We start from the raw sequence: 57,671 nt of genomic DNA, 5'->3' as shown, positions 1-57,671 counted from the left end.
ATTGCCCCTGTTTTATCGACCCTGCCCATAATACCGTCATCGAAGGCACTTAAGTGGCAATCAAGTTTTAATCGAATTGCTAAGCCTCGGGTATTTGGCGCTGATTCGGACACTGCCTGAGCGGTTAGGCCTAGTTCTCGACAATAGTGATTATCGTGCCCGCCATTTGCTTTTATTTGCTTGCGAGTACAGGCACAAAAGTAGGCTGAGTTGTCTGCTAGCAGGCTATCAAGTTTTGCCTGATACCTTGCATGCTGCTGTTGTTGATATAAAACGGGACCATCCCAGTGAAGGCCATGGCATTCAAGAGTATGCAAAATATCGCTATCGACACCAGGTAAACATCGCGGTGCGTCAATGTCTTCCATTCGAACTAACCATTGCCCGTTTAAATGACGTGCATCGAGGTAGCTAGCGAGCGCGGTAACTAAAGAGCCGAAATGAAGTTGCCCTGACGGCGAAGGCGCGAAGCGGCCGACATATAGAGGTGAGGAGTCGATTTTAGAAGGCATTAATAGAAATACTGTTACACACCCCTATAGTAAACACTAAGAGGCGTGTAACTTACTACGAAGGTTTATTAACCCTGTAGTTGCTTTTCTTTGATTTCGGCCATGGTCTTACAGTCGATACATAAATCGGCGGTAGGACGAGCTTCTAAGCGACGAATACCGATTTCAATGCCACATTGGTCACAAAAACCAAAGTCATCTTCTTCAATACGCTTAAGCGTCTTCTCAATCTTCTTGATCAGCTTACGTTCGCGGTCGCGAGTTCGTAATTCAAGACTGAACTCTTCTTCTTGCGCAGCGCGGTCTACCGGGTCTGGAAAGTTTGCTGCTTCATCTTTCATGTGCGTAACAGTGCGGTCAACTTCTTCACGAAGTTGGTTGCGCCATGCTTTAAGCAGTAAACGGAAGTGCTCCATTTGCGGCTCGCCCATGTACTCTTCGTCAGCGGTAGCCTGGTACGGCTGCAATCCTGCTAGTGCTAATAGCCCTAGGGATTTTGTCTCTTTTCCTGTTGGCATCTGCCACATCTCCTACACTACGACATCCATCTTGTCCTGAATGAATCGATTAACTAAATCAAAGCCGTTCATTACAAGCAATTGCTCGTGTCTATGTAATTATTATGCTGATGATATTGATTATAAGTCAGCACTGTTACTAGTTTACGTATTTCACGTTCTTCCAGTAAAACAAGGCGCAAATATGAAGGCGAAATGAAAAAAATCAACCTATTTTTCACACGTTTACTGGTAGTGTTTGATTTATAACTATTTTTTGTTCATCAATTGAACAGCTTGCTGCGAGGAACTTAACTCCTGATGCGACCGCGGTATTTACGGCGTCGGCATAAACAGGATCAATATCTCGCGCTACTTGTACAGAATGCACGCCCGTATGCTGAACACAAAATAATAAGCAGGTACTTATACCTTGTTGAGAGAGTTCTGCAAGTTCTAAACAATGTTTTGCACCTCTGGCGGTTACCGCATCAGGAAAATATCCTTGGTTTCCCCGCGCCAGAGTGACAGATTTCACTTCAACATACTCAAGAGCGTCATCTTGACCGCAGGCAAAGTCGAAACGACTATTACCGCCAGGCGGTGTTACTTCAGCTTTCCAATGATTAATATCAGAAAATGCAGACAAGACCTTGTTATTTAGTGCCTCTGCCACCAATTTATTAGCATTGTGAGTATTAATGCCAATGAAATCGCCTTCGAAGGTTTGGGCAAGCTCCCAAGTATATTTTAACTTTCGCTTAGGATTGTCTGACTCGCTCAAATAGACGGTGTAGCCGGGTTCGGCGCATCCTGTCATCGCCCCCGTATTAGGGCAATGTGCAGTCACTATTGAGCCGTCTTCAAGTTCTACGTCGGCAAGAAACCGTTTATAGCGTTTAATTAAGGTGCCACGTAGTAGTGATGGCGAAAAAAACATAACAATTGGCCTATAACGACATGAATTTACATGCATTGCGTTGCTAGAACTAAACATCTACCCCAGCAATGAAACGCAAAAATATATAAGGATTAAAACGTAATGGCAGAATTTACCGTAAGCTTATCCTCAGATAAAGCCAATAGTTCGTGGGGAGAAAATACTAAGCTCTCTTTTGCTGAAAATGGCGCAGTGATCCATCTATCTAATGGTGATAGCAGCTAGGGTGGAAAGAATGAACGTACCATTCAGCAAGTGGCGCGTAAGCTTGATGGGTTAAATATTCCCGAAGTGGCCTTAACAGGCGAGTGGACCAAAGAACAGCAATGGGCTTTCGCGTTAAGTTTTACCCGTGCTCGCAATCCTTCAACTATCAAATGGGCTGACAACGACGACAAGCAGTGGCTAGAACAAAACTACGCTGCTTTACTATTTACCCGTCAGTTAGTGAACGATACGCCTGAAGATTTAAGCCCTGAAACGTTAGCCCAGCGTGCAGCAGTTTGGTTGTCTGAATTAGGTAAAGAGCATGTGTCTTATACCATGACAGTGGGTGAAGAATTAAAAGATGCTGGTTGGACAGGTATTTATAACGTGGGCAGAGGCAGTGAACGCCCGCCTGTGATGTTAGAGCTAGACTACAACCCAACGGGTGATCCTGTTGCCCCTGTTGAAGCGGTTCTGGTTGGAAAAGGTATAACCTTCGACAGTGGTGGTTACAGCATTAAATCAAGTGAAGGTATGCTTGATATGAAATGCGATATGGGCGGCGCCGCTACCGTAACCGGTGCACTAGGCTTGGCCATTAGCCAAGGCATTAGTAAGCGTTTAAAGCTCATTTTATGCTGTGCAGAAAACCTAATTAGTGGGCATGCTTATAAATTGGGTGATGTACTTACCTATAAAAATGGTGTGACTGTTGAAGTCGTTAATACCGATGCGGAAGGACGTTTGGTATTGGCTGATGGGTTAATGGCAGCAACCGAAACGGGCGCGCCATTAATTATTGATGCAGCCACATTAACCGGGGCAGCAGTGGTGGCGCTAGGTTCTGATTACCACGCAGTATTTTCAATGGATGACCATGCCCGTTCGCAAATGCTAGCGGCGGCGACTGCTGAAAACGAACGTTTTTGGCCTCTACCGATTGAATCGTTTCATGCCGATCGTTGCCCATCTGCCTTTGCAGATACCGCAAACAGCCGACCAATGAAAGGCGGCGGTGGCGGCGGTGCCTCTAATGCGGCAGGCTTTTTATCACGGTTTGTAAACCCCGAAGGAAAAGGTTGGGTGCACTTAGATTTAGCGGCGGCTTATCATGGCGGCGCAACAGCAGAAATGCCAGTAGGTGCAACAGCCAAAGGAATTCGAAGCATTGCAAGAATGCTTCAAGACTTTAAATAAGTCGTAAACGGATGTCGCCACCCTAAGGTGGCGACATCACTTAATTCAGTTTATCTGTTCAGATAAATATTTGCGGGCAGTTAAATACCGCCTAAGCGCTCAGCAAGCACTTTGTAGCGCTCTACATCTGCGCTATCAAACAAGGCATTACCGTCAGTGTCTTTTTCTTTTGCCACCAATAGGCTTTCTCTTTCTAAGCGTTCTACTCTTACTTCCTGAACACCTAAATAGGCCGCTACTTCTTTTACAGTCATCAAACTCATTCTGCTGGTTCCCAACGTTATTTTTTAAATTTACTCTCGTTGTAAGCGCCGCTACCGCTGCGATACCTCGGTGCGCTCAATTATTGATGTACATAGTAATAATAAAATGACTCAATACAGAATTATGAGAATAGCTCAATTTTAAAGCTTTGCACTAGATGTATTTTTGTCCGTAACGTTTTCAAAGCGTTATAGTTAATATTTAAGCCTAAAATTGACAAATTACGAATGCTTTTTTGTACAATGCAGAAAATGATAGATATAAAAAGTATTCTTGCAGTCGGTGATACCCAGCAAGTTATTGGAGAATAAGAAAAAATGGATACTTGGTCAGCAGCCGTCATGTTATTCTTGATCATGGATCCTCTTGGCAATTTGCCTGTGTTCATGTCGGTTTTAAAGTCAATAGAGCCCCGAAGACGGCAAATGATTCTTATCAGAGAGTTACTGTTTGCTTTAGGAATTTTATTTTTATTCCTATTTAGTGGCCAGTCGGTATTAAATTTCCTCAATGTTGAACAAGAAACGGTTAGCATTGCTGGTGGTATTATCTTATTTTTGATTGCGCTTAAAATGATTTTTCCGTCAGCGGGTAACCCTAGCGGGCTCGCCGTTGGCGAAGAGCCGTTCTTGGTGCCGCTGGCTATTCCAATGATTGCAGGGCCCTCAACATTAGCGGCTCTCATTCTTCTGGCAAACCAAAACCCAGATCGTATGTCTGACTGGGCACTTGCGCTTGGCGCCGCATGGTTAATAAGTGCAGTAATTTTGATGTTTTCAAATGTGTTTCATAAGCTATTAGGCGAACGTGGTCTTATTGCTATGGAACGATTAATGGGGATGATCCTCGTCATGATAGCCATTCAAATGCTTCTTGATGGTGCTACTCAATACTTTATGCATGCCACCGGAGCTAATTAATGGCAAAGCAAAAACTTAATACATTTGGGCGTGTGCGCATGCTTGAAGGATACAAAGCAGTTGCGTTTAGCGCAGCCTTGCTTGAACGAATGATCCCTAATTACGAGCTGTTCTGTGACGTTACCGAATTTGGTGATAAAGAAGGTATTCGTAATTGTCTCAATCTTGTATGGGAGTCGGTTAAAGCACCTAAAAGTAAGTTCAATCTTGCAGTACAACTTGAAAAAGTGGAAGTGGCGACGCCCGATACTAGCGATTTTGATACCTATGGCGTGTATCCCGCGATTGATGCCGCAATTGGGTTGGCCGCTGTGCTTAATCTTATTGCCGGCGACGACCCACAAGGTGCGGTAGTTGTTAGTAAGCTTTCTCAAGGTAGCGTAGAAGCTTACTTGTTAGAAAGCGGCGAAGCCGATGATGAAACCGTAAAAGAGCACCCACTTATGGTGTTTGAAGTAGAAGTGCAAGAAGCATTGCTTGACTGTGTTGAAGCAGGGAAGTCTCCTGCTAGCACGGCTGATGCGCTAAAAGCGATTGCGTTAGAAGAAGGTATTTCGAATATCGGTCTCGATTTGGCTTAATGTTCTCGTAGTAAGGGCTTAACGCGTTTATCGTGAGACAATGCAGTTTTATCACACAGCCTTTATCAAATAATAGCAAAGCGCCGATGTGCGCTTTTCTTTTATAATTTGCCAGTGGTCCGGCAGGGAAATAGGCGCGAGGTTCGCTTCGTGCTCTACGTATAACACACCGTCGTTTGACAATAAGTTATTAGTGGCAATAGCCGATAACGTTGGTGCTACCAACCCTTTGTGAAAAGGCGGATCGACAAACATTATATCGAAGCTTTTACCTGAAAAGGTAGGGAGTATTGCTAAGGCATCGCCCTGATGGACGCTAGCAGTTTGTGCATTATTAGCCGTCAATAACGCCAAATTCTTTTTTAACTGTGCACTTGCCGATTTATCTAATTCAATAAAATCACAAGAAAGGGCATAGCGTGACAGCGCTTCTAATCCCAAGCCCCCCGAGCCTGCAAATACATCTAAGCACTTTGCTTCATTCAAATAAGGCATAAGCCAATTGAATAAGGTTTCTTTATTTCGGTCGGTGGTGGGGCGTAAACCTTCTGCGTCGAGAACCGGTAGCTTTCTTCCCCGCCATTGACCGCTGATAATGCGAATATGTCCGCCTTTCGCTTTTGCGTGGGTAGAATAGGATTTTTTTGCAGTTGAAGATGCCCTGAGTGGGCGAGAAACTCGCTTCATAGTCGCTGACAATGGTATCATGGGGTTATTCAATATTCGGCAAGTGTAGCCGAAATTGCCCAGTATTTATAAGGATTTGTCTTAACAATGTCGAAACTTTTTGGCTGGTTCGGTAAGAACAAAAAAGCAAATAAGCAAAAAGCACAGGAAAACCAAGATCAAAAGTCAGTTGATCAAAACGCAGTTTTACCTGATGAATCACAAACTTCAGACGCCGAGCAGCCACCTAGCACTGCCGCGCCAGTGGTCAAAGACACTGCCGGTAGTGACCTATCGGAAGATGCCAATAGCGCTTCAATAGACCCTGCCCAGAGCGATTTAGCTGAAAGCGCAGCACCAGTAGCAAATGAGCCGGTGTCAGTACCTGTCGAGAAAGAAGACGCTGCGCCAGTGGGCGTGGTTCCTGACAAGTTAGATGCAGTTGAAATAGCCGATGAAGCTAGTTCGCCAGCGTCAGTAAATGATGGTGAAAATGCCGAGAAATCGCTTGAAACGCCATTTCAAGAACTTGAATCAAAGCAAGAAAGTGAAGCGCCTGCTGTTGAATTTCCAATTCAAACAGCTAGCGTTTTAGAAGCAGAAGCAGAAGCAGAAGCAGAAGCAGAAGCAGAAGCAGAAGCAGAAGCAGAAGCAGAAGCAGAAGCAGAAGCAGAAGCAGAAGCAGCCGACATTGCTAACGAGCCCGTTGTGGAAACTGCACCTGTAGTTGAGGCAGCACCAGCTCCAAAAGAGAAAAAATCACTATTCTCGCGCCTTAAAGAAAGCTTGTCTCGCACTAAAGCAAACTTAGGTAGCGGCCTAGTTAGCCTTTTCAAAGGCAAGGCAATTGATGATGAATTATACGAAGATTTAGAAACCCAATTATTGGTTGCTGATGTGGGAATGGATACCACGCAAAAAATCATTACCCACTTAACGGATAGTGCAAGCCGTAAAGATCTTAAAGACGCAGAAGCCTTGCTTGATATCCTGAAACAGCAAATGGCGGGCATGCTCTCGAAGGTTAACGAACCGCTGAGCGATGCCATTAACGCCCACAATAGCGATGAAGGCCCCTTCGTTATTCTCATGGTTGGTGTAAATGGGGTAGGTAAAACTACCACCATCGGTAAATTAGCTAAGCAGTTCCAGCAGCAGGGCAAAAAAGTAATGCTGGCAGCGGGTGATACCTTTAGGGCTGCTGCTGTAGAGCAATTGCAGGTATGGGGTGAGCGAAACAGTATTCCAGTTATTGCACAGCATACGGGCGCAGATAGTGCGTCAGTACTTTACGATGCGCTAGAAGCTGCAAAATCCCGCAAAACAGATATTCTTATCGCCGATACCGCAGGTCGCTTGCAGAACAAAGACAACTTGATGGAAGAGCTTAAGAAAGTGGTTCGCGTAATGAAAAAGCTGAACCCTAATGCCCCTCACGAAGTCATGCTTACCCTTGATGCGGGTACAGGGCAAAATGCTATTAGCCAAGCGAAGTTATTCAATCAAGCGGTTGGCTTAACTGGTATTACCCTTACCAAACTAGACGGTACCGCAAAAGGTGGTGTTATCTTCTCAATTGCGGATAAATTTGGTATACCTATCAGATATATAGGGGTTGGTGAAGGTATTGATGACTTACGCCAGTTCGACGGTCAAGAATTTATTGATGCGCTATTTAGCGAAATTGATAGCGGCGAGTAGACAGCATTAATAGCTAATTACGGGAATAGGGTAGTAGGGAACATGCATGATAAAGTTTGAGCAAGTAAGCAAAACCTACCCCGGTGGACAACGGGCGTTGAGTAAAGTCGATTTTCACATCGCCCCTGGAGAAATGGCTTTTCTTACCGGCCACTCTGGCGCAGGGAAAAGCACGCTGCTTAAACTTATCAGTATTATGGAACGCCCTACAGTAGGTCGTGTACTGATAAACGGTCATGACCTCAATGCTATTAGCCGAAGAGATATTGCCTACATTCGTCGCGATATAGGCATGATTTTCCAGAGCCATCAATTGTTGATGGACAAGTCGGTTTTCGACAATGTGGCGCTTCCACTTGTGATAGAAGGGTACACCCACAAAGAAATTGGCAAGCGTGTCGATGCCGCACTAGAAATGGTAGGGTTACGAGATAAAAGCCGCAACTTACCCATTATGTTATCAGGCGGCGAACAACAACGGGTTGGTATAGCACGCGCTGTTGTTAACAAGCCTCCCTTACTTCTTGCCGACGAGCCTACCGGAAACCTTGACCCGAAACTTTCTATGGAAATTATTCGCTTGTTTGAAGATTTCAACCAAGCCGGTGTATCTGTGTTCATCGCTACCCATGATTTAGGGCTAATTGCCCGAATGAAATATCGCACACTCACTTTAAAAGACGGCCAAATGATTACCGACGGGCTAACTGATGACTTAAATGGGAACTGGCAATGAGTATTCTATTTAAAGGTAGAAGCCAAGGCGCGTCGTCTAGGAAAATAGGGTTTGTACAATCTATTGTGATGTTCTTCGTAAGCCATATAAGGCAAGCCCTTTCAAGCTTAGGCGAATTATGGCGTCAGCCCGCGGCTTCACTGATGACTATTGGTGTGTTGGGCTTAAGTATTACCCTTCCTAGCACGCTTTACATTATGGTTAAAAATACCGAGAAAATTACCGCCGGGTGGGAACAAGCCTCAGAGATTTCTTTATTTTTGAAACCCGATATATCAGCCGCCAGTTCACAGCAATTGGTTGCTAGGTTAAATACTTGGGAAGAAATTGATTCTGTGGTGTTTATACCTGCAGATGATGCGTTAAAAGAGTTTCAGCATTTATCAGGGTTAGGAGATGCTATTGCGTATTTGCAAAGTAACCCGCTACCCGATGTTGTGTTAGTGACCCCCATTGATAAGCATGCCACACCGAATGCCGCTAAAACACTGCTCGATAAGCTAAAGCAGCAGCGTGAGGTTGATATAGGTAAGTTAGATATAGAATGGTTGGAGCGCTTGTATGCGGTTATTGATATTGCCAGCGACCTTGTCACCTTTATTGGCATTTTATTGTTCTTCGCTGTGGTGCTGATAATAGGTAACACTATTCGACTGAACATTCTTAATAAGCATGATGAAATAGTAGTGATGAAGCTAGTAGGGGCAACCGATGCCTTTATTCATCGTCCATTTCTATATACCGGTTTTTGGTACGGCTTACTAGGTGGGCTTATGGCTTGGTTTGCCGTTATAATAATTCTATGGTGGATGGATAGCAGTATTCAAACCTTTGCTGCTATGTATCAAAAAGACTTTAATATTACGGGCCTAACGGGAACGGCGTTATTAACGATGTTGGGGCTATCTATTACATTAGGGTTGCTTGGGTCGCTTATTTCAGTACAGCGTCATGTACGACAAATAGAACCCAAATAAGCGTTATCTTACTGTTTAGCTTTGATAGGCTTAGCTTTGAACAGGGGCGCGAGGGAAGTGCGTAGAAATAGCGCTTCTCACACCGTTACCCCACACAATGGCTTGATTGTAAAGGATATGAAGTTGCTTTTGATCGATATCCAGTACTTTTGCTTGTTTAATCACATTCATCCACAGCGCTCCTTCAAAAGCGCGTACTAGGCCCATGTAGCTGTTGAATTCTGCTGTCTTTCCTAAGATGGCGTCATTTATTTCTTCTGATAGCGGGAGTTGTTTAAGCACATCATCTATAGACTGATCTAATAACGCATCCAACAATGAAAATAACCCCACTAAAAAGCCGATAGGCGGGTTCGCTTTTAAGCCACGCTTTGCCGACAATAAATCGAAAAACTTGGCCCTAACCAAAGACATATGAATAATCTCTAACGGCTTATCATCACCTAAGTTGGTGAGGCTGAGTAGCGCGATAAACTTCTTCACCTCCACTTCACCCATATAATTAAGGGCGTGTTTAAGTGAGGTTATTTTATGGCGCTTATTAATCAGTGGGTTATTGATAAACTTAAGCAATAGGTAGCTTAGTGCAGCATCACGCTCAACAATTTGGCTCACTTTATCAATATCAAAATTATCGTTTGAGCACTCGCCGATAAGGTCGACGATGTTCATTTTAGAAGCCGGCAATTGGCGAAGTATGCGTGCTTCTGGCTGGGCAAAGAAATAGCCTTGGAAGAAATCAAACCCAAGATCCATGCTGGTCGCAAATTGGTCTTGCGTATCTACTTGTTCAGCTATGAGTTCAACGTTGGCATCAAGGTATCGAGGAATATTCTTCTCTATATTTTCAAAACGAATTTGCGAGAGATCTACTTTTACAATGTCAACAAGAGGCAGAATTTCATGCTTGGCGCTTAGCATCATAGGGTCGTCAATAGCAATACGAAACCCAAGGCGCTTAATGTGTTGGCAAGCTTCTAACAAGCCCGTTTGAGCAAAAGGGTTATCTGCCAATTCAACCACAACCGACTCTGGGTTCAGTGTGGTAGGGAAGCGAGAAATGATGGTTTCAGATGAAAAGTTGATAAACGAGGTCTTTTCACCGCTAATATCATCTAGCCCTAGGGGATGAAAGTGCTCAGAAATATATTGGGATTTTTCAGGAGAGTGCTCGGGGTACGCGCCAGCCTTGCCATCTCGAAACAAAAGTTCGTAAGCAAATACATCCTTTGTTTTATCCAAAATCGGTTGGCGAGCGATAAACGCGAACATACGAGTTCCCTACTGTCACGTTGAACAATTATCAACGAATATTATTGCAATTTACACTACCATAACATGCATTTACGGAAATCGCGTTAATTTACACATTACATTTCGTAACTTATTTAATGGATGGATATTCCTCAGCGTTATTTTTCTACCTGCGCTGAAACATGTACGTGGTGTGCCCATTTCATCGCTTCATTATAATAACCGTGAAGCAAAGTTTGCTGAATGTTGTACTTGCCGGAAAACTTTTTAATACCAGACCAGTTCGCTCTTTCAAAATACTTAGCTAAGGTAAGACAGTCTTTCAACACACCAGGCTCCCCACAAAGCGCATCTTTTACATTATCGCTAATGGGTACCTTGCTTACCAATTCGTCGATGTGTTGTTCCATCATGGCATCAAGCATAGACAAAAGACCGGTTAAAAAGCCGGTAAGTGGATTTTCTCTCTCTTTGAAAGAGATAAACACAAGCTCACAAAATTTTGCCCGCACAAGGGCCATTTGCATCAATTCTTGAGGCTGGCCGTCATTTAAGTTAGCTAATGCAAGTAAGGCGATAAACTTCTTAACCTCAACTTCGCCCATAAAGTTTAGCGCATGCCTAAGGGAAGTTATTTTATTTCGTTTATTAATAAGCGGGTTATTAATGAAGCGTAATAGCAAATAGGTTAGGGAAGGATCGCGCTCAATAATGCGATTTACGTCATCAAAATTTAGTTTGGTTTGGCTACTTAATGTGAGCAGCTCCATCATGGTAAGGGCACTTGGGCCTAATTTGCGATGACGTACAATTTCTGGTTTTGCTAAGAAGTAACCTTGAAAATAGTCGAAGCCCATTTCTTTGAACTTATGAAACTCTTCGTAGGTTTCAATTTTTTCCGCAACAAGTTCAATGTTATGCGATTTGAAGCGCTTAACTAATGAAGGAATGGTTTCGTGGGCAATCTCAGTAATATCAATTTTAACAATACTGGTAAACGGAACAAAAGCGTCCCACTTCTCTTCCATATCGTAATCATCAAGTGCAATGGGGTAACCTAACCCACGAATGTGCTTGCACGCAGCAATAAGCGCATCATCTACTTCAACGGTTTCAACAATCTCAATAACCACTTTGCTTGCATCTAACGAGGTAGGGAATCGGTACATCAAGGTATCGCGATGGAAATTAATGAATGCTTTTTTATCACCTGTGATTTCTTCAATACCCAAGCTTAAATGCGTAGACGTTAAAATTTTTGAGGTCGCCTCATCGGGCGGAATATCTGGAAAGCAATTGTCTTCCCCTATTCGGAAAAGTAATTCGTAAGCGTAAACGTTCCTATTTACGTCGAATATGGGTTGTCTTGCTACGTATGCGAACATCGAGTGCCTCTTTGCTCTCGCCGCGTAAAAACGCGATTGAAGTCGGTAAAAAAATGAAAGTTTTTATTATTATTTTGTTATTTATTTTATTTTGTTATTTATTATAGCGCCGAGCGCTTTTAAGGCATAAATTTTATATCTCATTGTAAGTAAAAAAGCGATGCTAGCAATCGAAAAATTGTAATAGTCTGCGTATTCGAGAGCGGGTAAAGTAGTTTTGTTGATATATAACAAAAATACGACCGAATTTAAGTTTGATATAACTTTTTGAAAGATGAATGGCATGTTTTATATACATTTTGAATGTATAATGGGCATATACCGTGAATATCTGCTTCGATAAGCTGTTTCCTCTGGGTTCGCACTTATGTTTCTTTGAAGCTTCCGGTGATATTTATTGAGCGTTGTAGCGTAATGATAAATTCGTTTTGCAATGTTTGAGAAATTTGGAAAGAGATAGACACTAATTGAACTGTTTTTTGCAATTGTGGTCTTGATCTTTAGAAGATGGGTACTACATACCAATAACTGGTTTGGTTTCTCATCGCAATTAAGTCTCGCGCGGCTGATGTTACTTTGCTAATATCAAGTTGCAAAGAATGAGGTGAATAATGAGCAATAAATTGCAATCCCTAGCACTATCAGTTCCTCACAGCGGTAGCATTGAAGGCTACGTACAAGCTGTAAGTCGTATTGATATGCTAACTGCAGAAGAAGAGCGCGCATTAGCGGTGCGTCTTCGTGAAGATGAAGATTTAGAAGCAGCACGCAAGCTGGTTATGTCTCATCTACGCTTTGTTGTGCATATTGCAAAATCTTATTCAGGATATGGTTTGCCACAAGCTGACCTTATCCAAGAAGGTAATATTGGTCTAATGAAGGCAGTTAAGCGTTTCGACCCAACAGTGGGCGTTCGTTTGGTTTCTTTTGCCGTACATTGGATCAAAGCTGAAATTCATGAGTTCGTACTCAAGAACTGGCGTATTGTTAAAGTTGCTACCACAAAAGCGCAACGTAAATTGTTCTTCAACTTACGCAAAGCGAAAAAACGTCTTGGTTGGTTTACCCACGAAGAAGTGCAAACGGTAGCCAGCGAGCTGGGTGTGAGTACGAAAGAAGTGCTTCAAATGGAAGCGCGAATGAGCAGCCAAGATCAAGCATTCGATCTTTCTGCTGACGAGGACGAAACGGGCAACTTTGCACCGGTTCAATTTCTTGAAGATAAATCAACTGATGTTGAGATGGACGTTATTAATAACGATTGGGATACTAATGCGAGCAAGCGTTTGTACTCAGCCATTAAGACGCTAGATGACAGAAGCCAAGATATTATCGAGACTCGTTGGTTGGCTGACAGCAAAATTACACTTCAAGATCTTGCTGATAAGTACGAAGTATCTGCTGAACGTGTTCGTCAAATTGAAAAGAACGCGATGAAAAAGCTTCAAGCTGCCATGGTTGCGTAAGCAAGCGCCGCCCAAGCGTCTAAGCTAAACAAATATAATTGAAAAAAGCGCCTACTGGCGCTTTTTTTGTATGTGTCATTTACGAAAGTAAAAAACAGCGAATAATATACCTTTGCTCGTTAGGCCTCGGTTTGCTCTGGAAGCACCCAAAACACCCCTTCAAACTCTGCCACGGCATTATCGCCATCCAAGATATCTACGTTCAAAGCAAATCGTGCTTTCTCACCTTTTTCTAAAGGCTTAAATTTGCCCGATAAGGTTTCTATATTACAGATTGCACGAGGCTTCATAGTAATGGGCTTATGATAGTGAATATCGCCGTCGCCCAATACAATATCGCCTGTTAGCCCGCGCTCTTTTAGTTGTAAGTAAATCATTCCCCAACCAGTTAATGTGGCTAACGAAAAAATACTGCCGGCAAACATAGTGCCATGAACATTAATATTTTTATTAAGTGACGCGCGGGTTTCTAATGTTCTGCCTGTGTATTGATATAGTTTAATGCCCATATGTTCTGTAATGGGAATGGTATCAGTCCAGGTTTGCTGTAATGATTTACACCACTTGGGATGCAGCACTAAGGTGTTATTTTCAGTTAGCTTTTTCACCATCTGCTGGCGTCTTAGCATGCCTAATTCGTTAGGCGCTTCACGTTCAACCACAAACCCACATGCGCTAAAAAAGTCGATGGAAACTTCTCGGCTGTTGGTCACCGCGCGTATAGCACCCAATTCTTTCGCCACGTTCTCTAAAGCGTCCATTATCATCTGCCCAAGCCCTTTACGCAGATGATCAGGGTGTACGGCAATATGTCGAATTTGTGCTTCTTCAGCGGTATTTAAATGTACTCGTCCACAGGCAATAATGTCGCCTTTACCGTTCACTATGGTGCGGTGCTCTGCCACTTGTTCATATTCATCTTTCTCTGAACCAGGAGGAAAGTTCCATGGCTGGCGAAGGTGAGCCCAGCGAAAATGAAAATAGGCTTCGAATTCAGTATCGCTTTTAGGGGTTACAACCTTATACACAATAGAGAGGCCTCGTATGAAAGAATGAAAATCTATTTAACCTTACGCTTTTCAACTGCACAAGATTAATTCTAGTATGTTCATTATACCTGAAACTGGAATGTGGCGGGTCCGTCATTTACTAAAGCGACTTTCATTTCAGCACCGAATTGCCCAGTTTCCACCACAATGCCCTTTTGTCTAAGGGATTCTATAAATTGCAGATAAATAGCATTGCCATGTTCAGGTGTTGCTCCTCTAGAAAAGCCAGGACGATTACCCTTTTGCGTGTCGGCCACAAGAGTGAATTGGGACACCACTAATACTTTCCCCCCGATTTGCTCAACATTTAGGTTCATTTTTCCATCGCTGTCGGAAAAAATACGGTAGCGGCATAATTTGTTAGCAAGCTTTTCGATTTGTTCTGGGCCATCGTCTTTTTCAACGCCAAGCAGCACTAGCATACCTTGTTCAATTTCACCGATGATTTCATTGTTCACTGACACGCTAGCTTCAGACACTCGTTGAACCAACCCAATCATTACTTTTGCTCCTTTAAAAATCTTGCCATATCTCTGGTTGCGCGGCACAACGCATAAGCAATGCCCGGTTCAGACGTGCTATGGCCAGCATCAGGAATGATTTGAAGTTGGCTTCCCGGCCACGACTTATGTAATGATTCTGCCGCTTCAGTTTTACATATCATGTCATATCGACCATGAATGATAGTGCCAGGAATATCACTTATTTTATTTATATTATCAAGTATATAGCCTTCATCAATAAAGCATTTGTTGGTTAAGAAATGGCATTCAAGAGTGGCTAAGCTGGTGACAAGCGATAGGGGATATTGACTGGTGGAATCGCCAGTGCCAGGTGGTAAAGATACGCGAGAAAGTCGCTCTTCCCATTGATACCAGCGCTTCAACGCCGCATGGCGTTGTACCTCGTTATCGGCTTTCAATGTATTGAGATAATGCGTACAAATAGCAGCGGTACTTAGCGAACCGTCTATCCCTTTAACGAACTGGCGATAATATTCTGGAAAAAGCTGAGCGGCACCCCCTTGTGGCGACAAAAACCAGTCTCGGTCTTGTTGGCGTGCTAAAAATACGCCGCGAAGAATAAGGCCGCTGACATGATCAGCATACCTAAAAGCATAAAGAAGCGCTAAGGTTGAACCCCATGAGCCCCCAAACACTAACCAACTCGATACGTTGAGCTGGCGCCTTAATATTTCAATATCTTCTACATTTAGCCATGTATCGTTGTCTTTGATGCTGGCTAATGGTGTTGAACGACCACATCCCCTTTGCTCGAAACCGATAATACGGTATCGGTTACTGTCGAAGAAACATTTATAATTTGGCGGTAAACCAGCACCTGGACCACCATGAATAAAGAGTACTGGAATACCTTCAGGGTTGCCGCTCTGCTCGTAATATAGAGAGTGCCCACATCCCACCTCGATAAATCCATTTTGATAGCAGGTAACATCTGGGTAAAGTCGTTTCATTTTATTTCCGCGCGTTGTGCGGGTGCCTGTTTTAGTTTAGTTTATTCTTATGAAATACTACATAATCATATTCTGATAACAATTGCGAGGAAGTTTATATGTCAGGGCAAGGATCTGGCGGCAATGTGATTGCTGCAATCTGTAACTTTTTTATTCCAGGGTTAGGGCATTTAGTACAAGGGCGAATACTTGGCGCACTGTTTTATTTTATTGTGGTTGGAGTGAGCTATGCGCTTGCCGCAACCGTAGTATTAGCAATTGTATTTTGGCCACTTGGCGTTATTTTGCACATTATTTGTATTATTAGCGCGGCCCGCTATCGAGGGAGAGAGATGTTATGAGGCTAATAGCAACCGCTATTATTGCTATGTTGGTATTAACTGGCTGTCAGTCTGCGTATTACGCAGCGTGGGAGAAAGTAGGCGTTGAAAAGCGCGATATTCTTGTAGACCGTGTTGAAAACGCAAAAGAGTCGCAAGAAGACGCACAGGAAGAGTTTAGCTCTGCGCTGGAAGCTTTTAGTGCCGTGGTTGCTTTTGAAGGTGGCGAGTTAGAAGATGTTTATAACAAGCTTAACAGCGAGTATGAAAACAGCCTTTCTGCTGCCAATGATGTAACTGATCGTATCGATAAAGTAGAAAGCGTGGCTGAAGCGTTATTTGATGAATGGGAAGACGAGTTAGAAAAGTATCAAAATGCATCATTAAAACGAGAAAGTACTGCGAAATTGCGTGATACAGAGCGCAGATACAGCGCATTGATTAAAACCATGCGTAAAGCAGAAAGCAGAATGGCACCTGTATTAAGTGCATTTCAAGACAATGTTTTATATTTAAAGCATAACTTGAACGCTAGCGCGATTGGCGCGTTGCAAGGTGAGCTTTCAACTATTCAAAATGATGTTGATCAACTCATTGAGCAAATGAATTCAGCTATAGCTGAATCTGATGCCTTCATTGCTGCCATGTCTAATTAATGAGTGCCCAACTAATAAGTGTGTCGCTTATCAGTCGTTAGCTTGTTTCTACTATTAACAAGCTAATACGATACTAAAAAGGCGTTGTAGTTTCGTTTCCTACAACGCCTTTTTTTATTCCTCTGGAATTTGCCTTGGCTCGGCTTCCGCTTTTCTATTTTCAAACGCTTGGCCCAGGCTACACGTAAACTCAGCGCCTAATAGCACTAAAATCCATGAGATATAGACCCACAAAAATAAGATAGGTACTACGGCTAGCGCACCGTATATCAACTCATAGGAGGGGAAATTAGTAATATAAAGGGCAAAGCCAGACTTCGTTAATTCGAACGCAACCGTCGCCAATATGGCACCTGAAATAGCGTGACGGGCAAAAACACGTCGGTTCGGAACTATCATGTACAAAATAAAGAAAGCCAGCATGGCAGCAAAGCTAGGTACAAGAGTAAGTAAAAACGTGCCTAACCCAGGGGTATATTCTTCGGCGAAAGCAGCTAGACCTGCTAAATAAGAACTAATTATCACGCTAGAGCCGATAAGCAAGGGCCCTAAGGTAATCACCATCCAGTAAATGGCAAAGGTATACACGATAGGACGATCGCTTTGTGTACGCCAAATACGGTTAAGGGTTTTATCAACGTTGGATATCAGCATTAGCGCCACAACAAGTAGCGATAGAATACCAATAGCGCCCATTTCTGAAGCGTTGCCAACAAAGTCAGACATATACTCATGAACTGTATCGCTAGCGGTAGGTACAAAATTATTAAAGATAAAGTATTCTAATTTACCTCTTACGGAAGCAAACGCAGGAAACGCCGACATGATGGTGAAAGTCACCATGATGAAAGGAACAAGAGAAAGTAGCGTAACGTAGGCTAGGTGGCCTGCGGAAATGGTAATATTGTCTTCACGGCAACGCTTGATGAAGATAGTGAAAAGATCGACAACTTGTGGTGCGAGCTTATGATAGATGGCTTTTACCCGATCCCAATTCACACTTTACTCCTAGTTATTACTCGCCTTGGCCATTCGCCGCTTACCTTGACCTTTTTACAGCGAAGGAAAGTGACAGCAAGGCAAACGAGTCGTTCAAATACCTGATAATAGGCAAATGGTATACTGGTCTGCCATATAGGAGCAAAGGTTTAATCGAAATTAACCTGCTCGCACACCTAGCATGTGGCAAATAGCGTAGCTCAACTCACTACGGTTAAGGGTGTAAAAATGAAAATGCTTCACGCCTTCTTTGGCAAGTACCTTAACCTGATCCATCGCGATGTTAGCACCAATGAGGTTCCGAGTAGCTTGATCGTCATCGTCAAGTCCATCGAACATTTTGTGTAAGAACCCAGGTACATGTACGTTGGTGAAACCGGCGAACTTTACCAAGGTCTGATAATTGGTTACCGGCAGTATGCCTGGCACCAAGTCTAGGTCGATACCTGCAGCTGCTGCTCGGTCACGAAAACGTAAAAATACACTGGTGTCAAAGAAAAACTGTGAAATTGCTTCGCTCGCACCGGCTTCTGCTTTGCGTTTAAGGTTTAGTAAGTCGAATTGGGCATTAGGCGCTTCAGGGTGTTTTTCAGGGTAAGCGGCCACTGAGATATCGAAATCGGCTACATCTTTTAGTAGCGCCACTAAATCAGAGGCGTACATTTCGGTATCTTTCACGCCTGGCGGTAAATCACCACGAAGAGCAACAATACGACGAATGCCAGAATCCCAGTAGTCTTGGGCAATCTGTCTAAGCTCGTCTCTGCTCGCATCAACACAAGTAAGGTGAGGCACGGCTGCAACGCCAGTTTGCTGCTGAATGCGTTTTACCACGTCATGAGTACGGTCACGCTCACCACTATTCGCGCCATAAGTTACCGACATATAGCTCGGTTTTAGCGGTGCTAAGCGCTCAACTGACTTCCACAAGGTTTGTTCCATTTTCTCTGATTTAGGCGGAAAAAACTCAAATGACACATCGATGTCACGCAGTTCCGAAAGGGACTGATTGAGTGCATCGACACCTTGTGCGTAAGAAACCATGGTAAAATTACTCTTTTATAGACGTTTAGACGTCTAAATTAAAGAATTTACGTCTAGACGTCAAGAGGTTTACACTGCTCAATTGACCTTTTCGTCAACTTGTTTAGAATTTCTCTTCATAACATAAATAAGATCAGACAGAGTTAGCATTATGGCAGAGTGGAACGGTAAGTATATTCATCCCTACGCAGAGCACGGTAAAAAGAGTGAACAGGTAAAGAAAGTCACCGTTTCTATTCCTATTAATGTGCTAAAAGCATTAACCGATGAACGTACGCGTAGGCAGATAAACAATTTACGTCATGCGACGAATTCAGAATTGTTATGTGAAGCGTTTCTTCATGCATTTACAGGTCAGCCGTTACCGGATGACGAAGATTTGAGAAAAGATAACCCTAATCGTGTACCTGCTGAGGCAAGGCGCATAATGGAAGATATGGGTATAGACGTTTCTATTGAGAACGAACAAGAAGATTAAAAAAACGGCAATGAAAATTGCCGTTTTTTTATAATCTTTACACTGAATTACACGCCAGTATATGCCTTATATTGCCTTCATTCGGCGCGGTTAGGCACTTCTGGAAGTCGTGCAACGCCAGATTCAATCGCCGCTTTTGACACTGCAGAGGCTATGCGTTCACAGAGGCGAGGGTCCATTGGTTTAGGAATAATGTATTCTTTGCCAAAGGTTAAGCTTTTGCTGTTGCTAGCCGCTAACACAGATTCTGGTACGGGCTCTTTGGTAATAGCACGAAGTGCTTCTACCGCGGCCACTTTCATTTCGTCGTTAATGGCCGTTGCGCGTACATCCAGCGCACCACGGAAAATGAACGGGAAACACAGCACATTGTTTACCTGATTAGGATAATCAGAACGCCCCGTAGCCATAATTAAATCATTTCGAACTTCATGAGCCAATTCAGGCTTAATTTCAGGATCGGGGTTTGAGCATGCAAAAACAATCGGGTTAGGGCTCATTAATGCTAGCGTTTCTGGCGGTAATACATCAGGCCCAGATACACCTACAAAAATATCCGCACCTTCCATCACATCTTCTAAGGTACGTTTATCAGTGTTATTAGCGAACAAGCGCTTGTGCTCGGTAAGGTCTTCACGGCGAGTGTGAATAACCCCTTTTCTGTCTAGCATGTAAATGCGTTCACGTTGCGCACCACATTTAATCAGTAATTCCATACAGGCAACGGCTGCCGCCCCTGCACCCATACAAACTATTTTAGCGCTCTCAATATTTTTACCCTGAATTTCAATGGCGTTCAACATGCCTGCGGCGGTAACAATAGCAGTACCATGTTGATCGTCATGGAATACTGGAATGCTGCAGCGCTTAATCAATTCTTGTTCTATTTCAAAGCATTCAGGGGCTTTAATATCTTCAAGGTTAATACCGCCAAAGGTATCTGCAATATTGGCAACGGTATTAATAAATTCTTCTGTTGTACGATGCTTTACTTCAATATCGATAGCATCAAGCCCTGCAAAGCGTTTAAACAGCAGTGCTTTACCTTCCATAACTGGTTTAGAAGCTAACGGCCCTAAATTACCCAAACCTAAAATAGCAGTTCCATTACTGATGACCGCTACCATGTTGCCTTTGGCAGTATATTTATAAGCATTATCAGGATCTTCAGCAATTTCTCGTACCGGCTCAGCTACCCCTGGACTGTAAGCCAGAGCAAGATCATCCACACTATCGGCTGGCTTTGAAAGCTCTACGCTGATTTTACCTGGCGTGGGTTTGGCATGATAATCTAGTGCACGTTGTCTGAAATCTGACATTAGTAAACATATCCTTCGATGTAGGGGTTAGGCAATCTTCGTTACCGTAAGGGCAATCTGCGTTCTAGCAGTAGAATGTCTTCGACTCTATCACAGGGTCATTTGAGTACATATCTGATCTGCCCTTTATATCTGTCAATTTAGGGCAGACTTGCTTGTATGACCAGTGACATCGTCGAATATTTGCCATTCATCATATTTATGACACCTAGCGAATTAATACATTATTTCTATTTTATAGCTGTGTGAATAGACGTGTGAATAGCCGTGTGTATAGAAAGTTATCAAATAGGTCTTTGCAAACAGGCAATAAGCCGACTGTTCAAGACGCTGGTGAGCGGAATAGGTATAATGGTGAACATGAAGAAAGAAAGCGTAATTTACCATGTCTGAAAAGAAACTGATTGAAGCGTTAACTGCGGTGTGTGAGTGGGCAAAATCTGAGTCGGTTGGCTTTGAATGGCTTACGCATGAAGGTCACTGGCGCAGACCAGAAATTATTGCGGTGTTTAAAACCGAAAAGCAAAAAAGCGGAGCACTTTCAACTAACTGGAACCAAGCATTCGAACATGAACTTGATAACGTATGCTCCGAATTGAAGGTACACATTAAAAGAGTGTGCTACGACAGCGAGCAAGCATGCTCTGCACAAAGTAACGGCAATTGGGAACGGCATTTAAAACGCCGAGCATTTCACTAACAAAGCATTGCATTAGCCGAGCATTCCACTTCGCTGCTCTAGCTGCTCTATAAGGCGCGAGCACGGTATTGGTTGAACACAGAATGAAGTGAGGATGCAAAATGCAGATACGAAAAAATACAAAACCCACTTACAAACTCCACTTACAAAACGCAGATACAAAAAAAGCGCCGATAGGCGCTTTTTTTAAAGAAACATCGTGTTTCTGAGTACTGAGCTTATTTAGCGCCCAAAGCACCGAAACGTTTCTTGAAGCGGTCAACACGACCACCGGTATCAACGTTACGTTGCTTACCAGTGTAGAATGGGTGACATGCAGAACATACGTCTAGGTTAATATCTTTACCTAGAGTAGAACGGATTTTCATTACGTTGCCGCAAGAACATGTTGCTGTCATTTCAGCGTATTCTGGGTGGATACCATCTTTCATTTTGGATTACCTTCAATATGAGGCCGTATCGCTATTTGGCCCGAAGCCAAACACCATACGCAACTTTAAATTCAATGACCAACCGCAGTAATTGCAGTCAGCCGCAAAAGAGCGGCGCATAATAAAGGAAGCAACTAAAGTGATCAAGCACTTTTTGTATGCGAAGTAAACAGGGGCGGCGTTAATCAAGCTCACGGGCTAAAATAAATTCCCTTCCCTTATTTGACATTATGTTTAAATGCCAGATCATTAGCGGTTCTGAATTTACGTTTACTCACTTTACGTTCATCAATTTTGGGGCATCAATTTTAATGGTATTCATTCAGGTGGCTGTACCTGTGCCGCTTCGCCAGCTATTTACCTATTCTCATACCGACACTTTACAACCGGGTGTGCGGGTAAAAGTGCCTTTCGGGCCACGTCAACTGGTAGGCATTGTGGTTGAATCCGGTGTAGACATAGATGATACCAGTAAGATAAAAGCCATTATTGAGGTGGTAGATAGCGCACCTGTTATCGACGAATCGCTAAGAAAAATGGCGCATTGGTTATGGCAGTATTACCACCATGCGCCTGGGGAAGTGATACATGCCATGCTTCCCGTACCACTTCGTAAAGGTGAGCCAGCCACGCCATCCCCCGCGCAATATATTCAAGTCACACCAGAAGGTGCTGATACCGATGTTAAAAGTTTAAGCCGTGCTCCAAAGCAAATGAGCTGCTTAAAAGCGGTTCAAACCACATCAATTATTGCTAGCGAAGCGCGTAAGCATTTTTCACCCGCAGTAGTGAAAGCGTTATTAGATAAAGCACTTATTGAGCTCGTAGACATTACGCCTGAACTTACTGCACAAGCGTGGTTGGATACCTTCGAAATTGGCGAAAAGCCCGTACCTGATAAAGAGCAAGGGGTCGCGATAGCGGCATTAAACCAGCAACATGGCACCTTTGCGATTAGCTTGCTTGAAGGGGTGACAGGTAGCGGTAAAACCGAAGTGTATCTGCAATCTATTGAACCTTTGCTTAAAGCCGGTAAACAAGTGCTTATTTTAGTGCCTGAAATTGGTTTAACGCCGCAAACCGTTTCGCGGTTTGAAAAGCGCTTCAATATTCCTGTAGGCGTATTGCACTCTCAATTAACAGACGCCGCGCGATTATCGGTATGGCAGCGGGCAAGGGCAGGCGAACTCGGTATTATCATTGGTACTCGCTCAGCGATTTTTACGCCCCTTAAAAACCCCGGCATGATCATCGTTGATGAAGAGCATGATGAGTCATTTAAACAACAAGACGGGCTTAGGTATCACGCCCGTGATTTAGCGGCTATGCGTGCCAAAGAGCACAGTATTCCTTTGTTGCTCGGCAGCGCTACCCCAGCGCTTGAAACGCTTAATAACGCGTTAAACGGCCGCTTTGCGCATTTGCAACTAACACGGCGCGCCGCAGGGGCGCAAAGTACCAAGCAGTATTTACTAGATGCCCGAGACCAACCTATTCATTACGGCATTTCAGAAGGCTTGCTGACAATTATGCGCCAGCATGTAAATGCAGGGAACCAGATTCTGGTTTTTGTGAATAGACGAGGTTATGCCCCTGCGCTTTTATGTCATCACTGTGGCACCACGGCAATGTGTAAGCGTTGTGATAGGCCTTATACCGTGCATAAAGGGCAAAACAGGCTGCAATGCCACCACTGTGGTGCTACCCGTTCAATGCCCAAAGAGTGTGAAGCTTGCCACAGCCATGAAATGGTAACGGCGGGGACGGGCACCGAGCAGGTAGAAGAAGGTTTAATGAAGCTCTTCCCCGATGCCAAACACGTGCGCATAGACAGTGATACGGTAAGAGGAAAAGACAAGCTACATCAAACCCTCGACGCTATTAACCGCCAAGAACACCAAATACTGGTAGGTACCCAAATTCTATCGAAAGGGCATCATTTTCCTCACGTTACATTGGTGGTGGTGTTAGATTGCGATGGGGCGCTATTTAGTGCTGACTTTCGAGCTCCTGAAAAGCTAGCGCAGCTCGTTACGCAGCTTGCAGGGCGAGCAGGGCGAGCCAGTAAACCCGGAGAAATGTGGCTGCAAACCCACAATCCTCACCACCCTTTATTACAAGATTTAGTGAACAACGGCTATGCCCACTTTGCTCGCCATGCGTTAATGGAGCGAAAAGCGTCTGCATTGCCACCCTATATTAGTCAATTTGTGATTCGGGCAGAGGCAACCGAGAGCTCATCGGCCTATGCATTCCTGCAGCAGGCTAGGGGCGTGCTTTCAAACTCAAATACTGCAAACGCAAATTCTAAGGGCTTAGTACCGCAAATGAGTGGACCATTTCCCTGTTTAATTGAAAAACGACAAGGGCGTTTTCGCTTTATGCTGGTGTGCAGTCATGAAAAACGTGCGCCGTTACATAACGCATTGCGGCTAGCTCTGCCGTATTTACAAGGGTTACCGCAGGCGGCAAAAGTACGTTGGTCGGTAGATATCGACCCCACCGATTTCAGTTAGCACACAGGTTCCTATTACGGTAAAATCTTAACACTGATGTATACAAGTGTTTCAGGGTTGTGCACTATGTCTTCGTCTCATGGCATCACCCATCTAAAATAACGATAAGTAGTAGGAAAACTGCCGAATATGGCTCAACGCGATTATGTATCTCGTGGTAAAGCACCACAAAAAAAGAAGCCCGAAAATAAAAAGCGCGGTAAATCACAGGTGAAGAGTGGCCCCACTGCCTCATTCCCTATTGTTCGCCTTGTTATTGTGGTGATATTGCTTATCGGCTTTGCGGTTTTCTTATGGTCTATTAAAGATAACGCCAGCTCTGAGGTAGATACCGAAGTTGTACGCCCTGTAGCGCCTACCCAAGAAGCTTTGCCCGAATTGCCTAAAGAAGAGTGGGAGTATATTCGTACTCTGCCAGGGTATGAAGTGGAAGTAGACGTTGCCGAACAGGAAAAATCAGACAAACGTTACCTTATGCAGTGCGCGTCGTTCAGAACCCGCGCTCAAGCTGAAGAAATGAAAGCGAAAATTGCCTTTCAAGGTTTAGAAGCACTTATTCGTCAGAGTTCTGGCAGCAACGGCGAATGGTTCAGGGTTATTTTAGGGCCATTTGAATCGAAACGAGATGCAGAAAAAGCCAAGCACAGCCTTCGTAAAGTGAATATTGCGACCTGCCAAATTTGGTACTGGAATTTATAAGCGTAAACGCTTTTTGTTCACTATCTATTACTCATTATTCATTAATAAGGGCATTCACCGCATGATGTGGTGGATGCCTTATATTCACCTCATAATAACCATCTCATAATAGCCACCTCATACTCCTTTGTAGCGCTTAACGCTTTAATACGTACCCGTTGACTAAATACGTCTTCACTGCTTTTTCTTTTAACAGCCCCTTTTAGCTGCCCGTTTTAACTGCTCCCCTTGAAAACGAAAACCCTTCCCCCATTTCATAACAAAGTCTTTTTTCAGTTATCGCCCGAGTCTGCGATAGCGCCCACCTTAAACGGGGATTAAACGTGACAACGATTGTATCTGTAAGACGTGGAAATCAAGTTGTGATGGCTGGCGATGGTCAGGTGTCACTCGGCAATACCGTAATGAAAGGTAATGCACGTAAAGTGCGCCGCTTGTACCACGATAAAGTATTAGCTGGCTTTGCAGGCGGCACCGCCGATGCCTTCACCCTTTTTGAACGCTTTGAAGCAAAACTTGAAGCCCACCAAGGTCATTTGACCAAGGCGGCGGTCGAACTTGCCAAAGATTGGCGAACCGATCGCATGCTGCGCAAGCTAGAAGCCTTATTAGCCGTAGCCGATGAAACCGCGTCTTTCATCATTACCGGTAACGGCGACGTAGTTCAGCCAGAAAATGACCTGATTGCTATTGGTTCAGGCGGCAACTATGCCCAAGCTTCTGCTATTGCTTTGCTGGAAAACACCGAACTGACTGCAAAAGAAATTGCGGAGAAAAGTTTGACCATAGCCGGTGATATCTGCGTATTCACTAACCATAGTCAAACGGTAGACGTACTCGATTACTAAGTGGCTGTTTAACTAAAAATAAACAGCGACTTGTGCCTGCTATCGATGCAGTAGCACCAAAACAGAAAAGGGTTTATGCATGTCTGAAATGACACCTAGAGAAATTGTTCATGAGCTAGACCGACACATTATTGGTCAGCAAGATGCTAAACGTGCGGTATCGATTGCACTTCGAAACCGCTGGCGCCGTATGCAACTTGAACCAGAGTTGCGTCAAGAAGTAACGCCTAAAAATATTCTTATGATTGGCCCAACAGGTGTGGGTAAAACTGAAATTGCGCGCCGCTTGGCAAAATTAGCGCATGCGCCGTTCATTAAAGTTGAAGCCACTAAGTTCACCGAAGTGGGCTATGTGGGTAAAGAAGTAGAAACCATCATTCGCGACCTTGCTGACATTGCCGTGAAGATGACCAAAGAAACTGAAATGAAAAAGGTGAAATTCCGCGCTGAAGAAGCAGCGGAAGAGCGCATTCTTGACGTACTTATTCCTCCTCCTGAAGATGCATGGGGTAAGAAAGAAGACGTTGAAGATAGAGGCACACGCCAAGCGTTCCGTAAAAAGCTTCGCCAAGGCGATTTAGACGACAAAGAAATTGAAATTGATGTGGCACTTCCACAAGTAGGCGTAGAAATTATGGCGCCTCCTGGAATGGAAGAAATGACCAATCAGCTTCAAGGTATGTTCCAAAACTTGTCGGGTTCACAAAAGAAAAAGAAGAAGTTAAAAATTAAAGATGCACTGAAAATGCTGGTGGAAGAAGAAGCCGCACGTTTGGTGAATCAAGAAGACTTAAAAGAAAAAGCGATTGAGTCGGTTGAGCAACACGGCATTGTGTTCGTGGATGAGATTGACAAAATTTGTAAGCGTGAAGGCAATACGTCAGGCGATGTATCGCGTGAAGGTGTTCAGCGTGACTTACTACCCTTGGTAGAAGGGTCAACGGTATCGACCAAGCACGGCATGGTGAAAACAGACCATATTTTGTTTATCGCTTCTGGGGCGTTCCAAATGAGCAAGCCGTCAGATCTTATTCCTGAGCTTCAAGGTCGTTTGCCCATTCGCGTTGAGTTATCAGCCTTAGAAGTAGGTGACTTCAAACGTATTCTTACCGAGCCAAATGCGTCGCTTACCGAGCAATACAAAGCGCTTATGCTGACCGAAGGCGTGAATATCGATTTCGTGGAATCAGGCATTCAGCGTATTGCTGAAGCTGCATGGCGAGTGAACGAACGCACTGAGAACATTGGTGCGCGCCGTTTGCACACGGTACTTGAACGTCTAATGGAAGATATCTCGTTTGATGCGTCTGAAAAAAGCGGTGAGTCTTTCGTGATTGACGAAGATTACGTAAACAGCCACTTAGAGTCGCTTGTAGAAAACGAAGATCTATCGCGCTTCATTCTATAAAGCCCTAGGGCTAGTAACACAAAAGAGCCCATTTATTTAAATGCGCTCTTTTTTTATGTGGTTAATAATTTCACTAAACGGCCGGTAATATCAACACCAGTCTCGTTTTCAACAAACAAGAAGAAAGGGCAAGGGTTGGCTTCTAAGAAATAGTATTCACCCTTGGTATTTTTACGCCAATCGATAGCGCACCAATGCATGCCTAAGCCAGTACATATCTTTCGTGATAAATCCTGCATTGGTTTAGGAAGGGGCGTCAGTAAAGGCCGTGCGTTTATATCTTCTCTGAAATCGAGGTTGTGAGAGTCTATTTGTACACTGACCACTTCATCGCCAAGTACGTAACTTCGAATATTTGTCCCTTCAATAAATGCCTGAAAAGTGACAGGGCGCTCTTTTAACAAAGCCTGTACTAAGCCGCGAGTATCATAGCCCTGTTGCACGAACTTCGCTGTTTCGCCGCCTTTAACGGGCTTATAGACCACCTCGCCTATGTTCGCACAAAACTGTAAAGCTACATCACTAGCGTTACCTATGTAGGTATATGGCACCTTAGCGCCTAGCTTTTTTGCCATTCGCAATTGAATCGGTTTGCAGTGATGGGCGCGAATGGCGTCAATACCATTAACCCACTTAGTTTCACTGAATAAAAACCAACATAACAAGGTGCTGGCATATTCCTGATCTAACCATTGTGAAGACACACTATCAGAGGGTTTCACCGAAGGGGGAATATATTGATGCCAATAGGCAGATGTGATGTCCGATAGAGGAATTCGAAACAGACCGTTGCGGGTAGGCTGGTTAAAATGTAACAGGCCATCATTAAAATCTGGGTCGTAGCTGAGCTGCCAGTGCTCACCAAAGTAGTTGGTATTGATAATACAGGGGTCGTTTTTATCGGCAATTAAGGTTTCAGCCACATGTAGAATTTGTGGGTCACTCTCGCTCCCTATTAATGCAATCTGCATTGAAATATCCTTTTTAAGTGGTAAAAGGAGGACTGCTTAACCTCCTTAATCTGCTATGACAATAAATCGGGTAACTGTCCGCCGTCCTCACCAATCGCTAGGGTGATGTAGACAGGTTGTTTAACAAAGCGAATGGGGTCTTTGTCTGCGTCTGCAGATACCCCAGACTTCCCGCCAGTGACTTGCAGTAGTTCTTGGGCTTTAAGGTGAAGGTCAGAGCCGTTCAATGTGTTTTTTTGCGTATTTTCTTGTGTATAGCTATGAATGTTATGTTGCATTTTTCGCTCCTTATATAAGCGTTTTAGTGTAGTTAAAAAGGGTAGCGGTTAGGCCAACCTTAGGGGGTGGTAAATCGATCGAAAGCAACTTGCGATGAGCGCGGTGCGGCTGCTTATTTTCAGTTTTTTGTAGATGTTGGCGCAGTGGAACTTAACGGTGCGTTCGCTAATAAATAGCTCTGCTGCTATCGCTTTATTCGACAAGCCCTCCATGATCTTTCGCGCAACCTGAAGCTCGCGTTTAGACAGGGTGTCGATAGGAAGGGCATTACTGTTTAAGTTATCTACATGCTTAACGATTTGTTGACGCTCAATATCGGTGAGCAAGGGTGTAGATTCTCTAACTTCGGGCGTTATCATTATGAATCTCCTAGTGGGGTATTATTATTTTCTTCTACTACTTCAGAAGCTGGGCTGTGCTGCAGAGTGCCGTCTACCAACTGATAGACAGTATCTGCAAGGGCAATCGTTTGAGGGCGATGGGCAACCATTATTCGGGTAATATTGAGCGCCTTTAAATGGGTATTGATAATGTGCTCGTTGTGAATATCTAAATGGCTACTCGCCTCATCAAGAAACAAGATGTCGGGCTCTCTGTATAGCGCTCGCGCAAGCAGTAGCCGTTGTTTCTGACCACCACTTAAGCTACTTCCCATATCGCCGACCAACGAGTGATATTGCATAGGCATGGCACAAATTTCGTCATGGATACAGGCTAATTGGGCGGCACGTATAACCTTTTCTTGATTCGGTATCTCATCGAAACAACTAATGTTTTCAGCCATAGAGCCAGAAAGGCACATGTCTTCTTGCAATACAGACGCAATGACTGGGGAATGATTTGATGAAATTGTATTGTGACTAACCGTTCCATCAAACGGTGCATACAGGCCCATCAGGCATTTAAGTAAGGTGCTTTTTCCACTGCCGCTTGCACCAACGATGGCAATTATTTCCCCTGCGCTAACCGATAAGTTGAGGTTTTCAAAAATACATTTACACCCCTCACCATAGCGATAACTAAGGTTGTGGGCTTTTAAGTGAATAACTGGTGTATTTGAAGCGATTTCATGGGAAGAGGTCGCACCTGAGACTGAAGGTACGTTTGTATAGGGGCTAGATTGTTGTGACAGTACTGTGGTTTCAGCAGGCTCTGTTAGTACAATATCGCTCAAACGAGAAAAGTGTACGGCCAGCATTCGCAATTCGATAAATTTCGACACTAGGCCGTCTACTGCGGCAGTGAATTTGGTTTTGTAAGCGATGAAGGCAAGCATCATTCCTACCGTCAGCATATTATCCATTACCAAAGATGCCGCAATAAAGATTACAACGATGTTTTCAATACCAAATAAAATCTGGTTTACCGCATCGCTTCCAATATTGAGTTTTCCCAGACTAATGTCTTTATTCAAAGTGGCGACTAACTTGTTTTGCCACTGACTATGGCGCTGGGATTCTTGATGGTAGACACGAATAGGCAGCATACCCCGAACACTTTCCATAAAGTGGCTTTGCTCGGTGGCGCCTAACGCAATTTTCTCTGTTGTGAGTCGCTTAGTGACAGGTATTAACGCGATGCGAAAAAGTAGATATATTGCCACTACTAGCACCACACACAATGTAAGCTTAACGGAATAAAGGGCCATCACGACGAGCGTGATAATGGCCAATACGCCATCGAGAAATGCAGTCACAAGCCCCGTAGTGAGGAACTCACGAATATGTGCGAGGGAACCAAATCGAGACACCACATCGCCCACGTGCCTTTTGGCGAAAAAATCCAGCGGTAGAGAGAGTAAATGTTGAAAGACGGAAGCCGACATTTGAAGTTGAAGCCTGCTTGATACAGCAAGGATCAGAAAGCGCCGCAACACTCTGGTGAAGATGCTTATCAGTAGCAAAAAAGTAAACCCAATAGCAAGCGCGGTTAATAATGCTTGGTTCCCTTGCAATAACACATCATCGACCACGGTTTGCACGTAATAAGGAGAGGCTAAAGCGAACAGTTGAAGTAATGCAGACAGCGCCAGCAAGGTCGCTAAATTACGTTTAAACCCTACCGTGCGAGTAAAGAAGTTTCTTAGCTTTAGTAAAGGCCTTGCGGGTGGTGGCGAAAAATTGTCTTTAGGCGTAATTTCTAACGCTATTCCCGTTAGGTGTTTACTCGCCTCATCAAAGGTGAAAGTGCGTTTGCCAATACTCGGGTCGTGTATGGTTAATCGCTCTTGCTTTACCTTAGTCAGCACAACAAAATGACGCATATCCCAGTGCAGAATTGCTGGCAGGGTTAGTTGAGATAAATCTTGTGGCTCAACTTTTAGTGCGCGACATTGAAATGCCATTTGCTGCGCAATATCCATAATATCTTTAAGCGTGATGCCGCGAAGTGAAACGCTAATGTGCTGGCGAAGGTGGGTCATATCCCGTTTGTCGCCATAATACTGCGCCACCATACTCACACAGGCCAAGCCACATTCAGCAGCTTCAGTTTGAAGCACTACCGGCACTTTGTTTTTAGGTGACAAAGCGCTGAGTACAGGTGAGGTAAATCCGTGAGCAATAGTCATAATTACAACCTTTTCGTGACGCTTAGCAGCGGCTCTAAAATCCATTCCAGTAAGCTACGCTGGCTAAGCGCTACGTCTGCTGAAAACGTCATTCCAACCTTAAGCATGACCGGGTTTCCATAGGCAATAATGGCGTCGCTATTTACTCGAGCGGTAACCAAATAAGCCGGTTCGCTCACGGTTAAAGGCGCGTTCGCCCACTCACCTGGCAGTAAAATAGTTTCGGAGATGCTAATTATCTGTCCTTCTTGCAAACCAAATTTCTGATAAGGAAAAGCATCGTATCGAATAGCGAGCTGTTGCCCATTAGCGATAAAGCCGGCGGCGCGCACGGGTACTAACAATCGTGCTTCAATCGGGGAATTTTCTGGAAGTAAGCTGAGTAGTGGTCTGTTTTGATCGACCATTAACCCAGCACTAGCTTGCAAGCTTGAAACCACACCATTTTGCGTTGCATAAAGAATTCGCTGGCGATCACGATTTAACGTCAGTAACTGTTGGTTGATATCACTGAGTTGGTTTTCATGTACGGTGCGCTCATTGGCTTGAATCTGGGGTAAACCGGCAATTTCATGTGTCAGTCGGCTTACTTCAGCTTCGCTTTTCAGGTTATTTCGCTCAGCTTGTTTCCATTGTTGCTGGCTACTTAAAAGCTCAAGCTTATAGCTATCGAAATCTGCGTTACTCACATGGCCAGCATTGCGTAACACTTCAAGTGACGTAAATTGATTGTGTGCTAACTGCCACTGTTGATAAGAAATCGCTAAAATATGGCGTATTGTTTCAGCATCTTTTTGCGCGTGTTGAAGTTGCTTTAATAACTGTGCATTGTTGCTTTTATGAATACTAATGGTGCGCGCCAACGAGTCGCTTATCCGCTTTCTCTTAGCGAGAAGCTCTTGTTGCAGTTTTAGCTCTACGGTTTCGCCTTGTGGCTGCTGAACCCCGTATTCAATCGACAATAATGGCTCGCCTTTTTTAACTTTTTGGCCCTCGCTGACATACACTTGTGATATGCGGCCTTTTCGGGCGTCGGCGTACAGCCTTAGTACGCCATGGGAGGGCTCTAACCATCCTTCTACAGTGGCTTTTCGGGCATAGCTACCCGTTGTGAGATATATCCCCACACCCACTATCCATAAAAGTAGTATTGCCGTTATCCCCATATGGGATGCTCGAGGCGTCATCAATAGATCGCCTTGAAATGGCGAGGTAGGCTGCATTGCCTGATGACGGAATAGTCCTTTTCTCATAACAGTTCATCCCATGAAATTAAAAAAAATGGTATTCAGTTGCCATTTCCCTATGGACATAGCGCTTAATCAGCAATCGATGCGTTTTAAACAGCGAAAACCTGAATACCGACAAGAGGTCTTGGGTAAAGCCTTGACGATGTAAACGTTAGATGAAGGCGCTTCGGTATACCGAATAAAGCGAAGTCAGGGCGTTTGCTGCCCTTTATTCATAGGGTGTTGGCGCAAAATTTAATGAAGTTTTGATGAAATGGCTCAAATTTAAATGTGGTTAAAAATTGATGGAAATGCAAAAGGTTAGTGATACTGTACAAAGGTTGTACTATAAAAAAGTAGTGTACTTAATTCACGCAGTGGCTTAACCAAAACGGAATAGGAACTCACATGTTTGTACCAAGTATTTTACTCAAGCAGCTATATACTCATGGAAGCCTAACCAAAACTGACAACGGCGTTTCCTTTGCACTTAAAAACCGTTTAAAAGATGCCACACTAAAAGAGCTGAAATGGATTTCATTTGATGGCGAGAAAGTCCCTAGTCACAAAATTTCTATTCAAAGTAGCAACGATAGCGATATCAGCTTCAAAGCACTTAACGATGCGGGGGGCATGCCATTTTCATTACGACAAGTCATTACCGTACACCTAGAACTGAATGAAGAAGTCAGCCCTGAAAAACGTAAAATTGGTATTTGTTTTTCAGCGTCACCTTTTGGAAAGCTTAAATTTGAAGTAGAAGATAATGTGACTTCTCCTACCAATCGCAAGTTGCATATTCCCCGTGACGATCACGACGATTATGGCGATAAAATCATTAAGCAGCGTCAGTCATACTTTGAAAGTTTTACTGGCGCCAAAATCGATCATGTTGGCAAGTACTCGGTCGATCCAGACAAATTGAAAGGTAATATTGAGCATTTTATTGGTGTAGCTCAGGTGCCCATTGGCATTGCAGGGCCACTAACTATTGATGGCGAACACGCGAAGGGCGATTTTGTTGTGCCAATGGCCACCACAGAAGGCACCTTGGTTGCCTCGTATAATCGGGGCATGAAGCTGCTTAATATGAGTGGTGGGGTAAAGGCTACGGTGGTAGATGATGCCATGCAGCGAGCTCCGGTTTTCATTTTTAGCGATGCCCGCGGGGCAAGAGATTTTGTTACTTGGGTAAACCAAAACATCAGCAAAATTCGCGAAGAGGCTGAAGCAACCTCGAGCATTGCCAAGCTCACTTATATTGACCACTTCTTATCAAACAAATTTGCGTTTTTGCGTTTCAACTATTTAACCGGTGATGCGGCAGGGCAAAACATGGTGGGGCGGGCTACTTTTGCGGCGTGCGGGTGGATTTTAGATAATTATGAAGGTGTTGAAAACTTCTACTTAGAGTCTAACTTTGCTACCGATAAAAAAGCCTCGCAAATAAATATTATGCGTACTCGTGGTAAACGGGTAACCGCAGAGGCCACGATAAAGCGTGAGCATTTACTGCAAATTATGCGAGTAGAGCCTAAAAGCAAATTGATTATCACGGCAGGGTGGCTGGGGTAGGCTCGTTTCTGTCTGGGGTGAATAATACAGGCTTGCATTCACCTAATGGTATCACCGCCATGTTTATTGCTACGGGGCAAGATGTTGCGAACGTAGCGGAATCATCGGCTGCTATTATGTATTCAGAGCTTACTGATGAAGGCGATTTGTATGTGTCTATTACTATTCCTTCGTTAATAGTGGCCACCTATGGTAGTGGCACTGGAATGGGCACTCAGCGTGAGTGCTTAGAACTTATCGATTGCTATGGCAAAAACAAGGTGTATAAATTCGCCGAAATCGTTGCCTCGGTAGCCTTAGCGGGAGAAATCTCTTTAGCCTCAGCCATTAGCTCATCAGATTGGGTGTCGTCTCACGAACAATACGGACGCAACCGCTGACGGGGACAATACGAAGTGTGGGGCACACAAACACAGGCACGCCGTAAATCCATCCCTGGAGGCTCCTCCCCGGCATCCCTGCCGGGGAGGGCCTGCTTATTGTGTGCCCCACACTTCTAATACAGACCTAGCTCCCAATAAACCCATCAATGGGGATCTGTAAGCATAAAAAAGCCGGCGATTTACGCCGGCTTGATAAGTGCTAATAACTCATTAGATTATTAGTGTTTCCAATGGAAGTGATGTACTTTCGCGTCAATGGCTTCCGCGGTGGTTCTTGGCATAAAGGTGGCGTTGTTTTCTTCGAAGAAGAAAGGGGAACGCTTGGTTTTACTGCCCACTTCGTTCATGGTGGCAGCTTCGTATACACGGCCGTTAAGTACGGTGAATTCCACATATTCACTGCGGCGTAAGTCTGCTAATACATCGCCGTCAATTACGACTAAATCAGCCAATTTACCTTTTTCAATACTGCCGATGTCGTTACCCATACCTAGGTGTTTTGCGCCATCGATAGTACCGCCGCGTAATGCTTCCCATGCGGTGAAACCGCCTTGTTGCATTATCCACAGTTCCCAGTGGGCGGCTAAGCCTTCACGTTGGCCATGAGCGCCAATATGTACACTAACCCCATTATCTCGAAGCTCTTTGGCGTAGCTAGCTACGTTTTGGTGGTTGTACTGGTTATCAGGCGCGGTAGGGCGTCTTATAGAGCGGCTATGCAACATGGTGGCTGGTGTATAGCGAAGTAAGCGTGGGTTCTTCCAAACTTCGGTACGGTCGTACCAATACTCTTCACCCATCATGCCGCCGTAAGAAACCACAAATGTAGGTGTGTAACCAAACTCGGTGGCTTTCCATAACTGGGTTACATCACTATAACCGCGCTCTATAGGCAAGCTGTGTTCTAATCCTGTATGGCCATCGACCAACATGGTTAGGTTTTGCTGAAACTTACCACCACCCTCAGGCACTACCATCATGTCTTGATTTTTCGACGCCCATAACACTTGTTGGCGTTGATCGCGACGTGGTTGGTTGTAGCTTTTCACCGAAATTGCGCCGCTTTCTTTTAAGCGTTCTACGTGAAAGTACGCATCTTCGTAGTTATTGATGATAGCTTTGTAGCCTAGGCCTTCTGCGCCGTACAAAATAGTACCGGTAGAGTAAATACGCGGTGCCACTATATCGCCTTTACGCTGAAGTTCAGAGGCGGCAAAAATCTCTGTGGTATCGTTTGATGGGTCATGAATGGTGGTAACACCAAAGGCCACATTCGAGTATTGGCTCCAGTTTTTATCTGGAATAATCTCATTCCTGCCTTGTGCGCCATGAGCATGAGTATCAACTAACCCGGGAATAATGGTTTTGCCACTGGCATCTATTTGCATAGCGCCTTCAGGAATAGCAATATCTCCGCGTTTGCCCACAGCTTCAATACGATTATCTTTAATGATAATAACGCCGTCTTCAATCACTTCTTGGGTGTTGTCGGCATCACGCATGGTCACGACTTTTCCACCAATTAAGGCTTTGTAACCGCTTGGTTTATCGGCATCGGTAGTGAACGATAAATTAATACCATCGGCCACAGGGTCGGGCAGGGTTTCTGGCGCGCCATCTACAAACGCAAAAGCTTCTTTAAGCGAGCGACTGTAGAACGTGGGGCCATTAAACCAGCTCACCGTTTCATTATCCGGCGACCATGTTAAGTACTCACCGGCTTTAGATGAAAGCTGAGTAACCGGCAGTGAAGTCATGTTAGGGCCAATAGTTACTTTCTTACCATTTTCCACAAACGGGGTGACGAAGGTTTTAAATTGGTAAACGAAAGCTACCCATTTTTTATCATGTGAAAGTTTGTACTCACTTACATCATCAGCGCCGTATAAATGCGTTCGCTTATCGTTTCCTTGCAAGTTAACACTTGAAAGTTGTGTTTCTCGATACGGCGTGCCGCCTACCGATTCGGTGAAATACACCCGTGAATTGTCGTCTGCAAAGTGTGGGTTAATACCCCCATCAGACACTTTCTTTTCGGTTTTTCTATCAAGGTCTGCTACATAAATACCAGGGTCCACCGAGTATTTAGGGTCAAGTAAATAGCCGCCAGTAAACTTGCGGTACACCACCTTTTCACGATCACTTGAGAATGATGGTTCTATATAATGGCCAGGTTGCTTGGTAATCACTTTACCTTTACCGCCACGGGCAGAAACAATGCGTACTGACCCTAATTCATCATCATTCCACGTGGTGTAAACAATGGCTTTACCGTCGTTAGAAAAACGCGGGTAATATTCGCCATGGTCATTTTGCTTAGTCAGGCGTTTCATCTTGCCCGACTTTACGTCTTTAACGTAAAGCTTTCCTAATGCTTGAAACAAGAGTGTTTTACCGTCAGGCGACATTTGCGACCAGCGAATCATGTTTACATCAAATTCATCCGGTGCCACATCTACATCAAAGCGAAGTGCATCCGCATATTGAAGGGTAGCTTCTACGTTAATGTTAATATCTGAGATAGTCTTATCGTCGATATTGATGCTATGGAAAGTACCACCTGTCCAATACACAATGGCTGATGAATCTGGCATCCAGTCGAAGTAGGCGAAGTAACCTTCAGAGCCAAAACCTTCTTGCATGTCACGTTCAAGTTCTGTGGTAAGCGGTGTTTCTTCACCGGTTTTAATATCTTTTAAAAACAGAGCGGTTTTTTCTTTTACCCGGCGAACAAACGCAACGTATTTACCATCCGGTGATGGTGTAGGCACCACTGCACCGCCGGTGCCACTGATGTAACGGCTTTCATCACCATTTTCACGGTCGAATCGGGTAATAGCGAATATGCCACCTAAAGGATCACGGTTATAGTCGAAACGACTCCCAGGCACTGTGTTCTCTGTGAAGTAAATATGTTTACCGTCGTGAGAAAAAACGGGGTCAGCTATGTTTTGCTGGTCTTTTTTACCATGATTACGGGCTTTAATTTGCAAGCCGTCGCCACCGGTATTGTGATACATCCAAATTTCACCTGCAGGAATGCTGCGGCTAGACATAATGCCTTTGGATACCAGCAAGTATTCACCATCGGGGCTCCATTTAGGAGAGTGAATAAGGTTGTTCTTTTCTTTGGTCACTTGGCGTAGGTTTTCACCATTGCTGTCCATTATCCAAAGATTATTAATGCCATCGCGGTCAGAAATAAACGCAATCTTTGAACCATCCGGTGAAATACTTGGGTGTATATTCCATGCGAAATCTTGCGTGATCGGTGTGGCATCGCCGCCATCAATATTTACTTTGTAAATATCACCTAGCATATCGAACACCATGTACTTGCCATTCGGGGCTATATCCAAGCTAGACCAAGTGGTTTCGGTGGTGTTGATTGTAACTTCATTAAGTGCAAATGGCGGGTTACTTACATCCCATTTTTCTTCATTAATCGTTGCATCTTTTTTAATGTCGTCAGCTGCATGCGTAGAGTAGGTGGTGCTTAAGCCCAAGGCGCTCACAAGTGTGACGGCTAATAAGCTTTTTGTTGTTTTTATCATAATGAGTTTCCAATTGCTTGAAATGCGTTTTCTGTCTATTGATGAGTATGCCCGTGAGCGTCCCACCTAATTGTAAATTTGTCGTTAACTTTAACCTAAAATGGTGGGGTGCTACCTGACTTATGAGATTTTACGCATAAATCTAACGACCAAACTACAGTTTTACCACCCACCCGTCTATTTATCCATCACTCACGATGATGCTTGTCTATAAGATGGATAAACGCTAATTTTGCAACAAGCTGTTAACAAAATTTGTGTGGGTGCTGTACATGGTTAATTCAGAGCAAAACGTGGCCAATTCAAAGCAAAACGTGGCCAATTCAAAGCAAAGCGGGGTTAGCCCAAAACAAAAACTCCATTATTCAACCTGTACGCTTTGCGAAGCGATGTGCGGCATTGAAGTTGCCACGCAGGGCAAGCGCATACTATCCATCAAGGGAGATAAAGATAATCCTTTTAGTGCCGGCCACATATGCCCCAAAGCCAGTGCGCTGAAAGATTTATATGATGACCCGGATAGGTTAAAACGACCGGTCAAAAAGGTAGGCGACGAGTGGCAGGAAATACCGTGGAGTGAGGCCTTTGATTACGTTGCTGAAAAACTTCACCATACACAGTCTACGCATGGAAAAGATGCCGTTGGCGTCTATCTTGGTAATCCGAATGCCCACAACATGGGGGCTATTTTGTTCGGCCCTTATTTTTATCGCGCACTTGAGTCACACAATAGATACTCTGCCACCTCGGTGGATCAGCTCCCTCATCATATTGTTAGTCGTAGGCTGTTTGGGCATATGTCGCAAATTCCTATTCCAGATATCGATCACACCCAACACTTTGTGATTATCGGTGGCAACCCCCTTGCTTCCAATGGCAGCATCATGACAGTGCCCAACGTTAAAAAACGCTTAAAAGGCGTGCAAAAACGCGGCGGTAAAGTAGTGGTTATCGACCCTAAACGCACAGACACTGCTGATTTAAGCTGCGAGCATCATTTTATTCGCCCAGGCAGCGACGTATTGCTATTACTTGCTATGTTACATGTAGTATTTGAAAAGCAATTGCATAGTGCAGAAGCGCTTTTACCTTACGCCGAAGATTTACTTGATGTTGAAGGCTATGTAAAAGACTTTTCGCCCGAAACCGTTAGCAAACAAACCGGTATTGAAGCGTCACAGATAATCCAACTAGTAACCGATTTCTGTGCTGCTGAATCGGCTGTATGTTACGGACGCATGGGCGCGAGTGTGCAAGCATTTGGCACACTCACTCAATATCTCATTATGCTGTTTAACATGTTGACCGGAAACTTAGATAGACAAGGGGGGATGATGTTTACCCAGCCTGCTGCCGATATTTTACCGGTATCAAGCAGGGGCAGCATGTCAGGCTATAGTTCAAGGGTAAGAGGTTTACCAGCTTTTGCAGGTGAATACCCAGTAGCATGTTTAGCAGAAGAAATATTAACGCCTGGTGAAGGCCAAATTAAGGCCATGGTCATCGGTGCTGGTAATCCGGTGGTAACAACGCCGAATACCGAGCAGCTGGAACGTGCCTTTTCACAACTCGATTTTATTGTGTCTGTGGACTTCTACATTTCTGAAACCTCTCGGCATGCAGATATTATATTACCTCCCGTTACGCCATTAGAGCGGGATCACTATGATGTGGTTTTTCATAATTTTGCGGTAAGAAACTACGCTACCTATTCTGAGGCAGTGGTAGACAAAGACGATGATCAATTAACAGATTGGCAGATATATCTATCACTGGCAGAGCGCCTAGATAAATTAAATGGCAAAAGTACCGCGCACTATCAAACACTATGGCAAAAACAGCCAAAAGGTGTGATAGACGATTTATTAAAAAGCGGCCGATACGGGGCCCATGCTAGTGCAAATATCAGTGCCAAGGAAAACGCTAACGGCATTGGTAATGAAGGCTACAACTTGTCGCTAGATAAGCTGAAAGCGCATCCACATGGCATCGACCTTGGGCCGTTGCAACCTGCACTGCCTGACGCTATTTTTCATGAGAATAAAAAAATAGACTTAAATTTTAATTACTTTATGTCAGATATTGCCCGCGTGAAGACGCATTTTTTCGACCAGAAGCGCAACGAAAATCAAATAGTATTGATTGGCAGGCGCCATATTAAGACGAACAATTCTTGGTTACATAATAGCCCTAGAATGGTGAAGGGAAACAATCGCTGTACGCTACAGTTACACCCCATAGATGCCGCTGAATATGATGTAAACGAAAGCGATAGGGTTAAAGTCACGTCAAGAGTGGGAGAGCTATTGGTAGAGGCAGAAATTGCCGATTCTATTATGCCAGGCGTGGTCTCTATTCCCCATGGTTGGGGGCACAATAAGAAGGGAATAAAACTGGGTGTCGCTAGCCAATACCCTGGTGTTAATACCAATATACTGACAGACGAAATGCAGGTAGATACTCTGTCGGGTAATGGTGTATTAAACGGTGTGCCTGTTACGTTAGAAAGAATGTAAAAGTAAGGCGATAATCAACATATTGATTATCGCCTTTCATTTTCCAAGTACGTTAAAAGTACGCTAGCGTTTTACTAAGCTTGGCTAACCTGAGCTTAGTTGGACGACCTAGGTCATAGTAACGTATTCTTCAGCACTAGTAGGGTGAATGGCCACACATGCATCAAAATCGGCTTTGGTGGCGCCCATTTTTATGGCTACTGCAAAGCCTTGTAGAATTTCATCCATACCATGGCCAATACCGTGAAGGCCAACCACTTTTTCATCTTCGCCTGCACACACCAATTTCATTTTGGTCATTTGACGATGACGAGTTACTGCAGTGTACATAGAGGCGAAACTTGATGAGTACACTTTAACCTTATCCTCACCATATTCTGCAATGGCTTCTGGTTCAGTTAAACCCATGGTGCCAATAGGCGGGTGGCTAAATACTACGGTGGGGATCATGGAGTAATCCATGTGCGCGTCTTCTTGGCCATTGAATAAACGTTCGCTTAGTAAGCGGCCTGCTTTTACTGCCACTGGCGTCAATTCGGCTTCACCAGTAATATCACCCACAGCATAGATGTTCTTGGCTGTCGTGTTTTGGTACTTATCTACTTTCACGGTGCCATTTTCAGAAAGCTCAACATCAGTATTTTCAATCGCTATCACATCGGTGGATGGTTCGCGGCCAATGGCCCAAATTAGGCAGTCTGCTTCAAGGACTTCACCATTTGTAAGATGAATTGAAAGGTGCTTACCTTCACCGCGTTCTACTTTTTCAACGCTGGCGTGGTTGTGTAATGTGCAGCCTTCAGCATGAATCATATCAACCAAGGTTTCGTGAATAATAGGGTCGAAGTTACGTAACGGAGCATGTTTACGCACTACTAAGTGGGTTTCTGTACCCAAGCTATGCAATACGCCAGCAAGCTCAACGCCAATGTAACCTGCACCTACTACAACCGCTTTTTTAGGTTGTTCTTTTAGTGCAAAGAAGCCATCTGAGTTAATACCGTGCTGAGCGCCAGGAATATCAGGAATGACAGGGCGGCCACCAGTGGCAATGGTAATATGGTCTGCGGTATAGGTTTCACCATCCACTTCAATAGTGTTGTTATCTACAAACTTAGCAAAACCACGAATAAGGGTTACGTCGTTAGCCGTAAGTGCGCGATCATAGGATGCATGAATGCGTTCGATATAAGCTTGGCGGCTGGCAATTAGGCTATCCCAACTGAAGTGGTTTACAGTGATATCAAAACCATATTCTGGTGCGTAGCGGTGAATAGCTTCGGCAACTTGTGCGCCGTACCACATGGCTTTTTTAGGCACACAGCCTACGTTAACGCAGGTGCCGCCAATATCTTTAGCTTCAATAATGGCTGCTTTTTTACCATGCTTGGCGGCACGGTTTGCAGACGCAATGCCGCCACTCCCGCCGCCTATGCAGATATAATCAAAATGTTTCATGTTAACCGCCTTATTATCCGTTAGGCCTAAAATTGTCATTTATTGTGACACGAAATTGAAGGAATACACACTGTATACGCGTTTAAGAGACCGAGGTGCAAGGTAGAAGATTTCATTATCGTGGGTATCTGTTACAAAAAACAAAGAAGCGCTAATTGCCTTAGTGCCTCTTTATACCGGCTTTATGGGTACCTCCACAGCTACACTTAAGATCAGGTGTCTTGAGGCGCAGCCCCTTCTTCGGTTTCATCTAACGGCGTATCTGGCTCAATCAAAATACTGAATGCACGACGTCGCTCTTCTTCAAATTGAGTTAGCTTTTGAATAGTGGCGTCGGTGAAAGTATGCCCTTCAGGCAGTATAAGGATATGGCTATCATTATATAAATTTTTAGCTAATACCATGCCCGCTTTTAGCTGCGAAGCTTTCATCGTGTTGTAAATGTATTTTGATGTGCTCACATCGTCATCTGCAAGTAAGAAGGATAAAATCTCACCGTCATACCGCGTGTTGGTATGTTTTTTCATTTCGGCTTTGGCATCCCGCGGTGTCATTTCTTCACCGCTCATTCGGCCAGTGACTAAGCGCCAGTAATCTCTAGCTATTGAGACTATACGGGCACCTATGGGAATTTCTTTCGCCACCACATTACGGGGGCCAGCACCGTTATAATGCTCGAATTGAAATTCAATCATGTCTGACACTGGCTGTAATTCAGTGGCTGGCGCGAGCATGAGCGCAGCTTGTTTAGTTTGGTCTAAGTAGTTCTGTTGTTGTTGATACTTAAGCTTCGAGAACGGGGCTAGAAAATCGTCGGTATTTAGCCCTAGCAAGCCAAGTTCACAAATGAGTCCTGCGTAGCGCACTCGCTTAACGTCCTCAGGGCTTAGTTGAAGGTATTTGGCTAGCTTAGTGGCAAGCTCACTTACTTCAATAGCAAATTTGCCGTCTATGTTGGGGTTAATGCTAATAACATTAAACAGTACCTGTTCCATTGCAAGATTATGTTTTTCAATCTTGTTCAACGCTGCTTTAATTTGGCGCGTACGCTTATGAACCATTTGCTCAAGCGATGTGTTCACTTCTTTTAATTTACGGTTTTGCAGACGTGTTAATTTTTGCAACCGAGTATTTTCATTTTTTAATTTTACCCGTTCTAACCCATCTTCAATGGCAGATATAAGCTCTTTATTGTCCCAGGGCTTTTGTAAATAACGATGAATTTTTCCCTCGTTAACCGCTTTAATAGTAGATTCTATATCGGCATAACCGGTTAGCACCAACCGATAACTTTCAGGGTACAACTCTGCGACTTGTTGCAGTAATTCAGCGCCAGACATTTGTGGCATTTTCATGTCGGAAATGATCACATGAACCTCATTTTCTTTCATGATCTCTAATGCTTTTGCGCCACTGTCAGCCAGCAATAAATTAACTTTCAAAGAAAAGAGCGCGCGCTTAATGGCGCGAAGAATATTAGGTTCATCGTCGACAAATAAAACAGTGTACACGTCGGCGTTTTGGTCAGTGGTATCATTCATAGTGAATCGTCCTGAAAAGAATCTTCGGCGTTGTCATCTAACGGGTTATGTATTGGTAGGCATAACGTGAAACAGCTTCCTTCCCCATCTTTACTTGATGCATGGAGAGTGCCGCCGTGCTCTTGAGCAATGCCGAAAGAAATAGAAAGTCCAAGTCCGGTGCCTTGCCCTTCTGGTTTAGTAGTGAAGAACGGATTAAATAATTTATCTAGATGACTCGGCTCAATACCACATCCAGTGTCTTGTACGCTAAGCTCGATGTAGCCATCTAGTTCCCGCGTCGTAATGGTAATGGTGCCCTGAGCGCCAGTGCTTTCAATTGCTTGGCCAGCATTAATAAGCAGGTTGGTCACCACTTGCGAAATTTTACCCATGTTCATCATGATATGGGGAATCGACCCTAAATGGGTTTCTACGCTACATATGTATTTTAGCTGGTTGTTTACCATCGCTAGGGTGGTGCGAACACAATCATTTAAGTTGTAAGATTGCATTTCATCACTGTCTACGCGCGAGAACAGTTTTAGCCCTTTAACTATTTCGGCAACCCGAATTAGGCCGTCCTTCGAATCGGTGATGAGTTCAGAGATGTCGCTGTTGATAAATTCCATATCTTGCTGCTGTATAATATTGCGCAGCTGTTTTATCGCTTCATCCTGATGAGTATCGGTATCTTTTAAAAGCACATCATTAAGCTGTTGGAAAATCATTTGGTAGGTTGCTACATACTCACTGAGGGTATGCATATTACTATTCACAAACCCTATCGGGTTATTGATTTCGTGCGCTACACCCGCGGCCAATTGGCCAACTGATGCCATTTTTTCTGCTTGTAACAATTGAACCTGTGCTTCTTTTAGGTCTTTATTTGCTTCTTCAAGCTGGAAGTTTTTTTGATTTAACAACGAGGTACGCTGTTTTACTTTCACCTCCAACAAGCTATTTAGTTCTTTAAGTTCACCTTCAACGCGCTCGCGATGAATATTTTCGTCTTTTAAAAGCTCAACCAATTGATTAAACGCTTCAGCCAGCTCGCTGAGTTCATCTTTGCCGCGCACTTTTACAGAGATATCTTGGTAATTTTTATCTTTGACCGCTGCTCCTAAATGCCTAGCACCTGCGCGTAGTTGTTTTAACTGCGACATTAAGTACGACCCAAGCAAGAATGAGCACAATGCAATAAGGGCAAGTTCTATGGCGGCGAGTGTTAATGTCCAAGTACGTACCCGATTTACCGACTGGTTAATAGAGTCAACATCAAGGCCTATTTCCACTCTGCCATATAAGGTCTCGCCAACTTTAATATCAGCAGCGGTATCGTATATACCATCTGTCGCACTCATTACATCACTGTCTAGCTGGAAGGGGTGGTTGAGCGCCTCTGGTTCACCTTTTTCCACATATACATTGTTGTTGTTATCGAGAACTCGAACATAACTGATATTAGGGTTTGAAAGGATTTCAGTAGCATCTGCCTCTAGCGAAGCGAGGTCGTAGCTTAAAAAAGCATTTTTTGCGGTGGACACAAACAGGTTGGTAGCAGTTTGAGCAGACGTATCAACACTGGTGTCGACTAAGTCATTTAATAGTTTAAATACGGTTGTGATAAGAATTAAAAACAAAATGGCAGCAATAAGTGCTACCCCAACAATAGTTTTGGTTCGTAGCGATAACGAGAGCAACGCTTCTTTTTTCACAATTGCGGCCTTGCCAATGAGGTAATGCCCAAGGCTCGTACGTCGTCCCAATCTTCATCTGCTGACGACATAAAGCCTTTAAAGCCAATATTTTTCAATAGCTGATGATTGTCTTTATCCTCTGACAGAGTAAGCAGCGCATCCAATAGTGCCTCTCTTTGAGTTTTAGTTATTCGAGGATGGGTTGCTATTGCATGAGGGGTATACCCATCACTTTCCCATAAAACACGAAAAGCACTGCGTGTATTTTCATCAACGCCATTTAAGGTTCTTATTATACCGCCACCCGCGTTAAAAAAGCCTCTTTGTACATTAAGATACACCGAGTCATGAGAATGCACATAGCGTGGCGTAAAAATAACGCCCTGCTGTTTCAAATACGCACTAGGAATAATAGTAGCAGCAAATGCGGCAGGAGAGGGGAAGGCTATTTGTTTACCATTAAGATCGTCAAGTGACGTAATAGTGCTGTTAGCATTCACGACAACAATGCCTTTAATTCGCTTGTCTTTTTGGCGAGCCAGCGCGCGATAGCCAACCGAGTCATTAAATACCACAAAGTGGAAAGGGTTCATGTAGGCAATATCGTACTCACCCTCGGCCAGCCTTTGTTCGAAGGTTGGTATATCTTTCGCTATTTTAAACACCACATCAATGTCGGCATGTTCAGAGATATAGTTGATAAGCGGTTGCCAGGTTTCAGCAAGCTTCTTCGCAGACTGTTGTGGCACTATGCCAAGCGTTAACGTATTGCATGCACCAAAAGAGGCGAACAATGCGAGTGCAAAAAAAGCAAATATACGACGTGCAGCTTGAAACATTGATTTTTTCACTATGATTCACCCCAAACTCACTCATTTAAAAGGCCCTAGTAAAAAAACTGGCCAAGTACACTTATAATGAACTTACTCAATCATGAACTTTTCGATGGTTTCGATGAGCTCGCTATTAGTAAATGGTTTTGAAAGTACTGCATTTGCACCTAGTTCGATAGCTCGGTCTAGACTGATATCGTCAAGTGCAGAAATGACTAAAATTTTTAAATTTTTATACTTAGGCTGTTCTCGAACAAACTGGATAACGCTGTAACCATCCATGCCAGGCATACTTAAATCGAGGGTCATCAACTTAGAGTTATACTGGCTCAACATAATGCCAGCTTGAAACCCACCCGTAGCAATATAGCTTTCGAATCCCCCACGGCGTGCCACTCTTTGAATGGACTTTGCCACTGGCATTTCATCATCAACAATAAGAATTGAAGGTGATATCTCACTTTGGAGATCGTCTGGGATAGGAATGTTGTGGTGTTCAAGAAAGGAAACAAAGTCAGATACTAGCACGCGATTATTGCCACGACCGGGCAGCTTAAACCCTTTGAGTTTTCCGCTTTCTATCCACCGAATCACGGTGCGAAGGTTTACATCGCAGTAGGTTGCGATTTCACCTGATGTTAATGTCTTCATTGCTCAATTCCTAATGCCAACTTGTAACGTTATAGCACTGAATAGGGGTGTTCACAATTTAGACAAAAGTAGTGAATGTGACATTTGCGACACTCTATTAAAGCGTTTTTAGCTGCTGAATTAGTGAGTTACAAACTTTTCATGTAGCAAATAAAAAGAAAGAATTACTCAAAATTTGATCTGCACGCTTAGCATTTATAGTAATCCTAGTATAGAACGCAAAAATATCACTGTTATCTAGAGCAATTACAGCGCTTGTTTTTATTGCGAACAACCCCAACATAACTTGCTATACGAACTGAAAAGAGTAGACGGATTATGACGACCCCAGCAATTGAATTGGTAGATGGTTTGCCCTTATTTTCATCTATTGAGCCCGCGCAGATAAAGCCAGCCATCGAAAAAGCGATAGCAAAATGTAAGCTTGAAATTGATGAGGTGGTTGCATCTAAGGATTACTCTTATGCGAACTTAGTATTGCGCTTAGAAGAGGTAGACGACAATTTAAGTAAGATGTGGTCACCGGTTTCTCACATGAATTCAGTGGTGAGTAGCGACGAACTGCGAGAAGCTCATGATGCTTGCTTACCTTTGCTATCAGAATATGGTACTTGGGTAGGTCAGCACGAAGGCTTGTATAATGCATACGTGGCGATAAAAGACTCAAACGAATATGCTGAGCTAGATGAACAGCGTCAGAAAGTTATTGATAATGCTATTCGCGATTTCACCTTGAGTGGGGTGGCACTGCCAAGCGAGGAAAAGAAACGCTATGCAGATATTCAAGCGAAGTTAAGCGAACTGTCATCTACATTTTCAAATAATGTGATGGACGCCACCATGGGGTGGAGCAAGCATGTCACTGACGAAGCCATCCTTTCTGGTATGCCAGAATCAGCCCGCGATGCAGCAGCACAAGCGGCACATCAAAAAGACTTACAAGGCTGGCTATTCACATTAGATATTCCTTCTTACTTACCGGTTATGCTTTATGCTGACAATGCAGCGCTACGAGAAGAAATGTATCGCGCTTATGCGACGAAGGCGTCAGATCAAGGCCCCAACGCAGGTAAGTGGGACAACACCAACATTATTCAACAAACACTGGCCCTTCGCAGTGAAATTGCACAATTGCTCGGTTTTAGTAGTTATTCTGAACGTTCCCTTGCCACCAAAATGGCCGAATCGACTGATCAAGTTACCGGCTTTTTACGTGATTTGGCTGCTAAATCGAAGCCGCAGGCAGAAAAAGAGTTAGAAGAAGTACGAGCATACGCGAAAGATACCCACGGGGTAACAGAGCTTAACGCGTGGGACTTACCTTACTACAGTGAGAAGCTGAAACAGGAAAAGTACACCATTTCAGATGAAATGCTGCGTCCGTATTTTCCTGAAGACAGAGTTTTGTCGGGTTTGTTCGAAGTGGTGCATAGATTGTATGGCCTTAAAATCATTGAACAGCCAGGCATTGATACATGGCATAAAGATGTACGTTACTTCACTATTACCGATAGTGCAGATGCGCTGCGCGGTAGTTTTTACCTAGACTTATACGCTCGCGCTAAAAAGCGGGGTGGTGCGTGGATGGATGAGTGCCGTGTTCGCCGAGAAAAGTTAGACGGAGAATTACAGTTACCTGTGGCGTATCTCACTTGTAACTTTAATGCCCCAGTAGGGGATAAGCCTGCCTTATTCACGCACGATGAAGTGGTTACCCTTTTCCATGAATTCGGACACGGCATACACCACATGCTAACTAAAATGTCGGTGGCTGGTGTATCTGGTATTAATGGTGTGCCGTGGGATGCCGTAGAACTACCGAGTCAGTTTTTAGAAAACTGGTGCTGGGAAGAAGATGCACTTAACTTTATCTCGGGTCACTATGAGACGGGGGCACCCTTACCCGCTGATTTACTTGACAGAATGTTAGCTGCCAGAGATTACCAAGCCGCTATGCAAATGGTGCGTCAGCTGGAATTCAGTTTGTTTGATTTCTTATTGCATAGCGAGTCTGGCGACAATGTTGATGTACAAGCCATTCTTAACAGCGTGCGCGCTGAAGTCGCTGTTAATACACCTCCAGCATTTAACCGTTTTCAGCATAGCTTTGGGCATATTTTTGCTGGTGGTTATGCAGCAGGCTATTACAGCTATAAATGGGCAGAAGTGTTATCTGCCGACGCTTACAGTAAGTTTGAAGAAGACGGTATTTTTAACCAAGACACGGGTAAAGCATTTTTGGAAAATATACTTGAAATGGGTGGTAGCCGTGCGCCTATGGATTTATTCGTTGCCTTTAGAGGCAGGGAGCCAAACGTAGATGCCTTACTTCGCCATAGCGGCATTCGTGGCTAATTAGCATTAGGGTAGATAACCATGGGAATAGAATCTTTCTCCACCATTTACCAACGGGCATGTAAGCGAAAAGGTGGTGAAAAGGCGCTTGAAAGCATGCTTTCAGCGCCGCTTTCCTCTGAGCTCGTTGCCAAAATACCGGACGATCGGTTTTTAGCAGCCATGACGAAGCAAGTGTTTCAGTCAGGCTTTGTGTGGCGCGTTATCGAGAAAAAGTGGCCTGAGTTTGAAACCGTGTTCTTTGGTTTTGATATCGAAAAAGTGCTGCTGATGCCTGATGAGATGCTAGAACAAAAAGCGTCTGATAAACGTATAGTGCGTAATTACAAAAAAGTAATGACCGTTCGCGATAATGCCATGTTCATTAAAGACATTAGCCGTGAGCACGGCAGCTTCGGTCAGTTTGTGGCTAGGTTCGACGCCAGTAATATTACCGAATTGTGGACCACGTTAAAGAGACGTGGGTCGAGACTCGGCGGGAACACCGGCCCCTACATGCTGCGGGCGTTAGGCGTAGATACCTTCTTGTTTTCACGAGATGTTGAAGACTACTTAAGAAAGAACGATATTATCGATGGTGGCCTCACTAGCAAGAAAAGCTTAAGCGCTGCAAATGCGGCTTTTGCACAGTGGCATCAAGAAAGTGGCCGCACGTTACAAGAAATAAGCGTTATTATTGCGTTTAGTTGGGGCACAAACCAGTATTTAGCATAAGGTAAATACTGTTGCTAGGCGCTACAATCCGATACACTTCAGCCTTTACTATGAATCACTAATGCAGGAATGCCATGAGCGACAACCATAACAACACATCGCCCACTGAGGCATCGGATGCACCTACTACTCATTTCGGCTTTAAGCAGGTTGAGAAAAATCAAAAAGCGTCCTTAGTGGCCAATGTATTCGATTCTGTTGCCGCTAAATACGATGTCATGAACGATTTAATGTCGATGGGTGTGCACCGTTTATGGAAGCGCTTTGCCATTGATTGTTCAGGTGTGCGTGCAGGGCAAAAAGTGCTTGATATCGCTGGTGGTACTGGCGATTTAACCGCAAAATTCTCTCGTCTTGTTGGCCCTACGGGCAACGTAACCTTGGCCGACATTAACTTATCGATGCTGAAAGTTGGCCGCGATAAACTAAGAGATCGCGGACTAGTTAGCAATATCGATTACGTTCAAGCAGATGCAGAGGCGTTGCCTTTTCCTGATAACCATTTCGATGTAGTTACCATGGCTTTTGGTCTTCGAAACGTGACCGAGAAGCAAAATGCACTTAATTCAATTTACCGTGTGTTAAAGCCAGGCGGCCGACTGTTAGTGTTGGAGTTTTCAAAACCAACATCAGAGCAATTAAGTAAGCTTTACGACACGTATTCGTTCCATATATTGCCAAAAATGGGGCAGCTAGTGGCCAACGATGCCGAGAGTTATCAATACTTGGCAGAGAGTATTCGTATGCACCCTGATCAAGAGACCTTAAAAGGTATGTTCGAAACCGCGGGGTTTGACCAGTGTGACTACCAAAACTTAACCGGTGGAATTGTAGCACTGCACCGAGGCTATAAGTTTTAATGCCCACGTCAGCATTGGTAAGTGCCGTTATTGAAACGGCTGCGAATAAAATTTTAGCGTTAGATCCAGACAGCGTTGCCAGAATGGCTTCGCTGAAAGGCGCGCGGCTTATTGCTTATGTAGACCCCTTGCCATTTGCTGTAGTGCTTGTATTTTCTGAGCAGGTAGACGTGCTGACCCTACATGAGCCGTTCGAAGACACAATAGCTACGCTAAATCATAAAGACTGCTGTATTAAAACATCCTTAGATACCTTGCCTGAATTAAAGCACACCAATCAGCTAACCCGTCTTATTCAACAAAAAAAATTACAGGTTGAGGGCGAACTTGCTGTGGCTCAGCAGGTTAGCGGTTTGTTTCAGCAGCTAGATATAGATGTAGAAGAACTTCTGGCTGCCAAAACCAATGATGTGGTTGCCCATCAAACGATGAGCTGGTTTAGTGCTATTAAACGTAAAGCTACGGGTGCCCTGTCTGAGTTTAATAAAGTCGCTAGCAATGCCTTGATAGAAGAAAAGCAAATAGCAGCGCCCAAATTAGCGGTATTACATTTTAGTGATGAAGTGAACGCATTACGTGACGATGTAGCGCGATTAGATGCCCGCTTACTTCAGCTAGAACAAAAATCAATTTAAGAGACAAGCATGCGCATTGTTAGGTTGTATAAGATAAATAAGGTGTTGTTAGAGCATGGGTTAGACGACCTTATCCCTGCGAAATGGCTACCATGGTACGCACGCCTTATGCGTCACAGCATCTTTTGGATCCGTAATAAACACAAAGATAAGACTGCCGGTGAGCGCATTACGCTCGCACTGCAAAGCCTTGGCCCGGTTTTTATCAAGTTTGGCCAAATGCTATCGACCCGCAGAGACTTGCTCCATCCTGCTATTGCTAATGAACTTGCTCGGCTGCAAGACAAAGTGCCTCCGTTTTCGTCAGAAGCGGCACAACAGATTATTAAAACCTCCCTTGGTCTAACCCATCTATCTGAATTATTTAGTGAGTTTGATGAAGCGCCTCTGGCGTCAGCCTCTATTGCGCAAGTGCATGCTGCGAAATTAAAAGCGAATAATGAAGATGTGGTGGTTAAGGTTTTACGCCCCGATATTCGTGAAACAATTGTGGCCGACATGGAGCTGCTTTTTAGTTTAGCGTCAGTGCTGCAAAAATGGCTGCCAGATGGCAAACGCCTCCGCCCTGTTGAAGTGGTGGTGGAATATCGTAAAACCATAGTGGATGAACTGGACTTACTACGTGAATCGGCAAGTGGCATTCAATTAGGGCGGAATTTTGAAGGCTCAGATTCATTATACATACCTAAAATATACAGCGACTATTGTCACAGCAATGTAATGGTGATGGAGCGCATATACGGGCTACCTATTTCAAATATAGATGCCTTGCTAGCACAAAACACTAATATGAAAAAGCTGGCGGAGCGCGGCGTAGAGGTCTTCTTTACCCAAGTATTCCGCGACAGCTTCTTTCATGCTGATATGCACCCAGGTAATATTTTTGTTTCTACCGAGCATCCAGAAAACCCTAAATACATTGCTATCGACTTTGGCATTGTGGGCACGTTAAACCGGGAAGATAAGCGTTATTTAGCAGAAAATTTTATTGCGTTTTTTAACCGAGATTATCGCAAGGTAGCGCAACTTCACGCCGACTCTGGTTGGGTGCCGAACGACACCAATATTGATGAGTTTGAAATGGCGATTCGCACGGTCTGCGAGCCCATCTTTCAAAAGCCCCTTGCGGAAATATCGTTCGGTAATGTGTTACTGCAATTATTTAATACTGCCCGTCGATTTAATATGGTGGTGCAACCTCAGCTAGTTCTGCTTCAAAAAACGCTGCTTTATGTTGAAGGGTTGGGGCGTCAGCTTTATCCGCAATTAGATTTATGGAAAACCGCAAAGCCATTTTTAGAAAATTGGATGCGCGAGCAAATTGGTGTGAAAGCCATGCTGGGTAAGGTAAAAGCAAACCTGCCGTTTTGGTCTGAAAAGCTACCTGAAATGCCGGATTTACTTTACGACAGCCTACAGCAAGTTAAACGGCTTCCTTTGCAGCAACAACGCGCACAACTTGCTTTACTAGAACAGCAGAAAAAGAGCGCACAATCCATTCAGTGGGGCGTAACGGGTGCTACCTTTATTTTATTGTCTGCTATTTTACCACTGTACGATTTAAATTGGTGCTTTCCAGCGCTTTCTGCCAGTGTAGGATCCCTTTGTTGGGTATTGGCATGGCGTAAGAACCGGTAGCGACTGTTACGCTCGGGTGAAATTTTTATGAAATGCATTTTTTAGTGAATAAATTGTATATTAATCAGTTCGAAGAGTGTTATAGTTGCTTTGGCTTTAAGCCAAATGTCTTTGAATAGACGAGATATGAAATTATTTGCTATATGTAAAACCGCTCAAGTTACCTTGTGATTTGTAGTAAGTTGTTGCCCATTCGTAAGTAAGACCAACTCCGCCTATTAAAGACACTCGCTATACGCGCTTATTGCGCAATTTAATATGATATTTGAGGTCTATACGACATGTCTAAAGTTACAGGCACCGTTAAGTGGTTTAACGCTGATAAAGGTTATGGTTTTCTAACTCAAGATAACGGCGGTAAGGACGTATTCGTTCATTTCCGTGCTATCGTTTCTGACGGTTACAAAACTCTTCCAGAAGGTCAGCGCGTGGAATTTGAAGTAGAAGAAGGTCAAAAAGGTCTTCAAGCTGCTAACGTGCACGCCATCTAAGAAATTCAAAAACGGCGGTCTGAAAAGACCGCCGTTTTTCTTTCTTTTATAAACACTACATTCGTTAATATAGTTGGTTTTCCCGCTATTAAGTGCTTTACTGTTTCAGTAATAAACTTAATGAAAGGATTAGCTAATGTTAAGGATGAATAGTGTTTTTTTCGCTTTTGTTCTATCTACCACGTTTATATCTTCTTCGCCATTCGCGCAATCATCCAGTAATATACAAAATACTTCCCAAGGCACCCAAAATGCCAGCAGCGCCACTAGTAACCAAACCAGTAGTAACCAAGCTAATGCTATTGCCATGCTGTTTGGTGAACCGATTACCTTAGCTGACATTACTCCCGACCAAGACACTATTTCAAAAACTCGAAAGCAAGCGCCAGACAACGTTACGCAGCTTGTTACTCAGATGAGAGCTATTAACCTAGCGAACCAAATTATAGAAGCCGTGCTCAGCGACTATGCTAGCAAAAACAATATCAAGGTGGACGAGTCCTTGGTTGAAGCTTTTAAGCAAAAGTTTGGGTCAGAATATGAAAAAAACAATAAGAAAATAGCTGCTAAGAAAGATGCTCAGCAAGAAGATAGTGATTTGAAGGAAAGTACTAGCGCTGAAGATACTGCCAGTATTGATGAGATTGCATCAACCCAAGTAGAGCGCTGGCAAATAGAAAAACACCTATATAATACCTATGGAGGGGTAGTGATATTCGAGCAATCTAATCCTTCCATGCCAGTGGAAGCATACTTAACGCTAATGAAAGAATACGCGAGCGCAGGTAAGTTCAACGTGGTCGATGCAGCCTTGGCTGAACGCTTTTGGGCAGCCTTCGAACCGCCATACGAATTTGTAATAGCACCTGAAGATGTCGACTTTAATCAACCTTGGTGGCGTTAATGCATAAATGGCAGCCTTTGTAGGTTGCCGATAATCACGCCGTTACTCGCCGTTACTCGCCGTTACTCGCCGCTACTCGCCGCTACTCGCAGTTAGTCGGCGAATAACGGGGTAGAAAAGTAACGCTCAGCGCCGTCGGCAAGAATGACAACGATGTTTTTTCCCTTATTGCTAGGCTGTTGAGCTAATTGAGCGGCAGCAAACAGAGCGGCTCCGGAAGATATCCCTACCGCTAAGCCTTCTACTCTAGCAATCTGCTGAGCGTAGGCTATGGCTTCATCGTCTTCTACCGTAATTATCTGATTTATCTGGCTTACATCAAGCACGTCAGGCACATGGCCTGAACTTAATCCCTGAATATTGTGCACGCCACCGTGTCCTTTGCTTAACACCGGACAACTTGCTGGTTCTACAGCCACTACTTCCAAATGAGGAATATGAGCTCGCATGCTTGTGGCTAAGCCAGTGAGCGTACCGCCAGTACCCACGCCCGCAACCACAATATCAATATGCCCATTAGTATCGCGCAGCAGTTCTTGAGCGGTAGATTGGGCATGAGCGTTAGGGTTAGCGTAGTTTGAAAATTGGGACAGACCCACTGCGTTTGGGTTTTGCTCGATAAGTGCAGCAGCTCGTTCTATAGCTCCTTTCGTTCCAAGGTCTTTCGGTGTAGTCACTACCTGTGCGCCATAGTGGCGTATTAGCTTTTGGCGCTCGATTGACATATGTTCTGGAATACATACTGTCAGCTTAATGCCGTAAATCGCGCAAAGCCAAGCACAGGCCACACCGTTGTTTCCTGATGATGCTTCAATTATTTCGGTTTTCTCATTAAAGGCAGCGCTTTCCATTAGGGCAGTAAGCATGGCCATTGCCGGTCTGTCTTTTATCGACCCTGCAGGATTGAAAAATTCCACCTTGGCTAAAAGCGTTGCATCTACGTTATGACGTGCAGCAAATTTACTCAAGCGTATTAATGGTGTGTTTCCTATGGTGTGGGTTATATCGTCAACCACACCAGGCATGGCATTTATCGCGTAATCAAGCATTTCAAAAAACCTATAAGTCAGTCTTACTCAATAATGACAGCTAGAAAAAGAGAAATTTACTCATTACTCCCCATTTGATAGGCTGGATTTGGTAAATAATTCTAATTTAGAGAAAGGTAATGAAAAATATTGCTCTTGATGGGGTGGATAAGGCTATATTGTTGCTGTTGCAGCAAAATGCCGACGTGCCGGTTGCAGATATTGCGGAGAAAGTGGGCTTAACGGCAACGCCTTGCTGGCGACGTATACAGCGGCTAGAAGCCCAAGGCGTTATCTCCCGTCGCGTAGCATTATTACAGGCGCACAAATTAGGCTTGGCAATGACGGTATTTGTGCAAATTAAAGCCGCACGTCACGACGGGAAGTGGTTAACAGATTTCGCCAAGCATGCTTCATCGTTTGAAGAAGTGGTAGAATTTTATCGCATGTCTGGAGAGTACGACTATTTGCTTAAAGTGGTGGTAACCGATATGGCTGCGTTCGATCATTTTTATAAAAGACTCGTTAATGGGATTGATCTTAACGATGTCACTTCTAGTTTTGCCATGGAGCAGCTTAAATATACCACTGCACTTCCGCTTACTCACCTTTAATAATTACCTAATAATGCTTACGTTTTTTGTGATTTACGAAAGTAAAAAGGCAGAGCTCGGGTCTAGGTTACTTATGGGTTGCTAAAGACACTATTATAAGTTTTTTATTGGTTTATGCTTCAAAGTGTCTACAGTAATACTTTACGTTAATTTTTTCCCCGAAGGCAGTATGCAATGTTAAACACTATAAAAGTAAGAATTTTAACGGGTTATGCAGGAATATTACTCGCAACCTTAATTGCTGCCGTGGTGTTAACATTGAACAACAAGCAGGTCACGCACCAAGTCGATACTTTTGTGAGTGAAACCTTACCCGCGTTAAGTACATTGGATAATGTGCAAAGTAACAGTAAGCAACTTGTATTAATTGGCTTCTCACTTTATGGCACAACGTTATCGGGCAATGCCTTTGATGAACAAAAACAAGAATTAGAGCAAAACGTTGATGCTGGATTCAAAGCATTAGGCTATATGGCCGGTGATACCCTTAAATCTCAGTTTAATTCGCTAGTTTCAAGTATGGATTCACTTCAAGCAACTATGTCTGCCTCGCGGGTTGATTGGGATCGTGCCCGTGACGATTTACAGTTAGTTAATGAATTAGCCTCTGTTTTTGACAACGCATTAATTGAAGTAAGAAATCAGGTGGCAAGCAAAGCAGGTGAGCGTTCTCAGGCGATAGGAAGTCAGTTACAAACCAGTCAATTCACTATTTACTTTCTCGTACTTATTCTAGCTGCTGTTGCCATGGCTGGTTACCATAGTGCTAAAAAACAAATTGCGCAGCCGATAGAAGGCATGGCTGAGAAGCTCGATAGTTTAGCGAAAAGTAGGAACTTAGTAGCGCGCCTTCCAGAACAAAGCACCCATGAACTTTGTAGAATGACCAACAGTATTCATGGTTTGGTATCTGTGTTTCAGGCGGGTATGAAAGAAGTGAAAGGCGCCGTTTCTGGCATAGAGGGCGCGGTGAATTCTCTCTCTACAACTACAGAACAGTCAAGTTCGTCGGTGGATAGTTTACTCACCGATATTACCGGCCTTGTAAACATTATGGACTCGTTAGAGTCAGACATGGTGGAAAGCCTTCAGCGTTCACAAACTGCAGCAAGTGCAGCCCAAGACAGCGCAAAACAGGTGGATGCAGGTCGTGTACAAGTAAAAGAGACCGCCGACGCTATTTCTGACTTGGCCAATGATATTGAGCAAACGGCGAGTATGCTAGAAACCCTTCAAGTTGAAGGGAACAATGTTTCAAGTGTAGTGAAGACCATTGCAGAAATTGCCGATCAGACAAACCTACTGGCATTAAATGCTGCTATTGAAGCGGCAAGGGCAGGGGATTCTGGCAGAGGTTTCGCGGTAGTCGCTGATGAAGTGAGAACACTAGCAGTAAGAACCCACCAGTCCACGGTTGAAATTAATACCATGCTTGAGAAAATTGTGGTTTCAATTACCTCTGCAGTATCTACTATGAGCTCAAATCAAAACAAGGCACATGACTCAGTGGGGTTAGCTAATGATTTGGTCTCAACCCTTGAAGCAGGAACGCAAAGCATTTTGGCGTTAGTGAGTGTTAGTGAAGAAGCGGCCGTATTGGCGAAACATTCACAGTTGCAGGCCAATGAAGCGAAAAATGGTGTTAATCAATTTAAGAATTTGGGAGATAGACTGTCTCAGAACAACAGTCAGGTAAACGATGCGGCTGAAGATTTGTCTGCACTTGCAAATGGATTAAGCGCTAATGTGAACCAATTTAAAATAGGCTAATGCAAGAAGGGCCCTGTTAGGGGCCCTTCGTTACTAATGCTGTTGTTCTTCAGTTTGCTTGCTAGCAAAAATCTTGGATTTCTTTTGGATCTTACATCCTAAAATATTTTGAGCATTTTTCCGACCTATATAGTAAGCCACTGTATAGGGGTGAGCACGCCTGAAGAACCTTGAAAATGA

At 44.0% G+C, this 57,671-nt stretch carries 52 protein-coding genes and 1 pseudogene (1 of these 53 running past the window's edge); 27 read left to right on the top strand and 26 right to left on the bottom strand.

Annotated features, from left to right (window positions below):
• The 3 genes from gluQRS to sfsA form a co-directional block, all read right to left on the bottom strand.
• Positions 1–512, bottom strand: the 5' portion of a protein-coding gene (gene gluQRS / locus AMBT_RS19120) for a tRNA glutamyl-Q(34) synthetase GluQRS (RefSeq protein ID WP_013786300.1). It extends 577 nt beyond the left edge of the window; 512 of the gene's 1,089 nt are visible here — the first part of the coding sequence; it begins with the start codon at positions 510–512; its stop codon lies beyond the left edge, outside the window.
• Between the two features lie 68 nt (positions 513–580).
• Positions 581–1,030: an RNA polymerase-binding protein DksA gene (gene dksA / locus AMBT_RS19115; protein WP_013786299.1), complete on the bottom strand. Its 450-nt coding sequence runs from the start codon at positions 1,028–1,030 to the stop codon at positions 581–583.
• A gap of 217 nt (positions 1,031–1,247) precedes the next feature.
• Complete coding sequence (gene sfsA / locus AMBT_RS19110; protein WP_013786298.1) at positions 1,248–1,949, bottom strand: DNA/RNA nuclease SfsA; 702 nt, start codon at positions 1,947–1,949, stop codon at positions 1,248–1,250.
• 102 nt (positions 1,950–2,051) lie between these two features.
• Here sfsA and pepB point away from each other — a divergent pair.
• A pseudogene (pepB, locus tag AMBT_RS19105) lies at positions 2,052–3,353 on the top strand (aminopeptidase PepB).
• A gap of 80 nt (positions 3,354–3,433) precedes the next feature.
• Here pepB and AMBT_RS19100 read toward each other — a convergent pair.
• A complete protein-coding gene (locus tag AMBT_RS19100) occupies positions 3,434–3,616 on the bottom strand; it encodes a MerR family transcriptional regulator (RefSeq protein WP_013786295.1) in 183 nt (60 codons plus the stop codon).
• Positions 3,617–3,934: 318 nt separating this feature from the next.
• Between AMBT_RS19100 and AMBT_RS19095 the strand changes: the two genes are divergently transcribed.
• Entirely contained in the window at positions 3,935–4,537 is a 603-nt protein-coding gene (locus AMBT_RS19095; RefSeq protein WP_013786294.1) for a YhgN family NAAT transporter, read from the top strand.
• Positions 4,537–5,118, top strand: a complete 582-nt coding sequence (locus tag AMBT_RS19090; protein WP_013786293.1) for a YjaG family protein — start codon at positions 4,537–4,539, stop codon at positions 5,116–5,118. Before AMBT_RS19095 ends, AMBT_RS19090 begins: the two co-directional genes overlap by 1 nt.
• 51 nt (positions 5,119–5,169) lie before the next feature.
• Here AMBT_RS19090 and rsmD read toward each other — a convergent pair whose 3' ends face one another.
• Positions 5,170–5,826: a 16S rRNA (guanine(966)-N(2))-methyltransferase RsmD gene (gene rsmD, locus AMBT_RS19085; RefSeq protein ID WP_013786292.1), complete on the bottom strand. Its 657-nt coding sequence runs from the start codon at positions 5,824–5,826 to the stop codon at positions 5,170–5,172.
• Between the two features lie 66 nt (positions 5,827–5,892).
• Here rsmD and ftsY point away from each other — a divergent pair, with 66 nt between their 5' ends.
• Genes ftsY through ftsX form a run of 3 tightly spaced genes read left to right on the top strand, consistent with a single transcriptional unit; the run spans position 5,893 to position 9,198 of the window.
• A complete protein-coding gene (gene ftsY / locus AMBT_RS19080; protein WP_013786291.1) occupies positions 5,893–7,485 on the top strand; it encodes a signal recognition particle-docking protein FtsY in 1,593 nt (530 codons plus the stop codon).
• Positions 7,486–7,531: 46 nt separating this feature from the next.
• Positions 7,532–8,221 (top strand): cell division ATP-binding protein FtsE, encoded by a 690-nt coding sequence (gene ftsE / locus AMBT_RS19075; RefSeq protein WP_013786290.1) that lies wholly within the window; start codon positions 7,532–7,534, stop codon positions 8,219–8,221.
• Positions 8,218–9,198, top strand: a complete 981-nt coding sequence (gene ftsX / locus AMBT_RS19070; RefSeq protein WP_013786289.1) for a permease-like cell division protein FtsX — start codon at positions 8,218–8,220, stop codon at positions 9,196–9,198. Before ftsE ends, ftsX begins: the two co-directional genes overlap by 4 nt.
• Before the next feature lie 30 nt (positions 9,199–9,228).
• On the opposite strand, the gene AMBT_RS19065 is transcribed toward ftsX, so the two are convergent.
• Positions 9,229–10,470 carry an EAL and HDOD domain-containing protein gene (locus AMBT_RS19065; RefSeq protein ID WP_013786288.1) on the bottom strand — a complete coding sequence of 414 codons (1,242 nt, stop codon included), beginning with the start codon at positions 10,468–10,470 and terminating at the stop codon, positions 9,229–9,231.
• A gap of 140 nt (positions 10,471–10,610) precedes the next feature.
• Positions 10,611–11,837, bottom strand: a complete 1,227-nt coding sequence (locus AMBT_RS19060) for an EAL and HDOD domain-containing protein (protein WP_013786287.1) — start codon at positions 11,835–11,837, stop codon at positions 10,611–10,613.
• A 611-nt stretch (positions 11,838–12,448) separates the two neighbouring features.
• On the opposite strand from AMBT_RS19060, the gene rpoH reads away from it, so the two are divergent.
• On the top strand, positions 12,449–13,303 hold the full coding sequence (rpoH, locus tag AMBT_RS19055; RefSeq protein WP_013786286.1) for an RNA polymerase sigma factor RpoH: 855 nt from the start codon (positions 12,449–12,451) through the stop codon (positions 13,301–13,303).
• Between the two features lie 119 nt (positions 13,304–13,422).
• Here the strand turns inward: rpoH and AMBT_RS19050 are convergent, their stop codons facing one another.
• The 3 genes from AMBT_RS19050 to pip all read right to left on the bottom strand — a co-directional run bounded on the left by AMBT_RS19050 (position 13,423) and on the right by pip (position 15,826).
• Entirely contained in the window at positions 13,423–14,331 is a 909-nt protein-coding gene (locus AMBT_RS19050) for a bifunctional GNAT family N-acetyltransferase/hotdog fold thioesterase (RefSeq protein WP_013786285.1), read from the bottom strand.
• 83 nt (positions 14,332–14,414) lie between these two features.
• Positions 14,415–14,852 (bottom strand): D-aminoacyl-tRNA deacylase, encoded by a 438-nt coding sequence (gene dtd, locus AMBT_RS19045; protein ID WP_013786284.1) that lies wholly within the window; start codon positions 14,850–14,852, stop codon positions 14,415–14,417.
• On the bottom strand, positions 14,852–15,826 hold the full coding sequence (gene pip, locus AMBT_RS19040) for a prolyl aminopeptidase (RefSeq protein ID WP_013786283.1): 975 nt from the start codon (positions 15,824–15,826) through the stop codon (positions 14,852–14,854). The genes dtd and pip overlap by 1 nt, the downstream gene beginning before the upstream one ends.
• A 98-nt stretch (positions 15,827–15,924) precedes the next feature.
• Between pip and AMBT_RS19035 the strand changes: the two genes are divergently transcribed.
• Together AMBT_RS19035 and AMBT_RS19030 are read left to right on the top strand one after the other, a co-directional pair.
• Complete coding sequence (locus tag AMBT_RS19035) at positions 15,925–16,167, top strand: hypothetical protein (RefSeq protein WP_013786282.1); 243 nt, start codon at positions 15,925–15,927, stop codon at positions 16,165–16,167.
• Positions 16,164–16,802, top strand: a complete 639-nt coding sequence (locus tag AMBT_RS19030) for a DUF2959 domain-containing protein (protein WP_013786281.1) — start codon at positions 16,164–16,166, stop codon at positions 16,800–16,802. Before AMBT_RS19035 ends, AMBT_RS19030 begins: the two co-directional genes overlap by 4 nt.
• 114 nt (positions 16,803–16,916) lie before the next feature.
• Here the strand turns inward: AMBT_RS19030 and AMBT_RS19025 are convergent, their stop codons facing one another.
• Together AMBT_RS19025 and metF are read right to left on the bottom strand one after the other, a co-directional pair.
• Positions 16,917–17,801, bottom strand: a complete 885-nt coding sequence (locus AMBT_RS19025; RefSeq protein WP_013786280.1) for a virulence factor BrkB family protein — start codon at positions 17,799–17,801, stop codon at positions 16,917–16,919.
• 159 nt (positions 17,802–17,960) lie between these two features.
• The gene (gene metF, locus AMBT_RS19020) at positions 17,961–18,845 is read right to left on the bottom strand and encodes a methylenetetrahydrofolate reductase (RefSeq protein WP_013786279.1); all 885 of its coding nucleotides are present in this window, start codon (positions 18,843–18,845) and stop codon (positions 17,961–17,963) included.
• A gap of 151 nt (positions 18,846–18,996) precedes the next feature.
• Here metF and metJ point away from each other — a divergent pair, with 151 nt between their 5' ends.
• Positions 18,997–19,323 carry a met regulon transcriptional regulator MetJ gene (gene metJ / locus AMBT_RS19015; protein WP_013786278.1) on the top strand — a complete coding sequence of 109 codons (327 nt, stop codon included), beginning with the start codon at positions 18,997–18,999 and terminating at the stop codon, positions 19,321–19,323.
• Between the two features lie 77 nt (positions 19,324–19,400).
• On the opposite strand, the gene AMBT_RS19010 is transcribed toward metJ, so the two are convergent.
• Entirely contained in the window at positions 19,401–20,642 is a 1,242-nt protein-coding gene (locus AMBT_RS19010; protein WP_013786277.1) for a malic enzyme-like NAD(P)-binding protein, read from the bottom strand.
• A 385-nt stretch (positions 20,643–21,027) separates the two neighbouring features.
• Here AMBT_RS19010 and AMBT_RS19005 point away from each other — a divergent pair, with 385 nt between their 5' ends.
• Positions 21,028–21,342 carry a hypothetical protein gene (locus AMBT_RS19005; RefSeq protein WP_013786276.1) on the top strand — a complete coding sequence of 105 codons (315 nt, stop codon included), beginning with the start codon at positions 21,028–21,030 and terminating at the stop codon, positions 21,340–21,342.
• Positions 21,343–21,560: 218 nt separating this feature from the next.
• On the opposite strand, the gene rpmE is transcribed toward AMBT_RS19005, so the two are convergent.
• Positions 21,561–21,773 carry a 50S ribosomal protein L31 gene (rpmE, locus tag AMBT_RS19000; protein WP_013786275.1) on the bottom strand — a complete coding sequence of 71 codons (213 nt, stop codon included), beginning with the start codon at positions 21,771–21,773 and terminating at the stop codon, positions 21,561–21,563.
• 311 nt (positions 21,774–22,084) lie between these two features.
• Between rpmE and priA the strand changes: the two genes are divergently transcribed.
• From priA to hslU, 4 genes are all read left to right on the top strand, one after another.
• Positions 22,085–24,289, top strand: coding sequence for a primosomal protein N' (gene priA / locus AMBT_RS18990; RefSeq protein ID WP_013786273.1), 2,205 nt, complete (start codon positions 22,085–22,087; stop codon positions 24,287–24,289).
• A 129-nt stretch (positions 24,290–24,418) separates the two neighbouring features.
• Positions 24,419–24,988, top strand: coding sequence for an SPOR domain-containing protein (locus AMBT_RS18985; RefSeq protein WP_013786272.1), 570 nt, complete (start codon positions 24,419–24,421; stop codon positions 24,986–24,988).
• A gap of 323 nt (positions 24,989–25,311) precedes the next feature.
• Positions 25,312–25,836, top strand: coding sequence for an ATP-dependent protease subunit HslV (gene hslV / locus AMBT_RS18980; protein ID WP_013786271.1), 525 nt, complete (start codon positions 25,312–25,314; stop codon positions 25,834–25,836).
• A 79-nt stretch (positions 25,837–25,915) separates the two neighbouring features.
• On the top strand, positions 25,916–27,244 hold the full coding sequence (hslU, locus tag AMBT_RS18975) for an ATP-dependent protease ATPase subunit HslU (protein ID WP_013786270.1): 1,329 nt from the start codon (positions 25,916–25,918) through the stop codon (positions 27,242–27,244).
• Positions 27,245–27,297: 53 nt separating this feature from the next.
• On the opposite strand, the gene AMBT_RS18970 is transcribed toward hslU, so the two are convergent.
• From AMBT_RS18970 to AMBT_RS18950, 5 genes are read right to left on the bottom strand one after another with little or no spacing between them, the layout of a single operon-like run.
• Complete coding sequence (locus AMBT_RS18970) at positions 27,298–28,215, bottom strand: ATP-grasp domain-containing protein (protein ID WP_013786269.1); 918 nt, start codon at positions 28,213–28,215, stop codon at positions 27,298–27,300.
• Positions 28,216–28,268: 53 nt separating this feature from the next.
• Positions 28,269–28,493 carry a hypothetical protein gene (locus AMBT_RS18965; RefSeq protein WP_013786268.1) on the bottom strand — a complete coding sequence of 75 codons (225 nt, stop codon included), beginning with the start codon at positions 28,491–28,493 and terminating at the stop codon, positions 28,269–28,271.
• A 48-nt stretch (positions 28,494–28,541) separates the two neighbouring features.
• Entirely contained in the window at positions 28,542–28,853 is a 312-nt protein-coding gene (locus tag AMBT_RS18960; RefSeq protein WP_013786267.1) for a helix-turn-helix domain-containing protein, read from the bottom strand.
• Positions 28,853–31,063 carry a peptidase domain-containing ABC transporter gene (locus tag AMBT_RS18955; RefSeq protein ID WP_013786266.1) on the bottom strand — a complete coding sequence of 737 codons (2,211 nt, stop codon included), beginning with the start codon at positions 31,061–31,063 and terminating at the stop codon, positions 28,853–28,855. The genes AMBT_RS18960 and AMBT_RS18955 overlap by 1 nt, the downstream gene beginning before the upstream one ends.
• A gap of 2 nt (positions 31,064–31,065) precedes the next feature.
• Positions 31,066–32,316, bottom strand: a complete 1,251-nt coding sequence (locus AMBT_RS18950) for an HlyD family secretion protein (protein WP_041452625.1) — start codon at positions 32,314–32,316, stop codon at positions 31,066–31,068.
• 384 nt (positions 32,317–32,700) lie between these two features.
• On the opposite strand from AMBT_RS18950, the gene AMBT_RS18945 reads away from it, so the two are divergent.
• Positions 32,701–33,867, top strand: coding sequence for a hydroxymethylglutaryl-coenzyme A reductase family protein (locus tag AMBT_RS18945; RefSeq protein WP_417873852.1), 1,167 nt, complete (start codon positions 32,701–32,703; stop codon positions 33,865–33,867).
• 32 nt (positions 33,868–33,899) lie between these two features.
• Positions 33,900–34,247, top strand: coding sequence for a hydroxymethylglutaryl-coenzyme A reductase family protein (locus tag AMBT_RS23205; RefSeq protein WP_417873850.1), 348 nt, complete (start codon positions 33,900–33,902; stop codon positions 34,245–34,247).
• Between the two features lie 221 nt (positions 34,248–34,468).
• Here the strand turns inward: AMBT_RS23205 and AMBT_RS18940 are convergent, their stop codons facing one another.
• The gene (locus AMBT_RS18940) at positions 34,469–37,804 is read right to left on the bottom strand and encodes an amidohydrolase family protein (protein ID WP_013786264.1); all 3,336 of its coding nucleotides are present in this window, start codon (positions 37,802–37,804) and stop codon (positions 34,469–34,471) included.
• A 389-nt stretch (positions 37,805–38,193) separates the two neighbouring features.
• Between AMBT_RS18940 and AMBT_RS18935 the strand changes: the two genes are divergently transcribed.
• A complete protein-coding gene (locus AMBT_RS18935; RefSeq protein ID WP_049791845.1) occupies positions 38,194–40,320 on the top strand; it encodes a molybdopterin oxidoreductase family protein in 2,127 nt (708 codons plus the stop codon).
• 108 nt (positions 40,321–40,428) lie between these two features.
• On the opposite strand, the gene gorA is transcribed toward AMBT_RS18935, so the two are convergent.
• From gorA to AMBT_RS18910, 5 genes are all read right to left on the bottom strand, one after another.
• Positions 40,429–41,778: a glutathione-disulfide reductase gene (gorA, locus tag AMBT_RS18930; protein WP_013786262.1), complete on the bottom strand. Its 1,350-nt coding sequence runs from the start codon at positions 41,776–41,778 to the stop codon at positions 40,429–40,431.
• Positions 41,779–41,990: 212 nt separating this feature from the next.
• On the bottom strand, positions 41,991–43,319 hold the full coding sequence (gene nosR / locus AMBT_RS18925; protein WP_013786261.1) for a response regulator c-di-GMP phosphodiesterase, NosR family: 1,329 nt from the start codon (positions 43,317–43,319) through the stop codon (positions 41,991–41,993).
• The gene (locus tag AMBT_RS18920; RefSeq protein ID WP_013786260.1) at positions 43,316–45,016 is read right to left on the bottom strand and encodes a sensor histidine kinase; all 1,701 of its coding nucleotides are present in this window, start codon (positions 45,014–45,016) and stop codon (positions 43,316–43,318) included. The genes nosR and AMBT_RS18920 overlap by 4 nt, the downstream gene beginning before the upstream one ends.
• Positions 45,013–45,837 carry a phosphate/phosphite/phosphonate ABC transporter substrate-binding protein gene (locus AMBT_RS18915; protein ID WP_013786259.1) on the bottom strand — a complete coding sequence of 275 codons (825 nt, stop codon included), beginning with the start codon at positions 45,835–45,837 and terminating at the stop codon, positions 45,013–45,015. The genes AMBT_RS18920 and AMBT_RS18915 overlap by 4 nt, the downstream gene beginning before the upstream one ends.
• An 84-nt stretch (positions 45,838–45,921) precedes the next feature.
• Entirely contained in the window at positions 45,922–46,482 is a 561-nt protein-coding gene (locus AMBT_RS18910; RefSeq protein ID WP_013786258.1) for a response regulator, read from the bottom strand.
• 318 nt (positions 46,483–46,800) lie between these two features.
• Between AMBT_RS18910 and prlC the strand changes: the two genes are divergently transcribed.
• From prlC to AMBT_RS18875, 7 genes are all read left to right on the top strand, one after another.
• Complete coding sequence (gene prlC, locus AMBT_RS18905) at positions 46,801–48,837, top strand: oligopeptidase A (RefSeq protein WP_013786257.1); 2,037 nt, start codon at positions 46,801–46,803, stop codon at positions 48,835–48,837.
• 21 nt (positions 48,838–48,858) lie between these two features.
• On the top strand, positions 48,859–49,551 hold the full coding sequence (locus AMBT_RS18900; RefSeq protein ID WP_013786256.1) for a DNA-3-methyladenine glycosylase I: 693 nt from the start codon (positions 48,859–48,861) through the stop codon (positions 49,549–49,551).
• Positions 49,552–49,625: 74 nt separating this feature from the next.
• Positions 49,626–50,411, top strand: coding sequence for a bifunctional demethylmenaquinone methyltransferase/2-methoxy-6-polyprenyl-1,4-benzoquinol methylase UbiE (gene ubiE, locus AMBT_RS18895; RefSeq protein WP_013786255.1), 786 nt, complete (start codon positions 49,626–49,628; stop codon positions 50,409–50,411).
• Positions 50,411–51,046 (top strand): ubiquinone biosynthesis accessory factor UbiJ, encoded by a 636-nt coding sequence (locus AMBT_RS18890; RefSeq protein WP_013786254.1) that lies wholly within the window; start codon positions 50,411–50,413, stop codon positions 51,044–51,046. Before ubiE ends, AMBT_RS18890 begins: the two co-directional genes overlap by 1 nt.
• A gap of 9 nt (positions 51,047–51,055) precedes the next feature.
• Positions 51,056–52,684 (top strand): ubiquinone biosynthesis regulatory protein kinase UbiB, encoded by a 1,629-nt coding sequence (gene ubiB / locus AMBT_RS18885; protein WP_013786253.1) that lies wholly within the window; start codon positions 51,056–51,058, stop codon positions 52,682–52,684.
• Between the two features lie 281 nt (positions 52,685–52,965).
• On the top strand, positions 52,966–53,175 hold the full coding sequence (cspE, locus tag AMBT_RS18880; protein WP_013786252.1) for a transcription antiterminator/RNA stability regulator CspE: 210 nt from the start codon (positions 52,966–52,968) through the stop codon (positions 53,173–53,175).
• Positions 53,176–53,311: 136 nt separating this feature from the next.
• Positions 53,312–54,079 carry a hypothetical protein gene (locus AMBT_RS18875; RefSeq protein WP_013786250.1) on the top strand — a complete coding sequence of 256 codons (768 nt, stop codon included), beginning with the start codon at positions 53,312–53,314 and terminating at the stop codon, positions 54,077–54,079.
• A gap of 92 nt (positions 54,080–54,171) precedes the next feature.
• Here AMBT_RS18875 and cysK read toward each other — a convergent pair whose 3' ends face one another.
• Positions 54,172–55,128, bottom strand: coding sequence for a cysteine synthase A (gene cysK / locus AMBT_RS18870; protein ID WP_013786249.1), 957 nt, complete (start codon positions 55,126–55,128; stop codon positions 54,172–54,174).
• Positions 55,129–55,247: 119 nt separating this feature from the next.
• Between cysK and AMBT_RS18865 the strand changes: the two genes are divergently transcribed.
• Together AMBT_RS18865 and AMBT_RS18860 are read left to right on the top strand one after the other, a co-directional pair.
• Positions 55,248–55,721 (top strand): Lrp/AsnC family transcriptional regulator, encoded by a 474-nt coding sequence (locus AMBT_RS18865; RefSeq protein WP_013786248.1) that lies wholly within the window; start codon positions 55,248–55,250, stop codon positions 55,719–55,721.
• 174 nt (positions 55,722–55,895) lie between these two features.
• Entirely contained in the window at positions 55,896–57,491 is a 1,596-nt protein-coding gene (locus AMBT_RS18860) for a methyl-accepting chemotaxis protein (RefSeq protein WP_013786247.1), read from the top strand.
• Positions 57,492–57,671: the final 180 nt, after the last annotated feature.

Origin of the sequence: Alteromonas naphthalenivorans (assembly GCF_000213655.1) — a bacterium.
In the GTDB taxonomy this organism is placed as follows: Bacteria; Pseudomonadota; Gammaproteobacteria; order Enterobacterales; family Alteromonadaceae; genus Alteromonas; species Alteromonas naphthalenivorans.
Note: the sequence above shows the minus strand (reverse complement) of the source record. Positions and strands in the feature narration are given on the sequence as shown.

What these genes read in the sequence shown, in the direction of transcription:
- rpoH (WP_013786286.1), top strand. Translation starts at nt 12,449, where the DNA reads ATGAGCAATAAATTGCAATCCCTAGCACTATCAGTTCCTCACAGCGGT.
- AMBT_RS18915 (WP_013786259.1), bottom strand. Translation starts at nt 45,837, where the DNA reads ATGTTTCAAGCTGCACGTCGTATATTTGCTTTTTTTGCACTCGCATTG.
- AMBT_RS19010 (WP_013786277.1), bottom strand. Translation starts at nt 20,642, where the DNA reads ATGTCAGATTTCAGACAACGTGCACTAGATTATCATGCCAAACCCACG.
- AMBT_RS18940 (WP_013786264.1), bottom strand. Translation starts at nt 37,804, where the DNA reads ATGATAAAAACAACAAAAAGCTTATTAGCCGTCACACTTGTGAGCGCC.
- AMBT_RS19065 (WP_013786288.1), bottom strand. Translation starts at nt 10,470, where the DNA reads ATGTTCGCGTTTATCGCTCGCCAACCGATTTTGGATAAAACAAAGGAT.
- AMBT_RS18945 (WP_417873852.1), top strand. Translation starts at nt 32,701, where the DNA reads ATGTTTGTACCAAGTATTTTACTCAAGCAGCTATATACTCATGGAAGC.
- AMBT_RS19100 (WP_013786295.1), bottom strand. Translation starts at nt 3,616, where the DNA reads ATGAGTTTGATGACTGTAAAAGAAGTAGCGGCCTATTTAGGTGTTCAG.
- ubiE (WP_013786255.1), top strand. Translation starts at nt 49,626, where the DNA reads ATGAGCGACAACCATAACAACACATCGCCCACTGAGGCATCGGATGCA.
- nosR (WP_013786261.1), bottom strand. Translation starts at nt 43,319, where the DNA reads ATGAATGATACCACTGACCAAAACGCCGACGTGTACACTGTTTTATTT.
- AMBT_RS18970 (WP_013786269.1), bottom strand. Translation starts at nt 28,215, where the DNA reads ATGCAGATTGCATTAATAGGGAGCGAGAGTGACCCACAAATTCTACAT.
- AMBT_RS19090 (WP_013786293.1), top strand. Translation starts at nt 4,537, where the DNA reads ATGGCAAAGCAAAAACTTAATACATTTGGGCGTGTGCGCATGCTTGAA.
- prlC (WP_013786257.1), top strand. Translation starts at nt 46,801, where the DNA reads ATGACGACCCCAGCAATTGAATTGGTAGATGGTTTGCCCTTATTTTCA.
- AMBT_RS19030 (WP_013786281.1), top strand. Translation starts at nt 16,164, where the DNA reads ATGAGGCTAATAGCAACCGCTATTATTGCTATGTTGGTATTAACTGGC.
- ubiB (WP_013786253.1), top strand. Translation starts at nt 51,056, where the DNA reads ATGCGCATTGTTAGGTTGTATAAGATAAATAAGGTGTTGTTAGAGCAT.
- AMBT_RS19060 (WP_013786287.1), bottom strand. Translation starts at nt 11,837, where the DNA reads ATGTTCGCATACGTAGCAAGACAACCCATATTCGACGTAAATAGGAAC.
- metF (WP_013786279.1), bottom strand. Translation starts at nt 18,845, where the DNA reads ATGGTTTCTTACGCACAAGGTGTCGATGCACTCAATCAGTCCCTTTCG.
- AMBT_RS18935 (WP_049791845.1), top strand. Translation starts at nt 38,194, where the DNA reads ATGTGCGGCATTGAAGTTGCCACGCAGGGCAAGCGCATACTATCCATC.
- AMBT_RS18900 (WP_013786256.1), top strand. Translation starts at nt 48,859, where the DNA reads ATGGGAATAGAATCTTTCTCCACCATTTACCAACGGGCATGTAAGCGA.
- AMBT_RS18860 (WP_013786247.1), top strand. Translation starts at nt 55,896, where the DNA reads ATGTTAAACACTATAAAAGTAAGAATTTTAACGGGTTATGCAGGAATA.
- hslU (WP_013786270.1), top strand. Translation starts at nt 25,916, where the DNA reads ATGTCTGAAATGACACCTAGAGAAATTGTTCATGAGCTAGACCGACAC.
- AMBT_RS19005 (WP_013786276.1), top strand. Translation starts at nt 21,028, where the DNA reads ATGTCTGAAAAGAAACTGATTGAAGCGTTAACTGCGGTGTGTGAGTGG.
- cysK (WP_013786249.1), bottom strand. Translation starts at nt 55,128, where the DNA reads ATGCTTGATTACGCGATAAATGCCATGCCTGGTGTGGTTGACGATATA.
- rpmE (WP_013786275.1), bottom strand. Translation starts at nt 21,773, where the DNA reads ATGAAAGATGGTATCCACCCAGAATACGCTGAAATGACAGCAACATGT.
- ftsY (WP_013786291.1), top strand. Translation starts at nt 5,893, where the DNA reads ATGTCGAAACTTTTTGGCTGGTTCGGTAAGAACAAAAAAGCAAATAAG.
- gorA (WP_013786262.1), bottom strand. Translation starts at nt 41,778, where the DNA reads ATGAAACATTTTGATTATATCTGCATAGGCGGCGGGAGTGGCGGCATT.
- AMBT_RS18965 (WP_013786268.1), bottom strand. Translation starts at nt 28,493, where the DNA reads ATGCAACATAACATTCATAGCTATACACAAGAAAATACGCAAAAAAAC.
- dtd (WP_013786284.1), bottom strand. Translation starts at nt 14,852, where the DNA reads ATGATTGGGTTGGTTCAACGAGTGTCTGAAGCTAGCGTGTCAGTGAAC.
- priA (WP_013786273.1), top strand. Translation starts at nt 22,085, where the DNA reads ATGGTATTCATTCAGGTGGCTGTACCTGTGCCGCTTCGCCAGCTATTT.
- dksA (WP_013786299.1), bottom strand. Translation starts at nt 1,030, where the DNA reads ATGCCAACAGGAAAAGAGACAAAATCCCTAGGGCTATTAGCACTAGCA.
- AMBT_RS18955 (WP_013786266.1), bottom strand. Translation starts at nt 31,063, where the DNA reads ATGACTATTGCTCACGGATTTACCTCACCTGTACTCAGCGCTTTGTCA.
- AMBT_RS18950 (WP_041452625.1), bottom strand. Translation starts at nt 32,316, where the DNA reads ATGAGAAAAGGACTATTCCGTCATCAGGCAATGCAGCCTACCTCGCCA.
- cspE (WP_013786252.1), top strand. Translation starts at nt 52,966, where the DNA reads ATGTCTAAAGTTACAGGCACCGTTAAGTGGTTTAACGCTGATAAAGGT.
- AMBT_RS18865 (WP_013786248.1), top strand. Translation starts at nt 55,248, where the DNA reads ATGAAAAATATTGCTCTTGATGGGGTGGATAAGGCTATATTGTTGCTG.
- AMBT_RS18985 (WP_013786272.1), top strand. Translation starts at nt 24,419, where the DNA reads ATGGCTCAACGCGATTATGTATCTCGTGGTAAAGCACCACAAAAAAAG.
- pip (WP_013786283.1), bottom strand. Translation starts at nt 15,826, where the DNA reads ATGAAACGACTTTACCCAGATGTTACCTGCTATCAAAATGGATTTATC.
- AMBT_RS19035 (WP_013786282.1), top strand. Translation starts at nt 15,925, where the DNA reads ATGTCAGGGCAAGGATCTGGCGGCAATGTGATTGCTGCAATCTGTAAC.
- rsmD (WP_013786292.1), bottom strand. Translation starts at nt 5,826, where the DNA reads ATGATACCATTGTCAGCGACTATGAAGCGAGTTTCTCGCCCACTCAGG.
- ftsE (WP_013786290.1), top strand. Translation starts at nt 7,532, where the DNA reads ATGATAAAGTTTGAGCAAGTAAGCAAAACCTACCCCGGTGGACAACGG.
- AMBT_RS19095 (WP_013786294.1), top strand. Translation starts at nt 3,935, where the DNA reads ATGGATACTTGGTCAGCAGCCGTCATGTTATTCTTGATCATGGATCCT.
- AMBT_RS18875 (WP_013786250.1), top strand. Translation starts at nt 53,312, where the DNA reads ATGTTAAGGATGAATAGTGTTTTTTTCGCTTTTGTTCTATCTACCACG.
- AMBT_RS18910 (WP_013786258.1), bottom strand. Translation starts at nt 46,482, where the DNA reads ATGAAGACATTAACATCAGGTGAAATCGCAACCTACTGCGATGTAAAC.
- metJ (WP_013786278.1), top strand. Translation starts at nt 18,997, where the DNA reads ATGGCAGAGTGGAACGGTAAGTATATTCATCCCTACGCAGAGCACGGT.
- AMBT_RS18890 (WP_013786254.1), top strand. Translation starts at nt 50,411, where the DNA reads ATGCCCACGTCAGCATTGGTAAGTGCCGTTATTGAAACGGCTGCGAAT.
- AMBT_RS18960 (WP_013786267.1), bottom strand. Translation starts at nt 28,853, where the DNA reads ATGATAACGCCCGAAGTTAGAGAATCTACACCCTTGCTCACCGATATT.
- sfsA (WP_013786298.1), bottom strand. Translation starts at nt 1,949, where the DNA reads ATGTTTTTTTCGCCATCACTACTACGTGGCACCTTAATTAAACGCTAT.
- ftsX (WP_013786289.1), top strand. Translation starts at nt 8,218, where the DNA reads ATGAGTATTCTATTTAAAGGTAGAAGCCAAGGCGCGTCGTCTAGGAAA.